This window comes from Marinilabilia salmonicolor (assembly GCF_003003035.1).
GTDB classification, from domain to species: Bacteria; Bacteroidota; Bacteroidia; order Bacteroidales; family Marinilabiliaceae; genus Marinilabilia; species Marinilabilia salmonicolor_A.
In genome coordinates this window covers 57,672-115,342 of the sequence record NZ_PVTS01000003.1, presented here as the reverse complement: position 1 = coordinate 115,342, position 57,671 = coordinate 57,672, and the positions used below count along the sequence as shown (strand labels likewise).

The following is a 57,671-nucleotide window of genomic DNA, read 5'->3' as shown; positions in this document are numbered from 1 at the left end:
GATGACCGCAGGCGGAAAATTGAACGCCCCCAAAGGACAAAAAGTGTTTTGGGCCTTTATGGAAGGCGCTATTGCCATCGCATTATTAGTAGGGGGCGGCCTAACAGCTCTTCAATCGGCCTCTATTTCAACGGGCTTTCCTTTTGCTGTTATTTTGGTGCTGGTGAGTTTTTCGTTAATAAAAAGTTTAAAACATGATGAGCAGTTAAAGAACTGAGCAATTAAATTATATCAACATTATTAATACATTATAAGGCCGGTTGGAGTGAATCTCCAGGCGGCCTTTTTTTTGGCAGCATTGTATTTATATGCCGGGCTGAAGATAATGTCTTGGGTGAATCAAACTCCCTTTCTGTATGGATTTCTCAATCCACAGTGTTTGCTTTTTTCCGACTCTTCACTAACCCCCAATTTTCATTCACCCTGACGGGAGTTAGAAAACCCTGACTATTTGTGATTTAAAACCAAATACTGTGAAGTAGTGTCAATTATTTAATTTAATGGATGATAACCATAGCAATTATTATCCTTAACCACCAAAACTTTAGTTTATGTCAAAAGAAAATTTTGAAACACTACAGGAACCCATCACAGCTTTGCGCCCCGAGGATGTAAAAATTCCCAACATGCCCGTTCATGTATCGGTACAGGAAGCCGAAGACCGTTATCGGGGGTACATAAGTAAATATCATCAAAATTAACAGGGATATGTAAACTCTTATCAGGACCGGTTACCTTAATTTTGGCAACCGGTTTTTTTCCGGAACCTTTTCATCCCTCCCGGCAATATTTCTCCCGTCCCCGGGGATTTTTGCGACCGTCCCGGGACATTATGGCCAGTCCCCGTTAAAAATGGAGACGTCCCGGGTTGTTTTTTCACGCTCCCGGGAAAGATTGGGCTTCCCCACAAGATTTTTCCGCTTCCCCGGACGTTTTCTGATACTCCCGTAGCATTTGCGTTTGCTCTCTTAAAACTATTGCTCCCAGGCCGTTGGCCTGTTGAAACATGGTTTCAGAATGGACATATTTTTAATTCCTCAAAAGGTTCATTGCCACCATGGAAATGCAATTTTTTACCTGATAATTCTGACCCCACGAATAAAAATAGTTTTGTTACGGGGCATGGTATCCGCCCAGAAGGACCGCAAGTACCAGCATGGTGTAACGCCCTATGCCCCATAGTGGCGGTTAATCCGGGGGCCTGAAGGGGCGAAAGCAATTAAAAAAAGAGAGAGTCTGATTCTATTGTTACTAATATAATAAGGCAGGTAAAACCAAAACCCCTGTTTCTTCGTAACTTTAATTTTGTAAACGATTCAAAATGCCAAAAATTTCTGTAGTCATATTATGGATATTGCTGCTGTGTTTGCCGGGTATCACGGGAATGGCCCAGTATTTTGGCAAAAACAAACCTTCCTACCGCTCGTTTGATTTTCATCTGTCGCAGACCGATCATTTTGATATTTATCATTACCTCTCCGACTCTTCGCGCGTTGTTTTTTTAGGGGGGCTTGCCGAACAATGGTATCATTATCACCGTCAAATCCTTGCAGATACGTTCGAGGAAAGAAGTCCCGTCCTGATGTACCGGAATCATGCCGATTTTCAACAAACCAATGCCATCATGGGCGATATTGGTGTAGGAACCGGTGGTGTTACCGAAGGTTTGAAGCGCCGGGTGGTGATGCCTTTCTCTTTTTCTGACTATCAGACCTCGCATGTGTTGGGGCATGAGTTGGTTCATGCGTTTCAATATCATATTATTGAGGAGAGCAGCAACTTGAATCTTGGGGCGATCTCAAGGGTTCCGCTTTGGATGATTGAGGGGATGGCAGAATATCTTTCGGTTGGTAATAGTGACGCCTACACTGCTGTATGGATGCGAGACGCTTTGTTGAGTAATGATTTTCCCACACTGGATGAGCTTGGTAATTACTCCCGGTATTCTCCTTATCGTTTTGGACAGGCTTTTTGGTCTTACATCGCCTCGCAATACGGGGAGCAATATATTCGTCGGTTGTTTGTGGCCTCAGCAATGCAGGGGTACCAGAGTGCAATTGAGGAACAACTGGGGATTACGGTTGATTCACTTTCATTGGCCTGGCGTAGTGCTTTAGCCGCTCAGCTGGTTACTCCTGAGGATAGTACCTGGACCATGCTGGGGAAGCGTTTGTTCTTTTCTGAAAATTCCGGAAAATATAATCTTTCTCCTGCTGTTAGCCCTGATGGCAGGTATATCGTTTTTCTTTCCGAAAGAGATATCTATTCGCTCGATTTATTCCTGGCAGATGCCGGGTCAGGGGAGATTATTTCCAAAATATATACCAGCTCGCGTAATGCAGACATTGATGCTCTGGAATATACCGAAACAGCCGGTTCCTGGTCGCCCGATAATCGGTACTTCGCATTTGTTGCCTATCAGAAAGGGAAGTCGGTGATTATGATTTATGATGTAAAGAAAGGACAGACGGAGAGAACCATTTTTCAGCCCGGGGTTGATGCTGTCTCGTCCCCGGTTTGGTCCCCCAATGGGGAGGGCATTGCCTTCAGTGCCATGCGTATGGGGATCAGCAATCTTTGTTATTTTAGTTTTGTTGATAACTCCTTTAAGTTTCTTACCCGATCTTCTTATTCTGCCATGCAGCCGGGCTGGTCTCCCGAAGGGCAGTGGCTGTGGTTTATAACGGATGAACCGGCCCCCGGACAATCATTTTTCTTTCCGGGTAATTTCAATCTTGCCCGTTTCAATTTTTCTTCCGGTGAAACTGATGTTCTGGCGACTTTTCCGGGGGCAAAGAACCTGAATCCGATGCCCCTTAATAAACGGGAGGTGTTGTTTTTATCAAATGTAAACGGAAGGCGCGATTTGTATGTTTTGGACATTTCATCGGGCAAAATAAAACGGACTACCAGCTATGCCACCGGCATTATGGGAATTACAGAAATGTCACCCGCACTCAGTGTGGCCGGGGATACAATTTTCTATTCCATGTTGAAATCGGGGGAGTTTCAGATCATTAAAGCGCCTGTCAGGGGGTTGTTGAGTCAGGCCAAAATTATCGATCCTCAACCTTTTGATTACAGGTCTGCACGGCTTGCACTCTACTCCGAGCATTTTTCACGGGTTGATCAGAATCTGACTTACCGGGGAGTGCTTAATCCGACGGAAGAAATCGGAATGACCAGTTCGGAGCCCCAAAACAGGTGGCAGCTCGATTATGTGGGAAATATGGCCGCAGGAGTTATGACCGGTCGTTTTGGTACTGGCATGGCGGGCAGTATTGAGGCGCTGTTTAGCGATGTTTTGGGGAACAATCTCCTTTACGGAGGCATCAGTATCAACGGAGAGATTTATGATTTCGGGGGGCAGGTGGCACTGTTGCATCAGAAGCATCGCATCAAAACGGGAGTGAGCCTTTCTCATATCCCTTATCGGATGGGCTATTACTCCTACGAGGGAGAAGGAGATCAGGAAGAGTTGGTCTATTTCAGCCGACGGATTTTTCAAGATAAAGCAGCTGTGTTTTCTTTTCTTCCCCTGAGTCGAAGTGCCCGGGTTGAATCCGGATTATCGATGGCCCGGTACAGCTACCGATACGAGAAAATTGAAGACATCCGTTCCTATTATCCCACTTACAATGAAACGGGGCGTAGAATTGATGCTCCCGACGGTTTTTGGGTCGGGGATGTGGATGTGGCCTATGTTTTTGACAATTCAAAATCGGGGATTGCCTCCCCTGTTGATGGCACAAGAACACGTATCCAGGCCGAGAAATATTTTAACGGCGTGAATGCTCATGCTTTTCTGATGGATTTTCGGAAGTATAAATTTGTGCGTCCTTTCAGTTTTGCTTACCGGCTCTATTATTATGGACGCCATGGAGCCGATCGCAATACCAACCGGATGACGCGTTTATTTGTAGGATATCCCTGGTTGGTCAGGGGCTACGATACCGGGGAGTTTTACATGGACAGTACCCGGAATACCCGGGGGATCGGTATAAAGCACTTAATCGGTAACAATTTGCTCATTACAAATCTGGAATGGCGAATGCCTTTTTCCGGGCCGTTTGACTTTGCATGGTTTCGTTCGTCCACTTTTTTTTCGGAACTGGCCCTTTTTGTTGATGCCGGCATTGCCTGGGATACAGATAGCACCCCTGTAGCTGCCCTTACCACAACCTCTGATGATCAAAGAATACCCGTATTCAGTACCGGCATGTCGTTGAGATTGAACTTTTTCGGTTTTATTGTTGTGGAGCCTTATCTGGCTTTCCCATTCCATCAGAATCGCTTTTACAACGGGCAGTTTGGGTTTAATGTATTTCCGGGGTGGTGAAAAATTCCCCCAAAATTTAACAGCCCCTCATAAATAACGCGTCAATAAAATTTTTATCTTGTGACTGTTTTGGCTCGAAAAGAAAATCCTGATTTTTTCTGACTTAAGCCAAATTCAGGACTGGTCATCAGGGCCGGATTCCGGACATTAGATGTAGTGGTTGATACAAAGCAGGTTGGAGGTGCAGGAGCTTTATTGTGAAGCATTATGCCCGGTATATTTTGAGTGACAGACTTTGAGAATCTCAAAAATAAACCATCAGAATCAGTATTAATAATAACCATAAATCTTTGAACTATGTTGAATCCAGTATTTTGGCTTGTTCCTGTCGCTTCTTTAATAGCGCTGTTCTTTGCCTGGTTTTTCTTCAAGCAGATGATGAAAAACTCCGAAGGTAACGATACCATGAAAGAGATTGCCCGTCACGTTCGTGAAGGGGCAAATGCTTATCTCCGAAGTCAATACAGGGTAGTTGCCCTGGTTTTTGTGGTATTGGTAATTTTATTGGGTGTTCTGGCTTTTATGAAAGTGCAGAATCCCTTTGTGCCCATCGCTTTTCTTACGGGTGGTTTTTTCTCGGGCCTTTGTGGTTATCTGGGAATGAAAACTGCCACTTTCGCTTCCGGCCGTACTGCCGAAGGGGCTTCCAAATCGTTGAACCAGGGGCTTAAAATTGCATTTCGTAGTGGTGCTGTAATGGGCCTCGTTGTGGTTGGCTTTGGATTGCTCGACATCGCTCTGTGGTTTTGGTTCCTGAATGAGATCGTTTTTACACCTGAAAATATGGTCAATGGTCTTGAGTGGGCCGGTCTGACATTTGTTCATGAAGGTCTCACCGAGAAAGAAAAAATGATTGAGATTACTGTTACCATGCTGACCTTTGGCATGGGTGCGTCAACTCAGGCTCTTTTTGCCCGTGTGGGAGGTGGTATCTTTACCAAAGCCGCCGATGTGGGCGCCGACCTGGTAGGAAAAGTGGAAGCAGGTATTCCGGAAGATGATCCGCGTAACCCTGCAACCATTGCCGACAATGTTGGTGACAACGTGGGTGATGTGGCCGGAATGGGCGCCGACCTTTATGAATCTTATTGCGGTTCTATTCTTGCTACGGCCGCCTTGGGTGCAGCTCTTCCTGCCCTTACCGGCACAGAACAAATGCAGGTGGTGATGGCTCCAATGGTGGTAGCTGCTGTGGGGATTCTTCTCTCCATTGGCGGAATTTTTCTCGTGCGCACAAAAGAGTCGGCTACCCAGAAAAATCTGCTTACTTCGTTGTTGCTGGGAACCGGAGGTAGTTCCTTTATGATCCTGGTTGCTCTTGCAGTTCTGGTTTATCTTGACTGGATTACCTGGGGAATCTTTGGCTCTGTAGTGGTTGGTTTGCTTGCCGGTGTGATTATCGGACAGGGTACGGAATATTTTACTTCTGATGAATATGCTCCAACCAAAGGTATTGCCCGTCAGGGATTACAAGGACCTGCTACGACCATCATCGAAGGTATTGCCGTGGGAATGTTTTCCACCTGGGTTCCTGTGGTAACGATTGTACTGGGTATTGTTGGTTCATTTGCATTTGCCGGTGGATTTGAAAACTTTGCCATGGGTGTTTACGGAATTGGTTTTGCTGCCGTGGGAATGCTTTCCACATTAGGTATTACGCTTGCTACTGATGCTTTCGGGCCTATTGCCGATAATGCCGGAGGAAATGCAGAGATGTCAGAACTTCCTCCTGAAGTACGTGAGCGTACCGATGCACTGGATATGCTTGGAAACACCACTGCTGCTACCGGAAAAGGTTTCGCCATTGGTTCTGCAGCACTGACTGCCATGGCTTTATTGGCAGCTTATATCGAAGAGGTGCGTTTGTGGCTCGGTAAATTGGCCAAAGCTTCTGCCGAAGGCATTCAGCAGGTGGGCGATTATATTTTCTATCTGAAAGATAATCCGGAACCGGTTGTGGAAAAGGGTCAAAAAGCGGTGGAGATTTCAGCCGCGGGAATTCGTGACTTTTCATCCGCCTACGACTTGTCTCTTTTCAATCCGATGGTTTTGGCAGGACTTTTCATTGGGGCCATGATGGCTTTTGTGTTTAGTTCAATGACCATGAAAGCTGTAGGACGTGCCGCCGGTAAAATGGTGGATGAGGTTCGTCGCCAGTTCAAAGAAATTCCCGGTATCATGGAGCGCAAGAGTAAACCTGATTATGCCCGTTGTGTGGAGATTTCCACTAAAGGTGCTCAACGTGAGATGATTTTGCCTTCCTTGTTAGCCATCGTAGTTCCTGTGGTTGTCGGAATTATATTTGGTGTTCCCGGTGTGGTCGGTTTGCTTGCCGGAGGTCTGACAGCCGGTTTTACCCTTGCTGTGATGCTCAACAATGCGGGTGGTGCCTGGGATAATGCTAAGAAATATATTGAGAAAGGGAACTTTGGAGGTAAAAATAGTGAAGCCCACCACGCAGGTGTTGTGGGAGATACTGTTGGTGACCCCTTTAAGGATACTTCCGGACCGTCGCTGAATATTCTGATCAAACTGATGACGATGGTCTCTGTGGTAATGGCCGGACTTACCGTGGCATATTCTATCTTTTAATTGTTGGATTAACAATCCTTCATCATCAGGAGTATCTGTCATCGCGAATGACTACCTCAATAAAATCTTTGGGCATATTGAGAATAGCACAATCGGCCTGTCCCCGCAGGGGGCAAATTTGAGTAACCCCGGGTGCCAAACCGGGGGGTTAAGCTTAATATGAAACAGTTCCCCGAATGGGGGCCAACCTTTATAAGGTAGATAAAGGGAATGTGACAAATGCTATTCCTGATTTCAATAAAAAGGTACATCTTTGGGTGTACCTTTTTTATTTATTGCAGATGAAACGAGTCCCGATTGCCCGGGACGGGTTCCATCTGACCTTGACAAATAAATTTTATGCGGATGAACTATTTCCAGGATATTCTCAAGGCACGGCAACGCATTGCTCCATTTGTCGAACGTACCCCGGTAATTACCAGTCAGTCATTAAACCGGTTGCTGGATGCTGAAATCTGGTTTAAGCTGGAAAATCAGCAGAAAGCCGGAGCTTTTAAGTTCAGAGGAGCCACCAATGCGGTACAGAACCTTAGTGAAGAGGATGCCAAAAGAGGAGTGGCGACCCATTCTTCTGGGAATCATGCCGCAGCTCTTGCATTGGCTGCCAAAAACCGGGGGATACCTGCCTACATTGTGATGCCTGAAAATGCTCCTGAGATTAAAGTGGAGAATGTGCGGAAATTCGGGGGGCAGATTACTTTTTGTAAGCCGACACTACAGGCCAGAGAGGATACTCTGCTCGAGGTTACCGCAAAAACAGGGGCTTTGTTTATCCCCCCGTATGATTGTTACGATGTCATTTGCGGACAGGGAACTGCTGCTGTGGAACTTATAGAGGAAGCAGGGCCATTTGATATTCTAATGACTCCTGTTGGTGGTGGAGGGTTATTGAGCGGAAGTGCAGTGGCTGCAAAAAACATGTTTTCTGAAACACTCGTTGTTGCCGGAGAACCACTGGAGGCTGATGATGCCTGTCGTTCGTTGAAAGCCGGTGAAATTATTCCAGCTGACAATCCGCAAACCATTGCCGACGGGCTAAAGACTTCGCTTGGAAAGCTCAATTTTGAGATTATCTCTCAATATGTGGATGAAATTCTGACAGCAAGGGAATCTTCCATCCGGGCTGCGATGGTATTGCTGCGCAAACAGGTCGGAATTATGGCAGAACCCTCATCCGCGGTGCCTTTGGCTGCTATTACGGAAAACCGGGAGTTTTTCAGAGGTAAAAAGATTGGGATCATTATTAGTGGAGGGAATATCTCTGAAACGTTGTTTTATAAGCTTACTAAGGGTTTGTAGTGGGGCATGGTATCCGCCCTGAAGGGGCACAAGTTTCGCCACTCCCCAAAATATTACCGTCAAGCAATTCTCTCAATTAATAAAATAACGATAAAGGTTGAAAAAATATTGTGGTTAGTGCTTTCGCCCCTACAGGGCTCTGTTTTGACCGTTGTTATTAACCCTGGGACGTTGCCCTAGGCTATTGCTCCCAGGCCGTTGGCCTGTTGAAACATGGTTTAAGAGTGGACATATTTTTAATTCCTCAAAAGGCTCATTACCATAAGGAAATTCAATTTTTTACCTCATAAATCTCAAGCCACGATGAAAATAGTTTTGTAGTGGGGCATGGTATCCGCCCTGAAGGGGCAGAAGCATCAGCATGGGGCATCGCCCTATGGTTTTGAGGAGTGAGGTGGGATAGAGCCCTGAAGGGGCGAAAGCTTTTCTAGTTCCAAACAAACCGTTCATCATAATCAATATTGTAATTTTTCAAGAACTTGCGGAATTCATCTTTAAAAGTCATTTTCTTATGATGTATATCCTGATTTTCAATATACCTTTTTACTACATCAACTTCTTTTGGATTTACTGAAAAAATACCATATCCTCTTTGCCAGGAAAATTTTGAATATTTGGGCTCAACCTTTTTCGCCCATTGAGAAGATTGTTTTTTTAACTCCTCAACCAATTTCATTTGAGAAACCTTCCGGGACAATAAGCACAAAACATGAACATGGTCTATATGGCCACCAATTTTTATAGGATAACATTCTAAACCTTTACAAATTCCTCCAAGGTATTCGAAAATACGAGGTCTGATTTGGGAATCTAAAAAAGGGTAATGATCTTTAGTGCTATAGGTTATGTGAACATAAACCTTTGACAAGGATTGAGGCATAGCATCTGGGTTAAGATTAATATTATCAAACAATTATCTCAATTAATAAAATAACGATAAAGGTTGAAAAAATATTGTGGTTAGTGCTTTCGCCCCTACAGGGCTCTGTTTTGACCGTTGTTATTAACCCTAGGCGTTGCCCTAGGCTATTGCTCTCAGGCCGTTGGCCTGTTGAAACATGGTTTAAGAGTGGACATATTTTTAATTCCTCAAAAGGCTCATTACCATAAGGAGAATCAATTTTTTACCTCATAAATCTCAAGCCACGATGAAAAATAGTTTTGTAGTGGGGCATGGTATCCGCCCTGAAGGGGCAGAAGCACCAGCATGGGGCATCGCCCTATGGATTTGGTAGTGGTGTGGGATAGAGCCCTGAAGGGGCGAAAGCACTCTATTGAAAATAATCTATGAAATGAAGCTCTACGGAATCAATCATCAATGTTGGAATCGCATGGGTACGGAATGTTAAAGAAGCGGACTGAACAAGCGTGCAAAAGACTCTTTGACTTTTTCCAGGAAAGGTCTGTCCATCCACTCGGGTAGCAATACAATCTCACTGTCTGCCTGATCCTGAAGAAAAGTTTCTTTCATCTCGATACCTGTTTCTTTGTCATAGATGAATGCGGTGGCTTCAAAATTTTGTTCAAAACTTCGGAAGTCCATATTGGCCGAACCCACAATGCTGATGCGGTCATCGGCTACCAGTGTTTTGGAATGGAGAAAGCCCTTTTGATAAAAATAGACCTGAACTCCTGCTTCCAGAATCTCCCGGATATAGGAGCGGGAACAAAGCAGGGTTATGAACGCATCACTTTTCTCAGGAATGATGATACGAACATCCACACCGCTGAGGGCTGCAGTCTTCAGGGCAAGTAATACACTTTCGCTGGGCATAAAATAGGGTGTGGCGATATAGACGTAATCCCTGGCAGTTACAATAGTCTGGAAGATTCCCATCATGATGGCCGGCCAGTCGGAATCTGGTCCGCTGGGAACAATTTGCATTGTCTTATTTCCTATTGCTTCACTTTGCGGGAAGTATTTGGGATCCGATAATTCTGTCTGGCTCACAAAATACCAGTCAATAAGGAAAATACTCTGCAGCGAATTTACGGCATCCCCTTTAATCATGATGTGTGTGTCGCGCCAGATGCCATAGGAGTTAAGGTCACCATCTCTGTATCGGTCGGCAATGTTGTAACCTCCAATGAAGCCTACGTGGCCATCGATGACCACTATTTTTCTGTGATTCCGGTAATTGACTTTGCTCGTAAGTAAAGGAAAGTGCACTTGCAAAAAGCTGTAAACTTCAATCCCGGCATCACGCATCTCTTCATAAAAGGGGCTTTTTAGTTCCCAACTGCCCACATCGTCCACAATCAGTCTGACCTCTATGCCCCGACGGGCTTTTTCTTTGAGAATCTCCTTAACCTGATTGCCAATGTTATCTTCGGCAAAAATATAGTATTGAAGATGAATGAAATGCTCGGCTTTTTTTAGTTCTCTGATGAGGGCATCAAATTTCCTGGTTCCGTTTTGCAGGAAGGTAACCTCGTTTCCGGTGGTAACTACCGAACTGCTGTTGTTGAGCAATAACCTTACGATTCCTGTAGGCTGGCGGGCAATATCATTTTTACTCAGATGTCCGTCCGCAAGCTGTGTGATTTGCGAGTGGGCAAGGTAGTTGATTCGGTGATGATTTCGCAATCCCTTGCGGGCAATGATTTTTTCTTTTCTGAAGTTCTGTCCAAAAAAAATGTAGAATATAAAACCAAGTCCCGGCAATAGTAAAAGAACCAATACCCATGAAATCGTTTTCAACGGACTCCGGTTTTCCAGCACAATCATGATGACAACCACCAGGATGCTGATGGCATATCCGGCGAGAATAAAGGGTAAAATGTTGTTGGCAAAAGAGGCGTTCAACAGATGTATCATTTATCGGGTATGTAAAGCGATAGAAACTGTTTCTAATATAACGATTTGTTTCGATAAATGAACAAACGACTATTGCCAAATTTCTCCCAGGCTTCGGGTTTTTGTCTTATTTTGGGCGCTTCAACGCCCGATACAAACCATTTTTCCCCAATAAATACGCGCGCTTCATCCCATAAGCCTGCATCGGTAAAAGCATTGAGTAGTATGCCCCCGCCTTCGACCATGACAGATTGAATTCCCCTCCGGTAGAGTTCCTCGAGAACTGCAAGCAGAGGGTTTTCTGTGTCGGTGAGATAAACGGTTTCCACATTTTCGGATACAGGGGTTCCTTCTTCTGAAAATACGAGCGTAGGCGTTTTCCCGTTAAATAAGGTGAGGGTATGCGGTAATTTTCCAAATCGATCGAGTACCAGTCGTAACGGATTGGGGCCCGACCAGTCACGTACCGTAAGAGACGGGTTATCTTTGAGTGCGGTAACCGTTCCGACCAGGATGGAGGGTTCGGTTCGGCGCCATTTATGCACCATGCGACGTGCCCAGTCATCGGTAATCCAGGTGGGGCGTGCCTCATCCAGCACTGTACGGTCAATATCGAGATAGCCGTCTCTGGTCTGAGCCCATTTCAGCAGGATATAGGGCCGCTTTTGTTCGTGAAAGGTAAAGAAACGCCGATTGAGTTCGCGACTTTCCGCTTCTAATACATCTACGGTTACATCCACTCCTGCCGAACGCAGCATCTCAATGCCACGTCCTGCCACCTTTGAGAATGTATCGGTACACCCCACCACCACCCGGGGGATTTTTTTCTGACGAATAAGCAGCGAGCAGGGGGGTGTTTTCCCATAGTGGGCGCAAGGCTCAAGGTTGACATATAAAGTGGCTTCACGAAGCAACGACTCGTCCTTTACCGCATTGATGGCATTCACTTCGGCATGTGGCTCTCCGGCTTTTCGATGGTATCCTTCTCCGATGATTTTTCCGTTGTGCACAATGACACTTCCAACCATGGGGTTGGGATATGTGTTGCCTTCCGCTTTTTTTGCAAGGTCAATGCACCGCTGCATATATAATTTGTCTTGGCGTTGTGCTTCCATGTTTCTATTTTTACGTTTTCAAACCAGTAATCATGCAATCAACCGTAAAAGAGATTATCCGTCAATTCAGAGAAGAACTATCCCCGATTTACAATGTGCATGAAGCCTTTCAGTTTGTCTGGCTCATCTTTGACCACCTTCATGGCTGGACAAAAACCGATTTGTTGCTTCGTGATGATACAAAATTAACCGATTCCGACCAGTTATTTGTAGAAAATGCCCTGGAAAGATTAAAAAACCACGAACCTGTTCAGTATATTCTTGGAGAAACGGAGTTTTTCGGACTTCCCTTTGAGGTAAATCCGTCCGTTTTGGTACCGCGCCCCGAAACCGAGGAACTGGTGGAATGGATTTTGGAAAGTGTAAAATCGGATAAGCCGATACGAATTCTGGACATTGGCACAGGCAGCGGGTGCATCGCTGTCTCTTTGGCCAGGCATCTGCCCGGAGCAATTGTCACTGCCTGGGATGTTTCATCAGAAGCATTGAAGGTTGCAGAGTTCAATGCACGCAATAATGAGGCTGTCGTTTCTTTTGTGCAGAAAGATGTGTTGACAACCACGCCCGAAGAGATGGAGGGGTATGATATTATCGTGAGCAACCCTCCCTATGTTCGGGAACAGGAAATGGAGCTGATGAAAGAAAATGTGCTGAATCATGAACCTCATCTTGCCCTTTTTGTGAAAGACCATGACCCGTTACTATTTTACCGGCATATTACACGGTTGGCCGCCGTCAGTTTATCCGCTGATGGTTTGTTGTTTTTTGAAATAAATCGTGATATGGGCCGGGAAACAGTGGAATTACTTTCTGAAAACGGATTTCGTGAGCCGGAACTGCGAAAAGATTTGTCAGGAAACTTCCGAATGCTCAAAGCTTTGGGTCCTGCCTGATGTTTCTAAAAAATGGTGGGATGAGTCAATCATATCTGCCATAAACCGGTTGAATTGTTCGGTTAAAAGATCATAATGTTTTTCCAGTTGCTGCAAGGCATAGTCGGTATGCTCCGGAAGTGATGAATTGGCAGACATAATCCGGAGGGTTCGTTCCACTCCTTCAAATGTCTGATAGTTTTCCAGGCGACGGCTTTTTATCAGAAATGGTAAGAACTGTTTGACCCTGGGAGGCAGGGAGAAATAGTGACGCATCAGAATCCTGTGCGATTTGTTGACGAAACTTTTCAGTGATTCATTGGAGTAATTGCTCCATTGAGCTGCCAAAAGATGGTCGTAAATGATGTCTCCCACCACTCCGGAATAGCGGCGGTAACCTTCTCTGAAACATCCTGAACTTTCACGAAATACAGGGTGTGCATCTGTATAAGTATCAATATGTCTGTGCAAAAGAATACCTGTTTGCACACGGTCGGGGTAACGTAAAAATCTTTTCCCTTTGACATGGTCGCCGATAAAGTTGCCAACCATTACCAATGGATCATTGTCAGACAGGTATAAATGTGCGAGATAGTTCATATTTCTTCAACAGTCGGTACTCCCTTTTGTTTCCGTCATTTATATCGACAGAATTTTTGTGATTTCCAGAAGCTGAGGGTTGAGGGGTTTCTTATTTTTCAGCGCTTCTGAAAAGGGAGTCAACACAACCTGATTATTGGTCAGGCCCACCATTACATCTTCCTGATTGTCAAGTAAAGCTTCCACTGCCGAAATGCCCATCCGACTGGCTATAACCCGGTCGAATGCCGATGGAGAGCCACCCCGCTGAAGATGTCCGAGAATTGTTACCCGCACATCGTATTCGGGATGTTCTTTGCCTACCTGTTCGGCGATTTTCAAAGCACCACCGATCTCATCGCCTTCCGATACCAGTACAATGCTGCTTGTTTTCTTTTTACTGAAACCCGTTTGCAGGAAATGCTCCAGTTGGTCAAAATCTGTTTTTACCTCGGGCACCAATATGGCTTCAGCTCCTGAGGCAATTCCACTTCGAAGAGCCAGAAATCCTGCATCACGGCCCATTACTTCAATGAAAAACAACCGGCTGTGGGCTGTGGCGGTATCTCTTATTTTATCAACTGCCTCCACAACGGTATTCAGGGCGGTGTCGTATCCGATGGTGTAATCGGTTCCGTATAAATCATTGTCGATGGTTCCGGGAATTCCAACTATCGGAAAATGGTGTTCCTCGCCAAAAATGCGGGCCCCGGTAAACGTGCCGTCTCCGCCTATTACCACAAGGGCATCAATGCCCCGTTTTTTCAGGTTTGTAATGGCATTTTTTCTTCCTTTCTCTGTTCTGAAATCCATGCTACGGGCCGATTTGAGGAAGGTTCCTCCCGACTGAATGATGTTGCTGACCGAATTGGATTGTAATTCTTCCATGTCGTCATCAATCAAACCCTGATAGCCGCGTTTGATGCCGAAAACTTTCAGATTGTAATAGATGCATGCACGCACAACGGCCCGAATGGCGGCATTCATTCCCGGGGCATCACCACCCGATGTCAGTACTGCAACACTTTTTATGGAAGTCATAAATGAATTGTTTTGAATGTTTGATTCTCTCAAATATAACAAAAAGGTTTTGTTTTTATTAGAGAACCACCCGGCGATGTTTGAGGGGAGTATCTATTGCAATTTATGCGAGTGCTTTCGCCCCAATAGGGCTCCGTTTTAATTAACTCCATTAACCATAGGGCGATGCCCTATGCTATTGCTCTGAGGCCGTTGGCCTCTTTGGGGTGGTTTCAAAATGGACATATTTTTAAATCCTCACAAGGTTCATTCCCACCAGGGAAATGCAATTTTCACCTCATAAATCTCAACTCATGATAAAAAAATAGTTTTGTAACTGAGTATGGTATGCGCCCTGAAAGGGAACAAGAACCGGCATGGGGCAACGCCCTATGGATTTAGTAATGGTGTGAGATAGAGCACTGAAGAATCGGTTAAAATGTCCGGATTTTTTCAGCAACCACTTCCATTAACCAGGCGGGAGTGGATGTTGCACCACAAACACCCACGCTGCGGGGCCCGGAGGCAAACCAAAGGGATTGAAGGTCTTCGGGGCTGCTGATGAAGTGAGTTTGCGAATTAACAGCGAGGCAGGATTTGTAAAGAGACTGCGCATTGCTGCTTTTGGCGCCTCCCACAAAGATTACAATGTCATGCTTTTGGGCAAATCTTTGCAAATGTGGAGCCCGGTTGGATACCTGCCGGCAGATGGTGTCATTAATTTTTACTTCTACATTGCTGAGGGCTCTTCTGCGTATGGCCTCGGCAATATTTTTAAAAACGTCCGGACTTTTAGTGGTTTGTGAGAATAGCACAACCGGCCTGCTCGGATCAATCAGTCTGACATCCTCTTCTTTTTCCAGAATAATAGCTTCATGGTTGGTTTGACCTGACAAGCCTTTTACCTCTGCGTGACCAATCTTTCCGAATATGGCAATTTGTCCTTTTTTTTCTTTCATCTCCTCATAAGCGGCTCGCACTCTTTGTTGCAGTTTTAGAACTACGGGGCAGGTCGCATCTATCAGGTTTAACCCTTTATCTTTGATTTTTTGATACGATTCGGGTGGTTCTCCATGTGCTCTGAAAAAGACTGTTCCTTCTTTCATCTTTTCCAGGTCATTATGGTCAATGGTTTGCATTCCCTTTTCGTTGAGTCTTTTTACCTCCAGGTCGTTGTGAACAATGTCCCCCAGAGAGTATATGGTTCCGTTGTTGTTAATTTCTTCTTCTGCTTTGCTGATGGCACGCACTACGCCAAAACAAAATCCCGATTGGTCGTCTATTTCCACATGAAGTGGTTGATTGTTGTTTACAGAAGAATCCATTTATAACTTGTTTGAATCGTTGTTATTATCTTTTAGAAATGTCAACTCCCATTTCAGTTAGCTGGTCAAGAATCCAATCCAGCTGCTCCTGAGGAGAGAGCTGGCTGTTGTCCAGTACCACTGCATCTTCTGCCTGTCTTAGCGGACTTTCCTTTCGGGTGCTGTCCATCAAATCACGCTCTTCAACATTCTTGAGAACTTCTTCGAAGGAGGGATTTTGTCCTTTGGCTTTCATCTCGTCAAAACGACGCTGTGCTCTTATTTCCGGAGCTGCCGTCATGAATATTTTCAGGTCAGCATTGGGAAAAACCACTGTTCCGATGTCCCTTCCGTCAAGAACCACTCCTCCTTTTTCTCCCATCAGTTGCTGCAGCTCTACCAGTCTTTTCCTGACAAACCCAAGGGCACTGATTGGACTGACGTTGTTGCTTACCTCCAGATTTCTAATCTCTGCTTCCACATTTTCTCCGTTCAGCCAGGTGTCATTGGTTCCTTTGTTGAGATTGGTGCGAAACCTGATGTCAATATCATCAAGTGAAGATTTTAGACCATCCTCATCTATCTTTCCGTTTGCAATGAGGTTTTTGCGAAGAGCGTATAAGGTAACTGCCCGGTACATTGCTCCTGTGTCGATGTAAGCAATCTTCAAAAGTCTTGCCAGATCTTTGGCAACGGTGCTTTTACCACATGATGAATGGCCATCGATGGCAATGATCAGGGAGTGAATATCTTTCGTCATAATTGTTTTTTAGAGATGCCTGACAAAGATAATGATAATGAGAAGAAATTCCGGTCTTACCCCAAAACAGGAAACAAACCCCGAACCCAAAACTCAGAACTCCGAAATATTGGTTGTGATAGAAAAATGATTTGAAGATGAGGCCAAATGATACCGGGCCGAGCTATAAGCAAAATGGAATTTATAAACCCGGAATCCAAAACCCCAGGAATAACCTACTGTGGATACTTTTGAATCCACTCTGAGTTCCTGACGACGTCGTGGATTTAGCCCTGCGGCCACATAAAAATTCTTTGAGGGGAGAAACTCTACTCCGAAAATAAGGTGACGCAACAATTGATCTCCAAACCCGGCATTGGCACTCTCGGGTTGAGGAACATTTATTCCGTAATCATTTTCCGGGATTTCGTAATCCAATGATCCTGAGAGTAGGTCACGGGCGGTGACAGAAAACCGGAACGGGGCATGGGCCAGCTGAGTGGAAAATCCTATTTGCAGGTCGGGAGGGAGTGAGGCGGCGGAAGTTTCCCCGTAGCTGCTGATTTGGCGCCCCCCGTTTCTTAGCAGGGCTCCGGCATGAAAACGGCCATTGGCATGGTGATAGGTGACTCCTGCATCGAAGGCAATTCCCCATGAATTATAGGTCTCTATGGTACTGAAAACAGGCTTGAAAGTAAGGCCTGCAGTAAACAGGGGAGATAATTTCTTTGAATAGCCCAGGAAAACGACTGTTTCGGAGGCGCTGAAATTTCCTTGTATTTCACCATTTTCGTCAGCCATAATTATGTCGCCATAGCTCAGGTGGTTTATGCCTGCAAAGAAAGTCCCTGTGCCCGGAAGGTCGTAGGCAAAACTACCATATCCGTAATTGATGTCGGCAATGTAGGGGGAGTAGCCCAGTGAAAAATTTTTGTGCAGGGACGAGTCTGCCAGGGCCGGGTTGAATAAAGCCAGAGACGGATCGTTGTCTGTGAGGGCTACCTGGTGCCCACCCAGGGCTGACATCCGTGCTGAAGGGGTGAGGTGTAAAATCCCGAATGTTGATTCCCCTCCTTGCTGGGCGGCTGAGGAGATAGATAACAGTAAAAGTGTTACTACAAAAGATGTTATTTTTTGTCCCATTGGCTGACCTGTCTGGTATGATCTAAAAAACAAACGGCATTATCAATTGGTTTATTGTCAGCAAAATTAGCATAAAACCGTGAAACGAGCATGTTTAAAAGAATATTAGGATTAAGATTATTGCAGTGTGTGTAAGTCAGTAGCCTATTGATATTCTTTCCTGAGTTCCTCCACGATTTCCAGAACCGCCGGACATACCAGTGTATTGCGCCAGGTGAGTTTTAGTATCTGATGGAAACGCGCCCGGTCTGTGTGTGGATATTCACGACATGCACGGGGTCTTACTTCATAGATCATGCAATAATTGTCGGGCATCAGAAAAGGACATGGCGTTTTTCGAAACACATAATCACCCTCCTCATCCAGTTGCAAATATTGCTCGATCATTTGAGACGGTTTCAGTTTCAGGTGTTTCGCGATTCGGTCGATGTCGCGGTCAATGACAATGGGGCTGGTGGTTTTGCAACAATTGGCACACTCCAGGCAATTGATGTGATCAAATGCATCGTTGTGCAACTGATGTACTACCTTATCCAGATTTTTGGGTTTCCGACGCCTGATTTTTTCCAGAAAAGCTTTATTGCCTTTGGATCGGTTTTGCGATTCTTCCTTGAATTTTTCTAAATCCATGTGTATTCTAAAGTGAACGATTTTTTGAGAACAAAGATGATTTTTTTATTTTTAATTTGATAATGTACCATCTAACCTGATTTTATGAAAACTTACAGAACTTAATTATTCAACATTTTTGGCATATTATTTTTGGGGGTGGCTTTTTTTATTTCACTATTGTGGATTTTTTATGATTGGGAAGAAGCAATGGATTCCCTGGATAATATGCTTATTCCCAGAGCCATTACGGGAATTATTTTTCCTTTGTTTCATTTGCAGAGATTAAAATATCTTGACATGGCAAATATGGCACCACCTGAATTTAAAGATGTCCGAAAAAGGGTATTCAATTTTGATTCTGGTCGTTTTGATTGGGTAAATGAGTATTTTGGTGGCGAGCGTAACGCAGCAAGTGGTACTTTATGGACAAACACTATTTAGATTGTTTTCAGGTCAGTATAAAACAAAAAAACCTCATTAAATCTGTCAATTTATCTCATTACAACCCTTTAATGTTTCCTGATTTGCCGAATTTACTGTAATTTTGTGAAAGACGGGCCCGGTATTTGTTATAGATTGTCTCGTCTTTTTAAACCGAATCAGGGAATGTTAAAACAGAGTTTACAACAAAAATTGCTGCAGAAGCTGTCGCCACTTCAGATTCAGGTGATTAAGCTTTTAGAGATTCCGACTACCCAGCTGGAACAGCGGATTAAAGAGGAGTTGGAGGAGAACCCTGTGCTCGAGCTTGAGCGTGATTCCCATGACCCTGATGAAGAAGATACCAGCACCGAAACGGACAATGAGAAAGATGAAATGTCCATCGATGCGTATATCCAAAATGAAGATATTCCGGCCTATAAATTAAGTTCCCGGAACTTTTCCAAAGATGATAAACAGGAAGATGTTCCCTTTTCTTCAGGAACCACTTTTCATGAGCATCTGGTAGGTCAGATGGGGCTGCGTATCATGGATGATCGTCAGGCTCTGATTGCCGAATACATCATCGGTAATATTGATGAAGATGGTTACCTGCGCCGCGAAGTAGATGAGGTTATTGATGATCTGGCTTTTGCTCAGAATGTGGAAGTTGATGAAAAGGAAGCTTTGGAAGTGCTGCGGATGGTTCAGGATTTTGATCCTCCCGGTGTTGGAGCCCGTGATCTTAGGGAATGTCTGTTGTTGCAGCTTGATCGTAAAGATCATGACGATCCGTTGGTGGAGAAAGCTCATCATCTGATAAAGCATCATTTTGATGAATTCACCCGGAAGCATTACGACAAGATTGAAAAACGGATGCACCTGGAAGAGGGTGAACTGAAAGATATTCTTGAGGAAATTCTGCATCTCAATCCCAAGCCGGGTAGCTCATACAGCAATCCGGTGACCAAAACCGTTCAGCACATTATTCCCGATTTCATTTTGGATATTGAAGACGGCAAACCCCGCTTGTCACTGAATAACCGCAATGTTCCGGAGTTGCGCATCAGCCATACCTATGCCGAGATGTTTGAAGATTACCAGGCCAATAAAAAGAATCAGAGCAAAGAGAAGAAGGAGGCGCTGATGTTTGTTAAGCAGAAACTCGACTCGGCCAAGTGGTTCATAGATGCCATCAGACAGCGACAAAATACATTGATGACCGTAATGCAATCCATTCTGGATTATCAATACGATTATTTTCTGGAAGGGGATGAGACCAGATTGCGCCCGATGATTCTTAAAGATATTGCGGAACGTACCGATTTGGATATTTCCACGGTTTCCCGGGTGTCAAACAGTAAATACATTCAGACCCATTTCGGAATTTTCCCGCTGAAGTATTTCTTTTCAGAAGGGCTGCAAACTGATTCAGGGGAAGAGGTCTCCACACGTGAAATAAAGAGTATCTTGCAGGATTGCATTGACAATGAAGATAAAAGGAAGCCTTTGACTGATGACAAACTGGCTAAAATCCTACAGGAAAAGTCATACAATATTGCCAGACGGACAGTGGCCAAATATCGTGAGCAACTCAATATTCCCGTGGCACGCTTGCGAAAAGAGTGGTAAATTTCAGGGTCGCTGACAAACCTATATATTTTTGCGCATGAAGCTATTCAGCAAAATTCTCTCCATCGTTTTTCATCCCATGTTGATGCCAACACTGGGATTGTTCTTCATTTTTAGTGCAGGGACTCACCTTTCGTATATGCCTTTTGAGGTAAAACGATTGGTTTATATGATTGTCATTATTTCTTCCTGTCTGCTTCCTGTCTCTCTGCTTCCTCTTTTCCTGCAGATGAAGGTGATAAAAAGTTTTAAGATGGAAACCGCGAGGGAGCGCGTTTATCCGGTACTGGTGACAGGCCTCTTCTATTTTTTGGGTTATTTCTTTTTACGGCGGTTGAATATTTCTCCGTTGATTGAGAATTTTGTGCTTTCCATATTGGTGGCAGTGTTGCTTGCAGCGGCCATCTCATTCTTTTGGAAAATAAGTTTGCATGCCATTGCTGTGGGCGGAATTACCGCTGTACTGGCCGCCATGATGTTTAAATACGGAGTGGATCTGGTCTTGCTTGTTTCATTGATGGTGCTGATTTCAGGCCTCACTACAATGGCGCGTCTTTATCTGAATGCCCATTCTCCTTCGCAGGTTTACGCAGGGTATGCAACCGGTTTTATAATCGTTTTTTTGGGAACTCTGCTGGGCTGAACCTCTTTTACCGGGAGGGTTGCGTTGTATTTGTTAATTGATTAACTTGCAGATAATCATTGACAAACCCGTAATCCTAACCTCCAATGAAAAGAAAACTGTTTCTGACAGGGCTTTTCTGTTTGGTCATGTTATTTGCCAACGCCCAGCAATACGATTTTCCATCCCCTGTTTCTTTTTCTCCCGGCTTGTCAGGTACTTCCGATACTACGGTCTGGTCCTTGTTTTCTAATCCTTCCGGTATTTGCGATGTGGGGCACATTGCAGCAGGATGTGGTTACCACAATTCATTTCTGATCGAAGCTCTCTCCTCTCAAACTGTATTTGTGGTAGTTCCTTTGTCTCTTTTTCATGCAGGTATCGCTTATTCACGGTTTGGAAATGAGCTTTTCAATCAGCAGCATTTTTCTGTTTCCATGGCTCGGGATATTGCCCCTTATTTGAAAATGGGGGTAAGGTTTCGTTATTTAATTCGAACCATTCAAAACACTGAAGGAGCAGAGGTTTTTACCGTCGATGCAGGATTCTCGTTTGATGTCTCGGATGATGTTGTATTGTCGGTGTACAGTCGGAATCCGGCGGGACAGTCACTGAAAGATGATTTTTCAGAGCAACCGTTGCCATCGTTTCTGGCACTGGCTTGTAATGTGAAGCTGTCTCCTGTGTTTAATATTACTGCAGATCTTTCTCACCGAAACGATTTGTCACGCCAGCTATATGGTTTCATGATGTCAGCAAGGGTTCATTCATTGGTTGAGTTGCGAAGTTCAGTATCTGCAAAGCCGGTGCGTCTTGGCTTTGGAGCTTCCGTGTGGTGGGAAGGATTTGAGCTTACTTTGGCAGCCAGTCACCACGACCGGCTGGGATTGTCATCCACTGCAGGTATTGTTTGGCATCTTCCGGCAAAGAGAGGAGGTGGAAAGTGAATCTGCCCGATTGGAAAGCTATTCTGTACATTGTTGTGGTTTTTATTTGCCCAATTGATGGGTTTACACAGCTAAATGAAGGCATTCAGGAGTGGGCAGAGGAGGTGGCATCGGTTTATGCCGAGGAGACAGATACAGAAGACCTCTCCTTTTTGATTGAGCAACTGACAGACCTGGCAACTAATCCCATTAATTTGAATGTGGCAGGGCGTGAAGAGTTGGAACAGATATTTTTTCTGACCGATATTCAGGTTGAGAATATCCTCTTTAAAAGATATGTCAACGGCCCTTTTCTTACTATTTATGAACTTCAGGCTGTGGAGGGATTGCCGGTGGAAGTCATTCAAAAAATGGAGCCATTGATTTATTTGGGGGCCACGAAAAAGAAGGTCGGGAAATTCCGCTTGTGGGGAGATTCATTTATGAGGGTGGGTCACCAATTGGAAAGAGTGCAGGGGTTTGAACCTGATGAATCAGGCGAAAGTGCCTATCTGGGAGACCGTTTTAGCTTATATAAAAGGACTCAGTTGGAGACGAACCGGAATGTGTCAGCCGGTATAATTGCGGAAAAAGACCCCGGTGAACCCATGTTTGGCCGGGGTATTGATGGCATTGACCTGATGTCGGGGTACATTCACTATGAAAATGATAAAGGTTTGCTCAGAGAAGCCCTGGCCGGAAGATATTCCGCCAGTGCGGCTCAGGGATTGGTGCTTCAGTCGGGAATGCCGGTGCGAAAAAGCAGCATGACCACCAGTATCCGAAACAGGCGGGCCTCTTTCAGGTCTTCTTTGTCGGCATCCGAAGCCACCGGACTGGAGGGTGGCTATGCTGTGTTGGGATATAAGTTGTTTGAAATTACTCCGTTTTACTCCCTCAAACGCAGGGATGGTCGGTTGAATGAAGCCGGAGAACCTACAACCCTTCGGGAAGATGGATTCCACCGCACGGACACAGAGATTTCTCAACGTCATAATGTGAAAGAACAAATTACAGGAGTTAAAGCTTCCTGGTCGGGCGGTTGGTTGAATCTGGAGGCAGGGTATTTAAACTATCAGCTCGACAGGCCGTTGAAGAGAGCTATTCATCCATACAATCAGTTTTATTTTACGGGCCAAGAGACCGATAACTGTTGGCTGGGGTATGTAGTTAGTCGTAAAAACCTGTTGTTTTTTGGGGAGTTGGCCATCAATGAGCTGGAGAATTTTGCACTTTACAACGGACTGGTGTGGGGGGCTGCGCCCGGTTTTTCGCTCTCCCTGAGTCACCGAAAAATATCCATGTATTACAAGGCCCCTTTGGCAGGGCCGATGACAGAAAGTGGCAGTTTTCAGGGCGAGAGCGGTTTTTATTGTGGTATCCGTTGGGAACTGCCATGGCAAATGGTGTTTGGCTCCTATTTTGATTACTATGAGTTCAGATGGCTGCGCTTTCGGGTTGATGCTCCATCTTCCGGGTTCGACTGGCTGGGGAATTTGGAGAAAAGTTTTAGCAGGACCGGCAAACTTCAGTTAAAATTCCGATACAGAGAGAAACCGGTGAATTGGGACGAAGGGCTTTCTGCCAATGGCATCGGGCAACAAAAGTATAATCAATTGAAAATTCAGTACCGCCAGAAAATTAATCCCGGTTGGCAGTTTACTTCCCAGATGCAGTGGCATTTTGTGAATGAGGGAGCGGAAAATCATGAGGGGCAGATGGTAGCTCAGGATCTGAAATGGAACAATGAGAAACAGACCATCACTCTGACCGGACGGTTGGCTTTTTTCTCTGCTTCAGGTTATGAGGCCCGGCTCTATTCGTACGAGCCTCATGTTTTGTATATGTTCTCGGTGCCTGCATATTCGGGTAAGGGAAGCCGCTATTTGCTGATGGGCAATTTCAAAATTGCTCCCAATCTGCACCTATGGCTCCGTGCCGCCCGCTGGAAATATGACGATCGGGATGTAATTGGTTCCGGAAATCAGCAGGTGAATTCCAACCGAAAGACAGAATTGACCTTTCAGGTTCGGTTAAAATTTTAGCGATTTAGTTCCCAACCTCCGAAATAAATTTGATGCGGACCATTCTTACCTCTTCTTCCGAGTATTCATCCTCGCCCAGTTCATCAAGCGCTGCACCAATGTCATCGGTTTCTGCATCCTCCTTAAAATAGTAGAAAATGTCATCCCGGTGTTCCTCATCCATAACCTGGTCGATGTAATAATCGATGTTTACCCGGGTTCCTGAATAGACAATGGATTCTATTTCCTGAAGAAGCTCAGTTAGCTCAATACCTTTTGAGTTTGCAATATCTTCCAGCGATACCTGACGGTCGATGCTCTGGATAATGCTGACTTTGGACTTACTTTTGTTGGCCACGGTTTTGACCACCAAATCCATAGGGCGTTCTATCTCATTCTCATCCACATGTCGCTGGATCAGATCTACGAAGTCTTTTCCGAAACGTCTGGCTTTTCCCGCACCGACTCCCGGCATGTTCTGAAGTTCTTCGAGGGTCACCGGGTAGTAAGTGGACATGGCCTCCAGTGATGGATCCTGGAAAATAACAAATGGTGGAAGATTTTTCTTTTTTGAGATTTTCTTCCGCAGATCTTTAAGCATGGAAAAAAGGACGGTGTCCACCGCTGCAGTTCCTCCTCCGGAACGAGTCTCTTCCTCCATTTCATCGTAATCATGGTCGCGAGCAATCATGATGCTGTAGGGCTTCTCGATATACTGAAGACCTTTTTCCGTCATTTTAAGCAGACCGTAGCTTTCAATATCTTTGGACAGGAGTCCGGCAACCAATGCCTGACGTGTTACTGCGTGCCAGAACTTTTCGTCTTCCTCGCCCCCGCATCCGAAGATGTCCAGTTCGTGATGATGGTACGACTTAATAATGCTGGTCACTTTGCCAATCATGACCTGAATGATGTGCTCCGTTTTAAACCGTTCCTTCAATTCATTTACAACTTTCAGGAGCTTGACGATGTGGTCTTTCCCCTCAAATTGTTCTTTCGGGTGAACACAGTTGTCACAGGTGCTGCAATTTTCCTCGGTGTAAGTTTCACCAAAATAGTGGAGCAGCATCTTGCGACGGCAGACGGATGACTCGGCGTATGCAACGGTTTCGAGTAACAGCTGTTTCCCTATTTCCTGTTCTGCCAGGGGTTTTCCCTGCATGAATTTTTCCAGCTTTTGAATATCCTTGTAGCTGTAGAAGGCAATACAACGGCCTTCTCCACCATCTCGACCGGCACGTCCGGTCTCCTGGTAATATCCTTCCAGACTTTTGGGGATGTCATAGTGAATGACAATACGTACATCCGGTTTGTCAATTCCCATTCCAAAAGCAATGGTCGCCACAATTACATCAACCTCCTCCATCAGGAACTTATCCTGATTGCCCGACCGGGTAGCGGCATCCATCCCGGCATGGTACGGAAGGGCCTTGATGCCGTTAACGATGAGCGTTTCGGCCAGTTCTTCCACCTTCTTTCGGCTCAGGCAGTAAATGATGGCCGATTTGCCGGTATTTTCCTTCAGTATTTTTATAATCTCCCGGGTGGCATTTACTTTAGGTCTTACTTCATAGAAAAGGTTTGCTCTGTTAAAGGAAGACTTATAAACGTGGGCATTTAACATACCCAGGTTTTTTTGTATGTCGTGCTGAACCTTTGGTGTTGCAGTAGCTGTCAGTGCAATTACCGGGGCTTCTCCTATTTCACTGATGATGGGGCGTATTCTTCGGTATTCGGGGCGGAAATCATGTCCCCACTCCGAAATACAGTGGGCTTCATCTACCGCATAGAAAGAGATCTTTACCTGCTTCAGAAACTGAATATTGTCCTCCTTGGTCAGTGATTCCGGAGCAACATATAACAGGCGTGTTTTTCCGGAGATAACATCATCTTTAACTTGCTGGATGGCAGATTTTGTCAGTGACGAGTTCAGAAAATGAGCAATTCCGTCATCTTCGCTGAAGTTACGCATAGCGTCCACCTGATTCTTCATCAGGGCAATCAGAGGAGATATAATGATGGCGGTTCCGTCGAGGATGAGCGCAGGCAGCTGGTAGCAAAGAGATTTACCACCCCCTGTGGGCATCAGCACAAAAGTGTCATTGCCGTCCAGAACGTTTTGAATAATCGCTTCCTGGTTTCCTTTAAATGTGTCGAAACCAAAATGGCGCTTTAAATAACTGCTAAGGTCAACTTGCTTAGTCATAACGAATTCGAACTATTCATAATTTTCAACACAAAATCAGTCTGTTTATGCTCCTTTTTCTTTTTTTGACCCACAAAGCAAACAAAATTAATGGATTATTTAGAAATTCGATACGATCAACTGATTTTTATAGTCTTTTTTACTTTTTAATTCTCCGGGTGTTTTCCTTCCCCGCCCTTTTAAAAGTGTCTTAAGTTTTCTTTATTTATTAAAAGGGTATTGCCTAATTCTTATTGAAGGTATAAAATAACCTCAGTAAAAACAAATTATTTAGAAAGTGTTTTTATCTTCGCATTCATGTTTAACGGATCAGAGAATAAGTAAAAATGGGAAAAACAGACCGGGAGGAAATGTCTTTTTTGGAGCACCTTGAGGAACTCAGATGGCACCTGGTGCGGTCCTTTTTATACATTTTTGTTTTTGCTGTTCTGGCTTTTATATTTAAAAATATTGTTTTTGATGTCATTCTTCTGGGGCCTGGAAATCCCGATTTTTTTACCAATCAACTGCTTTGCGGGCTTGCTACAGATTTTAATCTTCCGGCGCTTTGTATCAATAAAGAACAATTGTCATTGCAAAATATTAATATGACGGGCCAGTTTACCACGCATTTGTGGATCTCTTTTCTGGCCGGTATAATTGTGGCTTTTCCGCTTATTTTCTGGGAATTCTGGAGGTTTATCAAGCCTGCACTTTACAAGGAGGAGGTACAGCACAGCCGTGGGGCTATTTTCTTTGCCTCCATTCTTTTTAGCATCGGCATTCTTTTTGCTTATTATGTGATCAGTCCGTTGTCGGTGCATTTTTTAGGCAACTATCAGGTGAGCGATAAGGTGGAGAATATTGTGAACCTGGGATCATATATCGGCACCGTTTCATCAATTATTCTGGCCAGTGGTATTTTGTTTGAGTTGCCCATGTTTATTTATTTTATGAGCAAGGTCGGGTTGGTTACAGCTGATACACTGAAAAAGTATCGCAGGCACTCTGTTGTTGTAACGCTTGCATTGGCAGCCATTATTACTCCGCCTGATGTGATTAGCCAGATTTTGGTTTGTTTGCCGTTGATCCTGCTTTATGAGGCAGGCATAATAATTGCGAGAGGAGTGGAGAGAAAAAAGCAGAAGGAACTGGCCCGAATGGGTTAAATAGATCGGTTTATGGAAGAGCATAGAATGAAATTACATACAGATACGCTCATTAAGAGGTATCGCAACCGAACAGTGGTTAAAGGGGTGTCGGTAGAGGTAAATCAGGGAGAGATTGTTGGTTTGCTGGGGCCCAACGGGGCCGGTAAGACCACCACTTTTTATATGATTGTTGGATTGATTACCCCTAATGACGGAAAGATTTATCTGGATCAGGAGGAAATTACCAATGAGCCGGTTTATCGCAGAGCTCAGAAAGGTATCGGTTACCTCGCCCAGGAGGCTAGTGTCTTCCGTAAGCTTAGCGTGGAGGATAATATCAGGGCGGTTCTGGAAATGACTAAATACTCCAAGGAGTATCAAAAGGAACGTCTGGAAGAGTTGATTGGTGAGTTTGGTTTGGGGCATATTCGTAAAAGCCTTGGTATTCAGCTGTCAGGAGGAGAGCGCCGAAGAACTGAAATTGCGCGGGCCCTGGCCATCAACCCCAGTTTTATTTTGCTGGATGAGCCCTTTGCCGGAGTTGATCCTATTGCGGTACGCGATATTCAGGAAATTGTGGCCCGATTGAAATATAAGAATATCGGGATTCTGATTACCGATCACAATGTACACGAAACTTTGTCCATTACCGACCGTGCTTACCTGCTGTTCGAAGGAGATATTCTTAAGGCCGGTTCGGCCGAGGAGCTTGCCGAAGACCCTGATGTAAGAAGGGTTTATCTTGGTGATGACTTTGAATTGAAGCGACGTAATTTTGATCATGCAAAGAACTCCTGAAACGGATTGCAAGAAAAATGATTTTTTTCTTGCAAATTGAAATAAAATAACCGTACTTTGCAACCGCAAAATCAGGCGGACGTGGCGTAATTGGTAGCCGCGCTAGATTTAGGATCTAGTGCCGAGAGGCGTGTGGGTTCGAGTCCCTCCGTCCGCACAAATAAAAAAATAACCGCCTTGGGTGGCCGCTGGTCGCAAAAGGCGGTTTTTTTAATGGCTCTAATGTGCCCCGAAAAACAGGTTAAAATAATAAAAAATTGTCCGGCGGGAGATTTCCGGTTTGGCAACTTGTAAATGCTTCATTATCTTTGCACTCGTTTTTGTCTCGCCAGAGAACTTTGAAAGTTTGTGGTTTTTGACAATACGGCCTTATTAATAGTTTTTCGAAACCGATCAACTGTAGGTTTGCTTTATTGTATAACGGTGGTTGGTTTAATGTTGGCTAAAAATTGAAAATTGTTTTCACATGAACATTGAGAAAGAACAAATTGATGATTTGAATGCCGTTGTGCATATCACCCTTGAGAAGGACGATTATGAACCACGGGTAGAAACTGTCTTGAAAGATTACAGAAAGAAAGTGAATATGCCCGGATTTCGTCCCGGAAAGGTTCCTGCCAGTCTGGTGAAAAAGATGTATGGTAAGGCCGTTTTGGTTGATGAAATCAATAAACTGGTTTCTGAAAATCTTTCCTCTTATATCACAGAGAATAAACTTGATATTCTTGGCGAACCATTGCCTTCTGAAAAACAACAAACCATCGACTTTGATAATGATGAGCAGTTTAAGTTTTCATTCGACCTGGGCTTGACTCCCGAGGTGGAGGTGAAACTCACCAAGCGCGAAAAGCTGCCTTTCTACAATATTGAGGTTACTGATGACATGCTGGATGGTCAGAAGAAGAATGTGACCAGCCGTTTCGGTACCACCGAGCCACGAGAGGAGGCAGGTGAGAAAAGTATGCTGAAGGGTGACTTTGTACAGCTTGATCAGAAGGGTGAGCCTTTGGAAGATGGCATTAAAGCTGAAGATGCTGTGATGTCCACTGCTATTATCAAGACTGAAAAGGAGAAAAAGAAAATTGTTGGAGCTAAAGTTGGTGATGAGATTGTCTTTGAGCCAAAGAAAGCTTTTCCCAACGATACAGAGATCTCTTATCTGCTGAAAATTTCCAAGGAAGAAGCTGCTGCACTTGAAGGGAAATTCAGGTTTACCGTTAAGGAAATCACCGAATATATTGATCCTGAGTTGAACCAGGAGCTTTTTGATAAGATCTTCGGGCCCGGAAAAGTGACCAATGAAGAGGAGTTCACCGCTCAGGTGAAAGAGGACCTTGAGAATACCCTGAAAATGGAATCTGAGTACAAGTTTACGCTTGATGCCAAAGAGAAATTGATGGGTAAGGTTGATATGAAGCTTCCTGAGGAATTTCTGAAGCGCTGGATTAAGGCTACCAATCAGAATAAGGAAGAGCAGGATTTTACAGATGAGCAAATCGATCAGGAAATGCCTCGCTTCCTCGAAGATCTTAAGTGGCAGATTGTTCGCAATCAGCTGATTAAAGAAAATGATCTGAAAGTAGAGCAGCAGGATGTAATTGATTTTGCCAAGAAATCTGCCAAACTTCAGTTTATGCAATACGGGCTCAACAATGTTCCCGATGAGCACATCGAAAGTTATGCCATGGATATGCTGAAAAATGAAGATCAGCAACGTAGCATGGCTGAAGGTGCCATCAACGATAAAGTGATGGACTTTGTGAAAGAGGCTGTTAAGATAGAAGAGAAAGAAGTTTCAAGAGACGAATTCAATAAATTGTTTGAAAAGAGTCAAAAGAAATAGTGATAACAGACGCTCCGTCATTCCGCTGAGGACGACGGAGTGCTGATTGTTTTAACCTGGAAATATTTCTGTCGCCGGAAACTTTTAGTTTTTTCGATGGTTATGTTTTCAGGTTAAAATTTTTTCAGGGGTTCAAAAGTGGCACTCCTGAAATCTCAAAATATTTCGGTACAATACCCGGAAGGTTTGTTTGAGTGAACCAAATTATTTCTAAATTAGCAAGTTGTTAAACTCAAAACAGAAGATATGATTGATCCAAAAGATTTTCAGAAATATGCGACCAAACACATGGGTATTAATAGTTTGGTGCTTGACAAATATACTGCTATCACAAGTAGCTACATATCACCTACCATTATTGAAGAGCGTCAGTTGAATGTGGCCAGTATGGATGTATTTTCGCGGTTGATGATGGACCGGATTATTTTCCTTGGTGTACCCATCGATGATTATGTAGCCAATATTATTCAGGCTCAGTTGTTGTATCTCGATTCTGTTGATTCTACCAAAGACATCAGTATTTACTTTAATACCCCCGGTGGATCGGTCCATTCAGGATTGGGAATATATGATACCATGCAGTTTATCTCTTCTGATGTTCAAACCATTTGCACCGGTATGGCTGCAAGTATGGGTGCTGTACTTCTGACTGCCGGAGCTAAAGGTAAGCGTTCTGCCCTTACACATTCCCGGATTATGATTCATCAGCCTATGGGTGGTGCTCAGGGACAGGCTTCTGATATAGAGATTACCGCACGGGAGATATTGAAGCTTAAGAAAGAATTGTATGAAATAATTGCGGAGCATTCAGGAAATACTGTCAAGAAGGTTGAGAAAGATTCTGATCGTGACTATTGGATGACCGCCGAAGAGGCTCAGAAGTATGGAATGATTGATGAGGTTCTGAAACGTACCAAGGATAAAAAGTAAACTGAAGATGGCTTAGGCCTGATTGCTCAATGATTTTCGTTGCTACAGATTCATCTTTGCAATAAAATACCCGGGCTATAATCAGGTTAATATTGAGGAGCCTTATAATAAAGGAAGTAGAGGAAAAGTTTTTATGGATAAGTGTTCATTTTGCGGGAGAAGCAGGAAAGATACGAATTTGTTGGTAGCCGGTATTTCCGGACATATTTGCGACAGTTGTATCGAACAGGCGCATTCTATCCTGGAAGAGGAGATGAAAAAGAAGAGTTCTTTCGATGTGGGAGAGCTCAAGCTGTTGAAGCCGGCTGAGATTAATTCTTTCCTGAATCAGTATGTGATTGGTCAGGACGAAGCCAAAAAATATCTGTCTGTTGCTGTTTACAACCACTATAAGCGACTGTTGCAAAAGGATGATGGGGATGAGGTAGAGATCGAAAAGTCTAATATTATTCTGGTTGGTGAAACCGGTACCGGAAAAACGCTTTTGGCTCGCACCATTGCCCGCATGTTGCATGTTCCTTTTACCATTGTGGATGCTACAGTCCTTACTGAAGCTGGTTATGTGGGTGAGGATATAGAAAGTATTCTCAGTCGATTGCTTCAGGCTGCCGATTACAACACTCAGGCCGCAGAAAAGGGTATTGTTTTTATCGACGAGATTGATAAAATTGCGCGCAAAGGTGATAACCCCTCCATCACTCGTGACGTGTCCGGGGAAGGTGTTCAGCAGGGTTTGTTGAAGTTGCTGGAGGGATCGGTCGTGAATGTCCCGCCTCAGGGGGGGCGTAAGCATCCCGATCAGAAAATGATTCCCGTGGACACCAAAAACATCCTCTTTATCTGTGGAGGTGCCTTCGATGGTATTGACCGGAAAATTGCCCAACGACTGAACACCAAAGTGGTAGGATATTCGGCTAGCCGTGACAAGGAGGATATCGATGAAAGCAACCTGTTGCAATATATTGCCCCGCAGGATTTGAAATCTTTTGGATTAATTCCGGAAATTATCGGTCGCCTGCCTGTGCTTACCTACCTCAACCCTCTGGACAGGGGAACTTTGCGCAGAATTTTGGTGGATCCCAAAAACTCTATTATCAAACAATACAAAAAACTCTTTGAGATTGATGGCATTGAGTTGGAGTTTGATGAAGACGTATTGGATTATATCGTGGATAAAGCGGTTGAGTTTAAGTTGGGTGCACGAGGACTGAGATCCATCTGCGAAACTATTATGATCGATCATATGTTCCATACTCCATCCAAAAAGACAAAGAAACTTACCATTAAACTCGACTTTGCCATGGAACGCATTGAGCGGGTAAATATGGGGCGACTAAAAGCCAGTTGAGCTGAAAGTCGTTAACAGAAAAAATAAAAACCGGTGCGAGGGCTGCTCACACCGGTTTTGCTTTTTTGTATCCGAAGGTTATTCTTCAATTCGTATCTCAGTGGTTAATTCCATTGCCTTTTTATATACTTCCGATACGCCGCAATATTTCTCTTCCGATAAACTTACCGCTTTTTCAATTTTGTCTTTGGGTAGGTTCTTTCCCTTAAAGGTATAGATTACATGCATCTTATCGTAATGCTTCGGATGTTCTTCAGTCATGTTGGATTCTACCGTTACATTAAAGTCTTCCAACTCCACGCGCATTTTCTTCAGAATGGAAACAACATCCATCCCTGTGCATCCAGCCAACGCAAGCAGCATCAGTGGTTTTGGACGAATTCCTTTATTTTCCCCACCCACGGACGGGTCGGCATCCAATACCACCTTGTGACCGTTCATTTCTGTTTCGAACGACATGTTTCCTGTCCAGTTCAAGTCTAATGATGTCTTCATATTATCCGTTTTTTAGTTTTCTATAGATTGTTTATATTAGTGATAATGTTAACCAATTTCAAGAAAATGTTATCTGTAAAACAAATAAAATGTCTTTGTGTTTAAGTATTAACATATATACATTTTACGATTTTAGTGCAAATATAATCTTTCTTTTTATATTTGTATTGGGTAATGACAGATGTCACTGTTCGCCACCGGATGTGTACCCGCAGGAAATCTTGTTAAAACGTTTTTCATTAACGATTTAAAGTGATGGAGAGAGGTGCCCGGATTGCTTTATGGAAGTATTTACCCGCAGACATTTTTGTTTTGGAGTTATTGGGTTTGGAATTGAAAGTTATCCCTTATAAACAGCACCAGCATATTGGTTAAAAAATCCACGTAAAATGAAAAGATCCCAGGAACAAGTTAATGTTGAAGAAATTGATCTGAAATCCTTTGATATATTTAATGGCTTGACGGATGCTGAAATAGAATCCTTGAGTCAAAGCCTTGTTTGTACAAGTCATAAACGAGGGTCTGTCATTTATGATGAAGGCAGCCGGATAAATGGCTCGTACATTGTGGCAGGAGGGGTTCTTAAAATATATAAAACAGGTTTTGACGGAAAAGAGCAGATCATTCGTTTTGCCAAAGGTGGCGATTTAATCGGGTTCCGCTCCATTGTCAGCGATGAATTGGCCTGTACTACCGCGAGGGTAATACAGGATGCCATATTATGCTATGTGCCCGGCGATATCATCACCAGTTTTATCAAAGGAAACCCTGAATTTGCCATGGCCCTGATGCGGCTGACATGCCGTGAGTTGGGTGAATCCAATAAATTCCTTACCGATATTGCACAGAAAACTGTTCGGGAGCGTTTGGCCGAAGTGCTGTTACTCCTGATGGATACCTTTGATTTGGATGAAGAGAATACACTTAAAATTTCGCTCACCCGCGAAGAACTTGCCAATATGGTAGGGACTGCTACCGAGTCTGTCATCAGACTTTTATCTGAATTTAAAGCCGATCATCTTATTGAGCTGAACGGACGAAAAATTAAACTGTTGAACATCCCCAAGCTTATTAAGATTGGAAATGTTTATGTGTAAATTTCATGGGGCAACGCCCCGGGCGATTGTTCTCAGGACGTTGACCAGGTGAAATATGGTTTTAGAATGAATTCCTTAAAAGGTTTATTACCATCATGGAAATGTAATTTTTTACTTATAAATCTCAACCCATGATGAAAAATAGTTTTGTAACCGGGCATAGTATCCGCCCTGAAAGGGCCCAAGCACCAGCATAGGGCACCGCCCTATGGTTAATAATAGCGGTCAAATCGGAGCCCTGAAGGGGAGAAAGCACCTTTTTTGTACCGACACTATTCAAACAAAGTAATTTTTAAAGGAGGAATGGGCAGATCTTTTGTTCCTCTGGAAAATCCTTCTTTGGTTTTTATGGATTTGGCCGGCAGAGGCTTGACTTCTGTTGCTTCCAAAGCAGATAATAATGCTGCCCCTGTGGGTGTGAAAAGCTCGGTTTCTATGGGCCCTGCCTGCGCTGGTATTTGATTGTTTTTTATCATTACAGCCGTTGCAGGCGCGGGGACTTTCAATGTGCCATGAGAAAAACTTATGGATCCGCCTCCCCAACTGACCGGTTCGGTAAGCGTGGCTTTTACCGGAGCTCCGAGTTCCTGTAAACCCATCACTGCTCCCATTACATCAATTAAAATATCCTGAGCTTCGTGCAACCAGGCTTCAGGTTCTTCATGGTCATGAGTATGGTGATGGTTTCCGTCATGATGGTGGTGATGCCCGTGATGGTGGTGATCTTCCATGTCGAAGTCGAAAGTTTCATGCGCCTCTTTTTCCGCTTTAATGAGGTGATTCAGCATTCGAAATCCGAATTCACGATAGGCCGGAAGAACCTTGAATTCTTCGAACAGGTGTTCCAGCAGGTGTGTGGCCCGGTGGCTTGATAAATGTCCGTGGTGATGTTCAACTTCAATAAACAGCCTGCTCGAACCGTCGCTGGTTTTGCGATGTCCCACAACAGCTCTTCCAAGCTTTTCGGCTGCGGCCTGCATGGCGTTGGTTACCTTTTCGGCGTCGGCGCCTGCGTCAATCAGGGCGGCGGCAAACATGTCGCCGGCGATTCCACCTTCGGGAGATATGAAAAGTTGCATATGTTTTATTTGTTTTTTGCGATTAAACCGGAAACAACGGCTGCTCTGATGCCTCCGTCTATGTTTACTACTGTCAGGTTGGGGGCACAGGATGCCAGCATGGAGGTTAGGGCGGCCTCTTTGGCTCTGAAGCCATATCCTACCGATGTTGGCACTCCAATGACTGGTAACGGAACAAGCGAGGAGACAAATGGAGCCAGGGCCCCTTCCATTCCTGCTACAACCACCACCGCCGAAACATTGTTTTTCATTCCTTCCATGACGGCATCAAGGACTCTGGTTGGGTGAGCAATGCCTCTGTCTTCAAATACATGCGGAGTCACGCCCAGTGCTTCCAATGCCAGTGCGCATTCGGCAGTAACCGGATGATCGGCTGCTCCGGCGCTGATCACCAGTACGTTGCCTCGCTTTTCAGGCAGGTCTCCGATGGCCAGCAACAAAGGTGTTTCCTGTATTTGGAAACGGCTTTTGAAGTGTTCGGAGAGCAAATGGTGGTGAGGACTTCGTGATATAAGAATACTGGAATGTTCGGAAAGAAATGCCTCTGCCATTTCGATGGTTTGTTCTTCCGTTTTGTATTCTCCGTATATTATTTCAGGGATATTGATTCGTGCACCCCTGTTGACGTCAGCAATATAATTCCTGGCGGTCTCCATCCATTCCAGTGAAAAGTGTTTTCGTGCCTCATCGCGCGAAAGTTCTCCTTTGGATATCTGATCGTAAAGTTCGTCAAATGTCATAATCCAAGTTTTTTGTCAAAAGCATTTTTTCGGGCTCCTTCCAGGTCAAGTGTTACAAAGGTAGCAATCTGTTTTCCTGTTTTTACAATCTTTTCCCGGAATTCCGGCTCAATAAGTTTCAGAAATGCTGCCTGACTCCTGCATTCTATTCGCAAATGGTCCTCGTCATCCAGGCGGCAACGTAAATGATGATCACCGGTGGTTTTGAGGATATATTGTTCTATCTCCCGGAGAATATTGAGTTTTTCAGTTGTAATCTCAACTTTATAATTGAATCTGGTGGCCAGACATCCTTCCATATTGGCAATGACCGGATCGGCTCCCAGGGTAATCGCTAACTCCCGGGCCTGTTCTTTGGTGATTTGCAGCTCTGCTAACGGAGATTTTACTCCTCCTTTACGAAGTGCTTTTACGCCCGGGCGATAGTTGGTGCTGTCTGATGCATTGGTGCCGTCAAAAACCGGAGCATCTTTGCGGGAGATCACGGGATGGATGATTTGTCCTTTGCAATGGTAGCACCGGTCAACCGGGTTTTTCAGGACATTTTGGTGTGGTTGCATCCGGATAATTTCCAGATTGTAACATCCCATATTTGCAGCTTGTTGTCTGATATCCTTTTCTGTTACTCTGTTAAATCCGTTGTCAATCCATACGGGGACCACATCCAGGCCTGCTTCCAGTGCACTTCCTAAAATTGCACTACTGTCAAAACCTCCCGAAAACATCAGGTAGAACCGATTGGTCTTTTTCAAATGATTGATTAGCTGGTCTTTCACGAGATAGCTTTTGTCTGTGTTGTAAAGTGCAATTTAGTAAAAAATAATGCAAAGCCGCTGGTAGAGAAAGAATGGAACTATTGAACAGAATAGGGGTTCGTATGTTTTTACTTATGAGTAGGTTAGTCAAATGTCGTTAACGGGTTTGGCAGATTTAAAAAAAAGTTGAACTTTTGCTTTTTCGTTTTTATGACACTCCCTGTCCCGTAAACAAAATTCTGCCTGATCTTATCAGGTATAACCAAAACAATCAAAAAATGGAACAAAACGGTTACATAGGGTTAGTGAAGTCCGCTTTGGAGAATTACTCCGAATTGCCGGCCTTCAGTGACTTTAAAGGTGATACCATCACCTTCCGTGAAGTTGGGAAGTATCTTTACCGTTGCCACCGGGTGTATAAAGCTCTTGGCATTAAAGAAGGTGATAAAGTAGCCTTGATTGGACGGAACTCAACAAACTGGGCACTTTCATATTTGGGAGCTGTTACTTATGGTGCAGTTGTCGTCCCGATTTTGCCGGACTTCAGCCCTTCTGATATCAACCATATTGTGAATCATTCGGGATCTGTCTTGCTTTTTACCACAGATAATATATTTGAAAAGATTGATGAGACCAAGATGCCCGGTCTGAAGGGTATTATATCGGTAAATGACTTTTCTGTTTTGGTTGATAACCATGAGAAAGTGCAGAAAGCAGTTGAAAAAGCGCGTCAGGAGGTTAAAGGGCTTGGAGACAGTTTTAATGTGAGTAAGATTAAGTTCTTTGAGCCAAAATCTGAGGATTTGATGGTTTTGTCATATACATCAGGTACGTCCGGTTTTTCCAAAGGTGTTTTGTTACCTCACCGAAGTATTTGGTCTAATGTCCAATATGCCCGTGATAAATTTGATGTGGTTCCCGGGGAGCGGTTTGTATCCTTCCTGCCTTTGGCACACGCCTATGGCTGTCTGTTTGAATTTTTATGGCCGTTTACTGAAGGATGCCATATTACATTCCTGTCACGCACGCCATCTCCGGCCATTATTACCGAAGCTTTCCGTAAAGTTAAGCCTCACCTGATTTTATCTGTGCCATTGATCCTGGAAAAGATTTTTAAGAAACAGATTCTCCCCAAGCTCGAGAAAGGTTCCATGAAGACCTTGTTGAAAGTGCCAATTTTGAATAAGGTCGTTTATGGAAAAATCAAGGATCGTCTGGTTGATGTGTTTGGTGGCGAATTTCGTGAAATGATTGTTGGCGGAGCGGCGTTGAATAGAGACGTGGAGCTGTTCCTGAGAAAAATCGGTTTTCCGCTTACCATTGGCTACGGAATGACCGAGTGTGGACCGCTGATTAGTTATGCTCCCTGGAACGGGACCAAGGCCCATTCTGCCGGACAGATTGTGCATCGAATGGAAGTAAAGATCGATTCGGATGATCCTTACAATAAGGTAGGAGAGATTTTGGTTAAAGGGGAAAACAACATGCTGGGCTACTATAAAAACAAACAGGCTACCGATGATATGATTGATTCCGATGGATGGCTTCATACCGGTGACCTGGGTGTTATGGATCAGGATAATTTTATTTTCATCAAAGGCCGCAGTAAAAATATGATACTGGGTGCCTCAGGTCAGAATATTTATCCCGAGGAAATTGAAGCCGTAATCAATAATAAGGAGTATGTTCAGGAATGTCTTGTAAGGGAGGACGACGGTAAAATTGAAGCTCTGGTTTATCCCGATTATGAATCCGTGGATGCTCAGAATCTTGGAGATGAGGATATTGAGAGAATCCTGCAAAATATAAAAAAGGAGGTAAATCAGGAACTTCCTGCCTTTATGAACATTTCCAAAATTGTGCTCTTTCCGGAAGAATTTGAGAAAACGCCTAAAAAGAGCATTAAGCGATATAAATATATGTCGTAGAATATTGAAACCCGGAAAGGCATTCATCCTTTCCGGGTTTTTTCTTTGTTTAAATCTAATTGATTTCGCATTTCGCTTTCACAGATGATATCATTATGTCTTCATCGGATAGCCAATCCATTTTTTGAGTTTTATTATTTCTACTTTACGACTTTAAAAAAGACAAGAATAAATGATTCCCGGAATCTGTATATACAGCCTGAAAGGCTAACTTAATTCAGCCCGGGGCAGCGCTCCGGAATTTTTGGAGATTTTTTTCATGCGGGCTGAAAGCCCAACTTAACTCAATATTATTGTTCAATTAATTGCCCTTACAGGGCGATAATACTAATATGCTTAAAATCCCAACGTGATACGTTGGGCTGGATTAAGCCGGACTTACAGCCCGAAAGAAATCACCATAAACAATTCAGACATTTACCATCAAGGTGGTTGATAACAAAATATGACTGCAAATAAACCCTTTAAGAATGCCGAGATTATTGATGTTGAAACATGTTTTTTTACTTTAGTAAAGTAGCATTATTCGCCCTTAAATATCCTTAAAGGTAGAAAAGGTTACACTGATTTTGTTATTTTTATAGATTGGTTTGACCGCATTTAATAATCTTAATTATGGAATCACCCAAAATAGATATTATCACATTGGTCGAAAACCTTGCCTATCAGCAAGGCACTAAAGGGGAGCACGGACTTTCATTTGTGGTGCGCACCGGTGACAGACAAATATTATTTGATACCGGACAAAGTGATTTGCTGGTGCAGAATGCCAAAAAAATGAATGTGGATCTTTCTGCTATTGATGCAGTGGTCATCAGTCACGGACATTATGACCATACCGGTGGTTTGCCTGCTTTTTTTGAGATCAATGACCATGCGCCTGTCTGGTTGAAATCAAAAGCCTTTGACGAAAAAATGTCGAAAAGTACCGGTACCCCTCGTTTTATAGGATTGGATCCTGAAGTCGCTGAACGATACAGAACTCGTTTTAGGACAGTTGAGCAGGTCACTGAGCTTGCTCCGGGATTGAAAATCGTACCTGAAATTGGCAGTTATTATGGATTTGAGCAACCGTCACAATCCATGCTCATAAAGCACGGAAAAACACTCAGTGCCGATCTTTTCGAGGATGAACTTTTTATGGTTTTTGAGCATTCGGAAAAGCTGGTTGTTTTTGCCGGATGTGCGCATCGGGGGATAGGTAATATTTGTCGTTCGGCAATGAGTCTGACGGGGTGTAATCAGATACAACTGGTTTTGGGCGGAACGCATCTTAAGGGTGCTTCAAAAGGGCGGATAGCCAAAACGGTAGATGCTTTTAGAGACCTGCAGGTGGAACATTTCGGGCTTTGTCATTGTACCGGGTTGCCTGCTTTTATGGAGTTTTCGCGTGTTTTTGAGGAGAAAGTGCGTTATGCTCATGTGGCCTCCCGTTTCGAACCGTTTGATTAGTCTTTTTATTTTCTACGATAATTAATGTATGAATAGTGAAGCCCGTTTTTGGGGTCTTCAAACGGGCCTTCTTTGCTATCCACAGCCCATTTTTCAGAACTGATTTCCGGAAACCAGGTATCAATTTCATCAAACCGGTGGTGAATGTGGGTGAGAATTATTTTGTCGGAAAGGGGAAAGAATATCCGGTAGATTTCACCTCCCCCAATCACAAAAACTTTCTCATCGGGCCGGACCTTTTCTTTTAAATCTTCAGGATTCGAAATTACCTCACATTCCGGAGCCGAAAAGTCCGGACGTCGGGAGATCACAATGTTACGACGGTTTGGCAAGGCTCCTTTGGGGAGAGCTTCAAAAGTTTTTCGTCCCATCACAATGGTGTTGCCTGTGGTAATGGCTTTGAAGCGTTTCAAATCAGCACTGATAAATGCGGGTTGATCACCGTTAATTCCGATTCCGTTGTTTTCGTCAGTTGCTACGATTAGTGATATTTCCATTCTCCTGAGTCTGTTTTCAAGCATTATACTGAGATTTGTCCTTTGATGTGTGGATGCGGATCGTAATCGCTCAGTTGAAAATCATCATATTTGAATCCGTCAATATCTTTTACGTCTGGATTGATGGTCATTGTGGGCAGATGTTTAGGGGAACGCGTAAGCTGCAGTTTTACCTGATCGATGTGGTTGAGGTAAATGTGGGCATCGCCCAATGTATGAACAAAGTCGCCGGGTTCCAGATTGGTGACTTGGGCCATCATCCTTGTGAGCAAAGCATAGGAGGCAATGTTGAAAGGGACTCCCAGAAAGATATCTGCACTTCGCTGGTAAAGCTGGCAGCTTAGCTTTCCATCAGCAACATAAAACTGGAATAATATGTGACAGGGGGGCAGCTGCATCTCATTCAACTGCCCAACGTTCCATGCGCTTACAATGTGTCTGCGTGAATCCGGATTTTTTTTAATGGAATCAATGACTTGTTTTAGTTGGTCGATGTGTCCGCCATGAGCATCGGGCCAGGAACGCCACTGATAGCCGTAGATAGGCCCCAGTTCTCCATCCTCCTTTGCCCATTCATTCCATATCCGGACTCCGTTTTCCTGAAGGTATTTCACATTGGTGCTTCCTTGAATAAACCATAAGAGCTCGTGTATGATCGACTTCAGGTGAAGCTTTTTGGTGGTAAGCAGGGGAAATCCTTCCTGCAGATCAAATCGCATCTGATGTCCGAAAACGCTGATCGTGCCCGTCCCTGTGCGGTCCTCTTTTTTTACACCTTCGTCAAGTACGCGTTGCAGTAATTCTTTGTATTGTCTCATGGTTAATCGTTGTTTTATCAAAATAAAATAAGGGCCCGGGTTTGTTCCGGTAAAACAGGCTTTATGCTTCCTGCGCTTTTGGGGAGTCAGGGCTCCCGGGCGGTTTGGTTTTCGGCTTCAAGTTCTATGATTGTTGATATTGGATAATGGTCTGAAAAATCGGTTTTATGCCTTTTAAAGTCATAAGAGTTAAAAGATGAGGCGTGAAAGATGTAATCAATTCGCAGTGATGGGAGCCTTCCGTTGTAAGTGCCTCCGAAGCCCTTTCCTGATTCTCTGAATGCATCTTTCAGGTTTCCCCGCATAGTACGATATACATATGATATGGGGGTGTCATTGAAATCACCACACACCACTACCGGATAAGGTGAATTTTCGATGTGACGGGAGAGAATCTCTGCCTGAGAAGATCTTTGAAGAAATGCTCTGGACATTTTATGGACAATCTCTTTGATGCCTTGCCTTTGCTGTTCATCCATCTCAAACTTCAGACTGTCAATGACGTTGAAATCATTTTCTTTGAATCCAATGGATTCCAGGTGGTTGTTGAAAATCCGTATTACTTTTCCATCTATATTGACATCAGAAAAAATGGCCATATTTCTGCTTTCACCAAAAGGAAGTGAGCCCTTGTTGATGATGGGGAATTTGGAAAATGTGGCAATCCCGTATCCTGTGCCACGACCATTGTCAAACCGGTATTCGATGTGGCGGTAGCCGAGTGCTCTGAACCTGGCTTTGGTTTGGTTGGGGTGAAAGCCTTCTTTCTTATTGGAGGTAAAATATTCCTGAAAGCATATGATATCAGGATTCTCTTCACGGATAAAGTCATAAATGCTTTCCGGCGTTTCCTCCATTCCCGACCATTCATAATAGTCGAACATTCTGGTGTTAAAAGACATGACTTTAACAGGAGTACTCATATCTTCGGGCGCTTTTTCTCCCGATAAACGAAAAACATTGTTCCATTGGTTCCAGCTAAGCGCCAGGACAATCAGGGGGATTATCAGCCGGGGACTTTTTCGGGCAATGTGGGCTATGAGAACCAGTAAATTAATCAGCCAGAGGGCCGGGAAGAGAAAACCAAGCAATGCCAGCACATGAATTCTGACAGGGCTGATGTAAATAACAGCCATGGAGGTCATCAGGCCAATGGCCAAAATGAGGGTAACAATTAATGATATGGAACGGAATAGACCTTTCAATTTCGTGAAAATTTAATTTTTATCCTGGCTGGCGTTAAAGAGCATTTGTTTTTCTTCCTTACTCAGACTGTCATAGCCACTTTGTTTGATTTTTTCCAGAATCCTGTCCAATTCTTTCTGCCGCCTTTGCTTCATGGCGTTGTATTCCATATCACTCATCGGACGGCTGTGTGTAACTCTTAGGTTCGATTTGCGCTTAAAGAGATTTCCGGATCGGGATGCCATTTTATCGAAGAAATTCCCGTTTATCCTGCCTTCCGAAAGTTTCCATCCATACAAAAGGCCTATGAGGGCACCCCCAATATGGGCCAGGTGTCCTCCTGTGTTTGCCATGCCCGGAATGCTTATCAGGTCGATGATAAATGCTCCCATAGCCAGATACTTTAACTTTACAGGCCCGATCAGGAACAAATAAACAGTGAAGTTTGGACGCACACGGGCCACTGCAAACAGTATGGCCATCACCGAAGCTGAAGCTCCCAGCAGGGATGATGATCCGCCCTGCGGATGGAATGCCGGGAGAAGGTTGAAGGAGAAAATATAAAGTGCTGCCCCGGCAAGTCCTCCCCATATGTATATGGTCAGAAGTTTGCGTACATCCACCAATTGGGCAAATAACCGCCCGAACCACCAGAGGTATAACAGGTTGAACAATATGTGAAAGAAATCATAATGCAAAAACATGTAGGTGATGAGCGACCAGGGACGAATAAGCAGCAATAACGGATCTGACGGAACAGACAGCCAGTTAATCACAATGCTTGCATATGCCATATCCAAACCGGATAGCAACAATATCAGCTGCAACAGTTTGATGATTATAAATACACCTGTATTGATGTATATCAGTCTGGTCAGTGTGGATCCCTGACGAAATGATTCTTTTATTTCTGTCCAGATGCTCATACTGCAAATTAATAATAAAATCCTTTATTCTTCCAGTATTTTATGAGAATGAATCCGAAGAGCATTCCTCCAAGGTGCGCCCAGTGAGCAACATTATCCATGCTGAAGTTTTGTACTCCCATGAACAATTCTATGGCTCCGTAAATGATGACAAAATACTTGGCTTTGATGGGGATTGGGGGGAATAACAACATCAGCTGAGTATTGGGAAACAGCATTCCGAAAGCCAGCAAAATGCCGAATACCGAACCTGAGGCTCCTACCGTTACAAAGCTGTTGAGGTATAGGTCACGGTATTTTATCATATATTCGCTGACGATGGCTTTCAGGTTTTCCGGATTTTCGTTGATGAGGCGTGTGAATTCATTGTTGACTGCTGCCGGGAGGGCTTTGTTCAAAAACGATTTGAGCGCTTCCGGCGAGGCATTGTTCATATCATGGGCTATGGCATCCAGCATTGGGGCTACCTCAATGTATTGTGTGAGGATATGTATCAGCGCGGCACCAACCCCGGTTACCATGTAGTAGAGAAGAAAACGCTTGGGCCCCCAGACTGTTTCCAGCATCCGTCCAAACATAAACAGTGCAAACATATTGAAAAACAGATGAGCGAAAATAATACCACCCGACGGGGAGTAGTAGGCATGTAAAAACATATAGGTGACAAATTGAGCCGGATTAAATGCCTCTGCCGTGGGCAGGTGTAATCCCAGATGTCTTTCAATTTGTATTCCGAATGTGCTGAACAGAACCAGACTCGCCACATAGAAAAGGACGTTGATGATAATAAGGTTCTTCACAACAGGCGTTAAACCACCAAAAGGGGATGTTCCTATACTCATTTTTCTGTTTTAAAAGTGTGTGAATGGCAATTTCAAAATCAATGCCAGTCAAAATATACTGTCAACCTTTTCTTTTAGCGAAATCGTTTCTCCAGCTCTTCATTGTCCAAAATGGAGAAAACTGTTTTTCCGCCGGGGGTAAAATTGGGCGCTGAACAAAGGAATAACTTATTTATCAATTCGGCCATCTCGGGCTGTGTTAAAAATTCTCCCGGCCGCATACAGGCATTTTGTGCCATAATGGTGGCCAATTGTTCCTTTATTTCGTTTTCCGGATCGACTTCGCCACTCTTGAATGCCTCTAAAATAGCATCTATAAGTCGCGGTGCATTTATGTTTTTGATAAACGACGGCTGACCGGTGACGGCAAAGGTGCGGTCGCTTTTTTCCTGTAACTCAAAACCGAAAACTCTCAGATCTTCATGAATATCTCTCAACAAAATGGCGTCTTCTTCATTAAATGAAATCTCCTCAGGAAAAAGAGACTGTTGTGAAACAGATGCTCCTGCCTGAATGTTCTTCAGAAAATCTTCGAACAGAATTCTTTCATGTGCCCTTCGCTGATCAATAATCATAATGCCCGATTTCACCGAGGTTATGATGTATTTGTTCTTAATCTGGAAATAGAGTGTACCGGTTTCATTTTTTTCTGATGAGGTGCCGGATGGGATAATCTGCTGTTCTCCTTCGTCCTCAATATTTTCTTTTGAGGGCAGGATGACTGTTTCGGGTTCATCATCTCTCCAGTCCTCTTCTCCGCCGGTTTCAAATCCTTCGTAGAGAGATTCCCAATTGGATGAGACGGGGGTTGCCTGGTGTGATGAGGCCGGTTGAGGTTTATCCATGTCAAAGGGGTTGTAATCCGGATTAATGCTCACCGAGGGAACCGAAACAGGATCATCTTTCCGGAAAGTGGGGATGGATATCTCATCGGTCTGATCAAAGTCGATGGATGGCACCATGTTAAATTTGCCTAAGGACTCTCTGACTGCAGCGCTGACTATTTTCCATACCGACCGTTCATCTTCAAACTTTATTTCAGTTTTGGTTGGATGAATGTTCACATCAATAAGCGACGGGTCGGTTTCGAAAAAAAGAAAGTAGGGAGGACAATGTTCTGCCTGCACGAGGTTTTCGTAGGCCACGGTAACTGCCTTGTGCAGGTACGGACTCTTCATAAACCGGTTGTTGACAAAGAAAAACTGATCGCCCATGGTTTTACGCGCAGTTTGCGGTTTCCCGATGAATCCGTGGATGTTCACCAGAGAAGTCTCGGTCTCCACCGGAATCATGTGGGCGCTGCTTTGTTTTCCCATGACATCGTTGATGCGTTGCAATAATTTTCCGGCAGGAAGCTTAAACAGCAGCTGGTCGTTGTGTGTCAGGGAAAAAGCTACATCCGGGTTCGCCAGTGCAATGCGCTGAAATTCATTTACAATGTGACGCATTTCGGTGGCTGTTGTTTTCAGAAATCTGCGGCGGGCCGGAACATTGAAAAAGAGATTCTTGATCATGAAATTACTTCCGGGACTACAGGTGACAGGTTCCTGTGTCTCCACCTGAGATCCGGAAATGAGAATTCTGGTGCCCAGTTCCTGTTCGTGAGGTCTGGTTTTAAGCTCCACCTGTGCTACAGCAGCGATAGATGCCAGCGCTTCTCCGCGAAAACCCATGGTGCGTATGGCAAACAGATCGTTGGCTTCCCTGATTTTTGAAGTGGCATGACGCTCAAAAGCCATACGCGCATCTGTTTCACTCATGCCGCATCCGTTATCAATAATCTGCACCAGCGTGCGACCTGCATCTTTAACAATGACTTGAATTTCGCTGCTTCCTGCATCCACCGCATTTTCAACCAGCTCTTTAATGATGGAGGCAGGACGCTGAATGACCTCTCCGGCGGCTATCTGATTGGCTACCGAATCGGGGAGTAATTGAATGATATCTGACATTGGCCTTCGCTTCTTCTTTCTTGATTCAGTTTTGGTTCAGGGGTTTACATTATAAACTGGCTGTACCATTCCGAGGCTGCATTCAGAAGGTAATAGAATATTACCATGAGCAATACGAGAATAATGATCAATCGGATATTGGATTTCTTTCGTTCACTGCGCCCCACTTCAAAGTGCGATTTGATGCGTCTGCGCATTCCTCCTCTGATTCTTTCCTTGTAAGCGCGTTCGTCACTTTGCTCTTCCACTTCAACACCCATCTCCTGTTTTATGCGGCGCACCCGCTCTTCCCGTTCTTCCTTTTCGGGATTGTAATATATGGGATCGTATTGAAATTTCCGGTGTTGCGGTATTTTAAAAAAGGTAATTCTCATAATCCTCCATTTAGATATACAAAAGTAATAAATCCCCAGCTTCTTTCAGTCTTTTTATTTCTTTCTCTTTTTGTTTTAATTTGTTCTTGTTTTGCTTCTTGTTTGGTTTTGTAAGAGAAACGCTCTGAGAGCTTTACTTGTTTAGATTTTTTGTTTAAATTGGGGGTTTAAACCAAACCCGTAACTATGTTAGTTAAAACTTTTGGTGCCGCAGTGACAGGCATTGATGCCATTACCATTACCATTGAAGTGAATGTTACCCGCGGTATCCGTTTTTTTCTTGTAGGACTTCCCGATAATGCTGTAAAAGAGAGCCAGCAACGTATTGAATCAGTTTTTAAAGAGCTTGGGCATAAATGGCCGGGTAAACGTATTGTTGTCAATATGGCTCCTGCCGATACCCGTAAGGAAGGATCCGCTTATGACCTCCCTATTGCTGTTGGTGTATTGGCCGCAGATGAACAGATTCTGGCCAATCGTATTTCCGAATTTATGATGATGGGTGAATTATCGCTCGACGGATCGGTTCATCCAATCAAAGGTGCATTACCCATTGCTCTTAAGGCGCGTTCGGATGGCTTTAAAGGGTTTATTGTCCCCAAAAAGAATGCCAGAGAGGCGGCTGTGGTCAAAGGAATTGATGTTTATGGAGTGGAATCTTTCAAAGAGGTTGTGGATTTTCTTACCGGCCGGTTAGACCTTCAACCTGAAGTGGTGGATACCGAAGCTGAGTTCCTCAGGGAGCAATCCAGAAGTGAGATTGATTTTGCAGATGTGAAAGGGCAGGAGAGTGTTAAAAGAGCTTTGGAAGTGGCTGCTGCCGGTGGACATAACATTATTATGGTGGGGAGTCCCGGATCCGGAAAGTCCATGCTGGCCAAACGCATACCGACCATTCTGCCTCCTTTGTCGCTGGATGAAGCTCTTGAAACTACCAAGATTCATTCGGTGGCCGGAAAACTTAGTGGTAATACCTCTTTACTTACGCGTCGTCCGTTCCGGAGTCCGCACCATTCCATAAGTGACATTGCGCTTGTCGGGGGCGGTTCTTACCCTCAGCCCGGGGAGATTTCGTTGTCGCACAACGGAGTGCTTTTTCTGGATGAATTACCTGAATTTAAACGGTCGGTGCTGGAGGTGATGCGTCAGCCGCTTGAAGACCGGACCATTTCCATCTCACGAGCCCGTTTTACGGTTGATTATCCGGCCAGTTTTATGATGGTGGCCAGTATGAATCCCTGTCCCTGTGGGTTTTATAATCATCCGGAGAAACAATGTGTTTGTGCCGGAGGGGTGGTGCAGAAATATCTGAGCCGTATCTCCGGGCCTTTGCTTGATCGCATCGATATTCATATAGAGGTGGTACCTGTGCCTTTTGAAAAACTGGCAGGGCAGAAACCTGCTGAAAGTAGTGACCTGGTTCGCCAACGGGTTATTAAAGCCCGAAGGATTCAGTCGGAGCGTTTTATGAAATTTCCCGATGTTCATTGCAATGCCCAGATGAATACAAAGCTCCTGGCCCGATTTGCCACCCCTGATGAAGGGGGACAGGCTATTTTGAAAAATGCCATGGAAAAGCTTGATTTTTCTGCACGTGCCTATGATCGTATTCTCAAAGTGGCCAGAACCATCGCTGACCTCGAGGGAACGGAAGATGTTGAATCATATCATGTGGCTGAGGCCGTGCAATATCGTAATCTTGACCGTGCCGGATGGGCTGGATAATCGGAAATAATGCTTTTCTTTGCAACAAATCAAAAGAATTATTGGTTACTTGCTTAGGAATGAACTAATTTTGACTAAAAAGAAAAAAGATCGCATTATGTCAGCTAACAGCTTAATGGATCCTATCGGTAGGCTTATGGGACTTAGATATAAATCGCACCCCTGGCATGGGATTGACATCGGGGATAAAGCTCCCGATATTTTGAATTGTTTTATTGAGGTGGTTCCCACGGATACCATCAAGTATGAAATTGATAAGGTAAGCGGATATCTGCGCATTGACAGGCCGCAGAAATATTCCAATGTGAGTCCTACTTTGTATGGGTTTATTCCTCAAACTTATTGTGGGAAAAATGTAGGTAATTTCTGTAGTGAAAAAACCGGGAAGAAGGATATTAACGGTGACGGTGATCCTTTGGATATTTGTGTGCTGACAGAAAAAGACATCACACACGGAGATATTATTGCCGAAGTGATTCCGATCGGCGGGCTGCGAATGATTGACGGAAATAAAGCGGATGATAAAATTATTTCAGTTTTGAAAGGCGATGTCGTTTATGGAGATTTTACCGACATTTCGGATCTTCCCGAGTTGGTTATCCGACGGCTCAAACACTACTTTCTGACCTACAAGGACATGCCTGGAATGAACAGGGAATCGGAGATCACCCATATTTACAATGCCGAAGAGGCAAGAGAGATTATCAAGCTGGCCGGCAAGGATTATGAAGCCCGGTTTGAGAACTTGAGAAATGCTCTGAGTAATTATTAACAACAAAAAAGCCGCGAAAAGCGGCTTTTTTGTTGTTATCAGTTTTGTTTTACTACTGGTCAATGCTGAAATAACTGATGGCTTTTCGAAGACTTTCAATCTCTTCAGAAAATTCATGAGCCATCCCATTGATGTTTTCGGAAGTTTGGGCATTCATTTGCGAAACCTTATCCAGTTCCATCAGGGCATTGTTGATTTGTGTGGCACCGGCATCCTGCTCTTTGGATGCAGAGGCAATTTCGAGCACCAGTTCGTTCGATTTGTTAATCTTAGGTAACAAGTCAACAAATATCTGCATGGCACTTCGTGCGTTATCCACACTGTTGGTTGACAGCTGATTGATTTTTGATGCATTTATGCGGCTGCGCTCTGCGAGCTTTCTTACTTCTGCCGCTACCACTGCAAACCCGCGTCCCTGCTCTCCTGCTCTGGCCGCTTCAATGGCTGCGTTAAGTGAAAGGATGTTTGTCTGGCGGGCCACATCTTCGATGAGTACCACACTTTCATAAATATTCTCAATCGCAGTCACAGCTTCCCGAAGAATTTTTTCTCCGTTTTGGGCATCTCCGGCAGCTTCGGAAACCAGTCTTTCTGTTTGGCGTGCATTGTCCGCGTTCTGACTGATGTTGGAACTCATCTGTTGCATGGATGCGGATAGCTCCTCCGTAGAACTGGCTTGTTCTGTAGCACTTTCCGACAGTGATGCAGCTGAGTTGTTCATCTCTTCACTGCCAACATGTACTGTTTCGGCTGCGTTCATTGCCTGATGAATCATTTTTGATATCTCATCTTTCATGGCTCCAAACGCATTGGCCAACTGACCCAACTCGTCTTTCCGGGCGGCAAAGGAGCTGCGGATGGTTCCTGTCAGGTTTCCGTCGGCAAACTGTCTTGCCAGGGAGGAAATCTCCACAAGAGGTGCGGTGATATTTCCCGCAAGCCATAAAACCACGAAAATTGTGATGGCAAGAAAGATGATACTCAGGATGATACTGGTGGTTTTAATGGGTTGGATGATGGCCAGCAATTCTGTGGTGGGAGCTACCAATATGGTGGTTAATCCTGTGTTCCCAACAGGCATGGATACCATTTCGTAGGATTCCCCATTGAATTCATGGCCGGTGGACAGGACAGACTCTTCCTTCCCGGTTAACTGATTAGTAAGCTCAGGTGTCAGGATTGTAGAAATATTGCTGTTGATCTCCTCTTCATCACCCGAAATCAGGATCTTTCCGTTTGGATCCACCATCCACATCAGACTGTTTTCGGTAATTTTTTTACTGTTGAAAACATTTACAATGGCAGTGGGATCAACACCTACTCCTGCAACTCCTACCGGATTTTCCGGGTTTCCCATCAGAACATTGTAAAAAAACAGAGTCTGATTCAGTTCTGCGTTGTAATCGTAACTCAGTGCGCTCTTCTGGCCTGATTGAAGAGACTGAAAAAACCAGGAATCATCCTCATCATTAGGATCGACCGTGTCGATGAGTTTGAAGTTCTCGGTGTAATAGTTGCCGGTAAATTTGTTGACTGCAAAGGCAGATGGGTATCCCATCTTTTCGGCAAACATATCAATTTTGCTTAATGCCAACTGCCCGAGTGTAGTGTCGGCTTCAGATGACTGAAACCATCTGATGAGCAACGGGTCATCGGCCAGGGCCATGGAGGTTTCCATACCTTTCTCCAGTTGCGTTTTCAGGTCGCTTTGTGCTGCCTGAACAAATGCCGTAAGCTGTTTTTCGCGGACATCTTCCAGCAAAGTGCTTTTGACAGTGGAGTAGCTGATGACTGATTGGATGATAATGATCGCCGCAATCAGGATTCCGAATGAAACCAATAACTGGTCTCTTAACCGCTTAAAGCGATTGAGTGAAGTAAAATTTAAACCCATAGTAACCCATTTTTCAAAAAGAATACCGGACATATACGCAGGTAACAATTCAAGGTTTGGGAGTTTTTGTTTTTTATGATTCCGCAACAATCACTAACAACTACAGAACGAATTAATTAGAAAGGTTGGATGCGACAAAAAAGGTTAGAGCGGTTGGGTGAATAGGGGGGGGAGAATGAGTTTTATCGTTATATTTGTGAGAACAGAATAAATCTTAAGATGATTGGGAATACAGTAATCATAGTTGCCGGAGGCCGGGGACTTCGTATGGGTCAGGATATTCCAAAACAGTTTATTCGTGTTGGTGGCCGGCCGGTGTTGATGCACACCATGGAGCAGTTTTACGGTTATGATGACTCAATTGAGATCATTTTAGTCTTGCCGGAAGATCAGTTTTCCTATTGGAAGGCACTTTGTAGAAAGTTTGATTTCCAAATGCGGCATCAACTTGTTCGCGGGGGAGAAACGCGCTACAACAGTGTTAAAAACGGGCTGGAGGTTGTCTCGGGTGAATTGGTGGCAGTTCACGACGGGGTGCGGCCATTCGTTGCTCCTGAAACGATTAAACGTTGCTTTCACGCAGCCGAAATATACGGAGCGGTAATCCCGGTTATGGAGTTGGTTGATTCTATCCGTAAAGTGAATGGACCCAACAGTGAAATGCGTCCCAGATATGCTTACAGGAGTATTCAGACCCCTCAGGTTTTCCGGACTTCCGTCCTAAAGAAAGCTTACGAATTGCCCTTTAGCCCTGATTTTACTGATGACGCTTCTGTAGTGGAGGCTGCCGGCTATGAGATAACATTGGTTGAGGGAAACCGGGAGAATGTGAAAATTACCACACCATTCGATCTTGTGGTGGCTGAAGCATTCCTGAAAAGCAAATAGGGAAATTCCCTTTTTGCTTTTCAGAAAACTAACCCAATCCTTCTATTGGCTACTGACTAAAAACTACTGACTGTTTCGGCTCAGGGCATTTTGTACATAAATGCATTGATGTTCATCCCGGCTCCCACAGAGGTCATCATTACATAGTCTCCCGGATTTAGAGCATGTCCCTCCATCTGGTTTTTTGTTACCAGGTCGTAAAGAGTTGGTACAGTCGCCACACTGCTGTTCCCGAGCGTGCGTATGGTCATGGGCATGGTGCTGAAATCAGCCTCTTTCTCTCCGTATAATCTGAAGATACGTTTAAGAATAGCCTCATCCATCTTTGCGTTGGCCTGGTGAATAAGCACCTTGCTGACATCCTTGAGGGTGAGATTATTTATTTCAAGACATTCCTGCGCCACCAGCGGCACATAGGTAAGTCCGTAGTTGTAAACTTTTCGGCCCAGCATCTTCACGTATTTTTGATCATGCCTCAACTCCGGATTGTAGGAATCGCCCATCATTAAAAGGTCCAGATGTTCTTCGGTATCCGTGCGGGTCACATGCTTGAGCATGCCCACCGGCTCATCGCTTTCTACAGCTTCCAGAACTACTGCTCCGGCGCCATCCGCAAAAATCATGGAATCACGGTCGTGAGGATCCATGGCCCTGCTTAGTGTGTCGGCTCCGATGACCAGGGCGCTTTTGGCATCTCCTGATTTGAGATAATAGTTTGCCTGAATCATAGCTTGTGTCCATCCCGGACAACCGAAAGTCATGTCATAGGCTACGGCTTTATGACTCTTTATTCCCAGTTTCTTCTTTACACGCGATGCCAGTGTGGGCATGATATCGGGGTAGAGGCTTCCGCTTTTCATATCTCCCAGATTATGTGCTATGATGATGTAATCCAGCTTTTCACGGTTGAAACCGGCATCTTCAAGAGCCTTTTCGGCAGCAATGGCAGCAATGTCAGAAGTGGTGTATTGTTCCTCTGCAATCCGACGCTCCGATATATCGGTAATTTGTTCAAACTTTTCAGCAATTTCTTCTCCGGGGGTTTCTATTTTTGTGCCGTCTTCATTGTAAAACGATTGACCCACAAACTTTTTGTTTGGAACAACCACCGGGGGCAGATAACTTCCCGATCCGGTGATGACCGAATATAGATTTCTGGTATTCATGATGTTTTGTAATTGGTTGATTATCCTTGATAGTATTTCAGTTCCAGCGTTTCCCCGTCCCATTGAGCGTACGAGAAATGGTGTACCCAGTCGCCCAGGTAGCATACTCTGCTGTTTTCTGCAATTTTTAGGTTGATGGCCACATGACGGTGACCGAAGATGAAATAGTCGAAGTGTTCTTTCTTTAGGGTGTTTTTTGCAAATTTGATGAGCCATTCATTTTCTTCACCCTGAAATTTTGCTGTTTCGGCTTCCTGGTTGCTTTCCCGGCTTTTACGACTCCAAAAATGAGCTATGCCCACCCCCAGGTCCGGATGTAACCACTTGAAAAGTTTTTGAGCCAGATTATTGGTAAACAGTGCTTTGAGTCTTTTGTATGCTTTTTCATCCGGTGTAAGTCCGTCGCCATGGGCCAGAAAGAATTTTTTTCCGTCGATGACAGGGAAATAAGGACCTTTGTGAACGATAACACCTGTTTCTCGGGGGAGATAATCGAACACCCAGATATCGTGGTTGCCGGTAAAAAAGTGAACCGGAATTCCGCTGTCTGTTAGTTCGCATAACTTTCCCAGAAACCTGGTGTGCCCCTGGGGTACCACATGTTTGTATTCAAACCAGAAATCAAAGATGTCGCCCATGAGATAAACTTCAAGTGCATCTGCCTTGATTTGATCAAGCCATGCCACAAAGCGAAGCTCATGTGCACGATGATCGCTGATAGTAGGGGCTCCCAGATGTGCATCCGAGGCAAAGTATATTTTCTTTTTCTGCTCCAAATCCGGAATTTCCGTTTTCTGTTTCAGCGGACAAAGATATCTGTTTTTAATTTGATTCGCCAAAAAAATGGCAAGTTCCGGTAGTTTATGGATTAGTGGAATATCTTGTTCGAAAAGGCGATCGGAAACTATTTGGAAAGAGTGAGGCAGATTTGCCTGCATCTACTCCATCGCTCTGAGACTTTCAGTGTGGAAATGTCAGGTCTTTTCATTAAAAAACCCCACTGGAAAATTTCCAGTGGGGTTTTTATTAATATTTTAACCTGGTTGCAATGCATTTTAGAGCGCCTCTTTAACCTTCTCTTCCAATAAATGGCCAAACAGATTCTTTCCAATAATATCGCCATCCCTGCTGATGAGGTAGTTGGCGGGCAATTGGTTGACGTTGTAAATACGTGCCGGGAAGGAGTCGGTGTAGCGCAAATCACTTACATTGATCCATGGCAATTCGTCTTTAACAACGGCATTTTCCCAGAGTATTTTGCTTCTGTCGAGCGAAACCTGATAGATTTCAAAACCCTGGTCCTTATACTGCTGATATACCTTTTTCATGTGGTCGTTGGCGCGACGTGAGGCTTCATCCCAGGATGCCCAGAATGACAGAAGCACTACTTTCCCCTTAAGGGAAGAAAGGGCAACTTCTTCTCCATGAATATTCTTTTCCTTGATTTCAGGAATGGTCTCTTCGGCATTTTCCTGAAGTTCCTGGGTGATTCTTTGTCTCCGTTCCTGAGCTTTGGCACTGAGTACGTAATTGTAAAGTTGTTTGACCCTTGGCGATTCAGGATACATGAGATTTAGACTGGTCGCTATGGTGGCGAAATAGACCTGTTCTTTCTTATCCATTACATTCAGCACCATGGTATTATCGCTTAATCGTTGGAAGAGGGCATAATAGCTGGCAAATGAACGGGGGTTGTCCATGACAAACGAGCCTACGAAGCTTTTATGTTCATCCAGTGCAATCAACAACTGCTGACCAATTTCATTTTTCCTTTGAGTGTCTCCTTCTGCCGGAAGGGAGTCGTAAACATCCAGCAGGCTGTCAACGGTACTTCTTAATGTTTTCAGTCGTTCATTAAGTATCTGAACTTTTTTGGATTCAATGGATCCTTCCAGACGGTAGGAGTTTTCAAGGTTTTTGGCATCCGCTGTAACGGTGACGTGCTCCGTGGAATCGAGCAAAAGCGTGATGTAATTATTCTCCGATAATTTGAGTTTAAAGAAAGTGGGGATATTCAGTTTTTCACCATGAAAGGAAAAACTTCCGTCTTCATCGAGGTGAACACTGTCAATGGCCAGATCTCTGTCTAGTTGCATCTTCTCAAGTATCAGCGTGCGGTTGTCGCCATTGGTGATGGTTCCCTTTATGCGGTAGTTGTCGCTGTAGCAGCCCGAAAGCGTAAAGATGATAAAAGCAATTGAAAGAATGTTGATAAAAGGTCTCATTGGCTCTGTTGTAAACTTCATTTAAAATAAGGGAATCAAAGATAAAGCTATTTTTTTATTTTGACATAAAAAAACCGGTATCTGTGCGACACCGGTTTTTATCATTGCGTTTGGCTATTGAGGTTCTGATTTACATGTTTTTGATGTATTCAGCAATCCAGTCACCCACTTCTGAGGTTGAAATAGCATTTTCTTTATCCAGATCTTCGGTTACTTTTCCCTGTTCCAGAGATGCATCCACCGCTTTTCGGATCATTTGAGCTTCCTCTTTCAGTTCAAATGCCGATTCGAGCATCAGCGCTCCTGAAAGTATAGTTGCCAGGGGGTTGGCTATGTTCTTTCCGGCGGCCTGCGGGTATGATCCGTGAATGGGCTCAAATACCGAAGTGTGCAGTCCGATGGATGCAGAAGGGAGCAGTCCCAGTGATCCGGTAATAACACTTGCCTCATCCGTGAGAATGTCTCCGAACATATTCTCGGTAACCATCACATCGAAACGTTTGGGCCACTGAATCAGCTGCATGGCAGCATTGTCCACAAACATATACTCCACTTCTACCTCGGGGTAATCAGGGGCAATGCTCTGAACCGTTTCACGCCACAGACGTGAGGTTGCCAATACGTTGGCTTTATCCACCACGGTCAGTTTTTTGCGACGCTTCATGGCAAAGTCGAATGCCAGCCGTGTAATTCGCTCAATCTCTTCGGTAGTATAGACGCTGGTGTCGTAAGCTGTCTGACCGTCTTCTGAGCGACCTTGCGGACGTCCGAAGTAGATACCACCGGTAAGTTCCCGAATGGCAACAAAATCTGCTCCCTCAACCAGATCGGCCCGCAAAGGGGATTTGTGAAGCAGAGATGGGAATGTTGCCACGGGACGAATATTGGCATATAAACCAAGTTTTTTACGCATGGCAAGCAGTCCCTGTTCAGGGCGCACTTTTGCTTTGGGGTCATTGTCGTATTTGGGGTCACCAATGGCGCCAAACAGAACGGCATCTGACTTCATGCAAAGTTCATGTGTTTCATCCGGATAAGGATTCCCGGTCTTATCGATGGCCGTGGCACCAACAAGAGCTTCGGTGTAAATGGCTTCATGACCTTTCTTAGCAAAGACTGCGTCCAGAACTTTTTTGGCCTGTTCCACAATTTCCGGCCCGATTCCATCTCCGGGCAATACAGCAATGTTTAACTTCATTTGTTAAGTTGTTATTCCTCCTCACGTAAATCGGGGGGAGTATGATTAATTGGATTCAAATTTATTTTGTCAAAAACGTGGGTCTATTTAGATTTTGAGCAACAACGCAAAAGTTGGACTTTATAGACAAACACTATTTACCATTGATGACCACTCCGTGTTCCTTGTTTTCAATGATGTTGAGCATTCTAAGTGTCGCTTTGATAGCAGCTTCTGTCTGGTCGGCATCCAATCCTCTTGTTTTAAATTCCTGGCTTTTGTATTCCCAGGTAATTACCGTTTCCACCAAAGCATCTGTCTTTCCTCCTGGAGGGATGGATACTTCATAATCCGAAAGCACAGGGTGCTCTTTGCCAAGTTTTTCATAAATCAGCCAGAGTGCTTTCATGAATGCATCGTACTGCCCGTCTCCAACGGATGTTTCGTTGTAGGTGTCTTTGTTTATCTGAAGACTGACGGTGGCAACGGGTTTCAGCCCCTGAACCAGAGACAGGTGGTAGTTTTTCAGCTTGATGCGCTTAACCACCTGTTCGGTTTTTAATACATCAGATATGATGTAGGGTAAATCTTCCGGAGTCACATTTTCTTTTTTGTCACCCAGTTCAATTACCCGTTTGGTAACCTTTTTCATGTCCTCAGGACCAAGCTCTATTCCTAAATCTTCGAGATTCTTCTTGATATTGGCTTTTCCTGAAGTCTTACCCAGTGCATAACGACGCACCCGGCCAAAACGTTCAGGGAGAAGGTTGTTGAAGTAGAGATTGTCCTTGTTGTCTCCATCTGCATGAACCCCACTGCATTGCGTGAAGACATTTTCGCCGGTAAGTGGTTTGTTGGCAGGGATGCGTACTCCCGAAAAGGTCTCCACCATGGAGGATATTTTCGTGAGTTTACTTTCTTCAATATGGGGCTTTACTTTCAGGTGATCATTCATAACCCCTATGATACTTGCAAGAGGGGCATTTCCGGCTCTTTCTCCCAGACCGTTTACTGTTGTGTGGATGCCTTTTACCCCTGCTTTGATGGCATAATAGACATTGGCCACAGCCAGGTCATAGTCGTTGTGGGAGTGATAATCAAAATGAACATCCGGAAACTTGTCGGTCATGGACTTACAGAATTCATAAGTCTGGTCAGGATTAAGAATGCCCAGGGTATCGGGTAACATAATCCGGTGAACAGCGGTTTTTGATAAACCGTTGACCATAAACTCCACATATTCTGGAGAATTCAACATTCCGTTGGACCAGTCCTCCAGATATACATTGACCATGATGCCTCTTCTTTCAGCCTCTTCAATGACTTTTTCGATATCTCCAAGATGTTGCTCTTTGGTTTTTCGAAGTTGTCCGGTCAGGTGTTTCAGGGATCCC

At 44.3% G+C, this 57,671-nt stretch carries 49 protein-coding genes and 1 tRNA gene (2 of these 50 cut by a window edge); 23 read left to right on the top strand and 27 right to left on the bottom strand.

Annotated elements, in window-relative coordinates; translation table 11 throughout:
• The 5 genes from BY457_RS03865 to BY457_RS03845 form a co-directional block, all read left to right on the top strand.
• A protein-coding gene (locus BY457_RS03865; RefSeq protein WP_106152013.1) for a BCCT family transporter crosses the window boundary here: on the top strand, window positions 1–217 show its final stretch. 1,295 nt of this gene lie to the left of the window's left edge; the window shows 217 of its 1,512 coding nt (coding positions 1,296–1,512); its start codon lies off the left edge, out of view; the stop codon is at window positions 215–217.
• Between the two features lie 334 nt (window positions 218–551).
• Window positions 552–701 (top strand): hypothetical protein, encoded by a 150-nt coding sequence (locus BY457_RS18965; RefSeq protein WP_181256342.1) that lies wholly within the window; start codon window positions 552–554, stop codon window positions 699–701.
• A 620-nt stretch (window positions 702–1,321) separates the two neighbouring features.
• Window positions 1,322–4,339, top strand: a complete 3,018-nt coding sequence (locus BY457_RS03860) for a basic secretory protein-like protein (RefSeq protein ID WP_106152012.1) — start codon at window positions 1,322–1,324, stop codon at window positions 4,337–4,339.
• 297 nt (window positions 4,340–4,636) lie between these two features.
• Complete coding sequence (locus tag BY457_RS03850; RefSeq protein WP_106152010.1) at window positions 4,637–6,931, top strand: sodium-translocating pyrophosphatase; 2,295 nt, start codon at window positions 4,637–4,639, stop codon at window positions 6,929–6,931.
• 345 nt (window positions 6,932–7,276) lie between these two features.
• Entirely contained in the window at window positions 7,277–8,230 is a 954-nt protein-coding gene (locus tag BY457_RS03845) for a pyridoxal-phosphate dependent enzyme (RefSeq protein ID WP_258176573.1), read from the top strand.
• Between the two features lie 427 nt (window positions 8,231–8,657).
• Here BY457_RS03845 and tnpA read toward each other — a convergent pair whose 3' ends face one another.
• The 3 genes from tnpA to ribD form a co-directional block, all read right to left on the bottom strand.
• Window positions 8,658–9,143 carry an IS200/IS605 family transposase gene (gene tnpA / locus BY457_RS03840; protein ID WP_258176572.1) on the bottom strand — a complete coding sequence of 162 codons (486 nt, stop codon included), beginning with the start codon at window positions 9,141–9,143 and terminating at the stop codon, window positions 8,658–8,660.
• A gap of 432 nt (window positions 9,144–9,575) precedes the next feature.
• Entirely contained in the window at window positions 9,576–11,048 is a 1,473-nt protein-coding gene (gene cls / locus BY457_RS03835; protein WP_181256341.1) for a cardiolipin synthase, read from the bottom strand.
• Window positions 11,049–11,080: 32 nt separating this feature from the next.
• The gene (gene ribD / locus BY457_RS03830; RefSeq protein WP_106152007.1) at window positions 11,081–12,142 is read right to left on the bottom strand and encodes a bifunctional diaminohydroxyphosphoribosylaminopyrimidine deaminase/5-amino-6-(5-phosphoribosylamino)uracil reductase RibD; all 1,062 of its coding nucleotides are present in this window, start codon (window positions 12,140–12,142) and stop codon (window positions 11,081–11,083) included.
• 32 nt (window positions 12,143–12,174) lie between these two features.
• Here ribD and prmC point away from each other — a divergent pair, with 32 nt between their 5' ends.
• Complete coding sequence (gene prmC, locus BY457_RS03825; RefSeq protein WP_106152006.1) at window positions 12,175–13,035, top strand: peptide chain release factor N(5)-glutamine methyltransferase; 861 nt, start codon at window positions 12,175–12,177, stop codon at window positions 13,033–13,035.
• On the opposite strand, the gene BY457_RS03820 is transcribed toward prmC, so the two are convergent.
• The 6 genes from BY457_RS03820 to BY457_RS03795 all read right to left on the bottom strand — a co-directional run bounded on the left by BY457_RS03820 (window position 12,994) and on the right by BY457_RS03795 (window position 18,429).
• Window positions 12,994–13,614: an acyl carrier protein phosphodiesterase gene (locus tag BY457_RS03820; protein WP_106152005.1), complete on the bottom strand. Its 621-nt coding sequence runs from the start codon at window positions 13,612–13,614 to the stop codon at window positions 12,994–12,996. The genes prmC and BY457_RS03820 overlap by 42 nt on opposite strands.
• Window positions 13,615–13,653: 39 nt before the next feature.
• Entirely contained in the window at window positions 13,654–14,634 is a 981-nt protein-coding gene (gene pfkA, locus BY457_RS03815) for a 6-phosphofructokinase (protein WP_106152004.1), read from the bottom strand.
• Between the two features lie 413 nt (window positions 14,635–15,047).
• Window positions 15,048–15,938 carry a 4-hydroxy-3-methylbut-2-enyl diphosphate reductase gene (locus BY457_RS03810; RefSeq protein WP_106152003.1) on the bottom strand — a complete coding sequence of 297 codons (891 nt, stop codon included), beginning with the start codon at window positions 15,936–15,938 and terminating at the stop codon, window positions 15,048–15,050.
• A gap of 25 nt (window positions 15,939–15,963) precedes the next feature.
• Window positions 15,964–16,677: a (d)CMP kinase gene (gene cmk / locus BY457_RS03805; protein WP_219885132.1), complete on the bottom strand. Its 714-nt coding sequence runs from the start codon at window positions 16,675–16,677 to the stop codon at window positions 15,964–15,966.
• A 93-nt stretch (window positions 16,678–16,770) separates the two neighbouring features.
• Window positions 16,771–17,799 (bottom strand): type IX secretion system protein PorQ, encoded by a 1,029-nt coding sequence (gene porQ / locus BY457_RS03800; RefSeq protein ID WP_106152002.1) that lies wholly within the window; start codon window positions 17,797–17,799, stop codon window positions 16,771–16,773.
• 144 nt (window positions 17,800–17,943) lie between these two features.
• Window positions 17,944–18,429, bottom strand: a complete 486-nt coding sequence (locus tag BY457_RS03795; protein ID WP_106152001.1) for a YkgJ family cysteine cluster protein — start codon at window positions 18,427–18,429, stop codon at window positions 17,944–17,946.
• Between the two features lie 138 nt (window positions 18,430–18,567).
• Between BY457_RS03795 and BY457_RS18960 the strand changes: the two genes are divergently transcribed.
• The 5 genes from BY457_RS18960 (at window position 18,568) to BY457_RS03775 (ending at window position 24,056) form a co-directional block, all read left to right on the top strand.
• Window positions 18,568–18,852, top strand: coding sequence for a hypothetical protein (locus tag BY457_RS18960; RefSeq protein ID WP_181256339.1), 285 nt, complete (start codon window positions 18,568–18,570; stop codon window positions 18,850–18,852).
• A gap of 165 nt (window positions 18,853–19,017) precedes the next feature.
• Complete coding sequence (gene rpoN, locus BY457_RS03790; RefSeq protein ID WP_106152000.1) at window positions 19,018–20,463, top strand: RNA polymerase factor sigma-54; 1,446 nt, start codon at window positions 19,018–19,020, stop codon at window positions 20,461–20,463.
• Window positions 20,464–20,500: 37 nt separating this feature from the next.
• A complete protein-coding gene (locus BY457_RS03785) occupies window positions 20,501–21,106 on the top strand; it encodes a hypothetical protein (RefSeq protein ID WP_106151999.1) in 606 nt (201 codons plus the stop codon).
• A gap of 86 nt (window positions 21,107–21,192) precedes the next feature.
• Entirely contained in the window at window positions 21,193–22,032 is an 840-nt protein-coding gene (locus BY457_RS03780; protein WP_106151998.1) for a hypothetical protein, read from the top strand.
• Complete coding sequence (locus BY457_RS03775; RefSeq protein ID WP_258176571.1) at window positions 22,029–24,056, top strand: ComEA family DNA-binding protein; 2,028 nt, start codon at window positions 22,029–22,031, stop codon at window positions 24,054–24,056. The genes BY457_RS03780 and BY457_RS03775 overlap by 4 nt, the downstream gene beginning before the upstream one ends.
• A 4-nt stretch (window positions 24,057–24,060) precedes the next feature.
• On the opposite strand, the gene recQ is transcribed toward BY457_RS03775, so the two are convergent.
• Window positions 24,061–26,241 carry a DNA helicase RecQ gene (recQ, locus tag BY457_RS03770; protein WP_106151997.1) on the bottom strand — a complete coding sequence of 727 codons (2,181 nt, stop codon included), beginning with the start codon at window positions 26,239–26,241 and terminating at the stop codon, window positions 24,061–24,063.
• A 326-nt stretch (window positions 26,242–26,567) separates the two neighbouring features.
• Between recQ and tatC the strand changes: the two genes are divergently transcribed.
• From tatC to clpX, 6 genes are all read left to right on the top strand, one after another.
• Window positions 26,568–27,389, top strand: coding sequence for a twin-arginine translocase subunit TatC (tatC, locus tag BY457_RS03765; RefSeq protein WP_106151996.1), 822 nt, complete (start codon window positions 26,568–26,570; stop codon window positions 27,387–27,389).
• A gap of 12 nt (window positions 27,390–27,401) precedes the next feature.
• Complete coding sequence (gene lptB, locus BY457_RS03760; protein ID WP_106151995.1) at window positions 27,402–28,169, top strand: LPS export ABC transporter ATP-binding protein; 768 nt, start codon at window positions 27,402–27,404, stop codon at window positions 28,167–28,169.
• 75 nt (window positions 28,170–28,244) lie between these two features.
• Window positions 28,245–28,326 (top strand) — tRNA-Leu (locus BY457_RS03755).
• A gap of 309 nt (window positions 28,327–28,635) precedes the next feature.
• The gene (gene tig, locus BY457_RS03750; protein ID WP_106151994.1) at window positions 28,636–30,012 is read left to right on the top strand and encodes a trigger factor; all 1,377 of its coding nucleotides are present in this window, start codon (window positions 28,636–28,638) and stop codon (window positions 30,010–30,012) included.
• Window positions 30,013–30,258: 246 nt separating this feature from the next.
• Window positions 30,259–30,942 carry an ATP-dependent Clp endopeptidase proteolytic subunit ClpP gene (clpP, locus tag BY457_RS03745; protein WP_010662020.1) on the top strand — a complete coding sequence of 228 codons (684 nt, stop codon included), beginning with the start codon at window positions 30,259–30,261 and terminating at the stop codon, window positions 30,940–30,942.
• 133 nt (window positions 30,943–31,075) lie between these two features.
• Window positions 31,076–32,290 (top strand): ATP-dependent Clp protease ATP-binding subunit ClpX, encoded by a 1,215-nt coding sequence (clpX, locus tag BY457_RS03740; protein WP_106152176.1) that lies wholly within the window; start codon window positions 31,076–31,078, stop codon window positions 32,288–32,290.
• A gap of 78 nt (window positions 32,291–32,368) precedes the next feature.
• Here the strand turns inward: clpX and BY457_RS03735 are convergent, their stop codons facing one another.
• Entirely contained in the window at window positions 32,369–32,785 is a 417-nt protein-coding gene (locus BY457_RS03735) for an OsmC family protein (protein ID WP_106151993.1), read from the bottom strand.
• A gap of 389 nt (window positions 32,786–33,174) precedes the next feature.
• On the opposite strand from BY457_RS03735, the gene BY457_RS03730 reads away from it, so the two are divergent.
• Window positions 33,175–33,882, top strand: coding sequence for a Crp/Fnr family transcriptional regulator (locus tag BY457_RS03730; protein ID WP_106151992.1), 708 nt, complete (start codon window positions 33,175–33,177; stop codon window positions 33,880–33,882).
• A gap of 272 nt (window positions 33,883–34,154) precedes the next feature.
• On the opposite strand, the gene larC is transcribed toward BY457_RS03730, so the two are convergent.
• Genes larC through BY457_RS03715 form a run of 3 tightly spaced genes read right to left on the bottom strand, consistent with a single transcriptional unit; the run spans window position 34,155 to window position 36,477 of the window.
• Window positions 34,155–34,961 carry a nickel insertion protein gene (gene larC / locus BY457_RS03725; protein WP_106151991.1) on the bottom strand — a complete coding sequence of 269 codons (807 nt, stop codon included), beginning with the start codon at window positions 34,959–34,961 and terminating at the stop codon, window positions 34,155–34,157.
• A 5-nt stretch (window positions 34,962–34,966) separates the two neighbouring features.
• Complete coding sequence (larB, locus tag BY457_RS03720) at window positions 34,967–35,701, bottom strand: nickel pincer cofactor biosynthesis protein LarB (protein WP_106151990.1); 735 nt, start codon at window positions 35,699–35,701, stop codon at window positions 34,967–34,969.
• Window positions 35,698–36,477 (bottom strand): exoenzyme S synthesis protein B, encoded by a 780-nt coding sequence (locus BY457_RS03715; RefSeq protein ID WP_106151989.1) that lies wholly within the window; start codon window positions 36,475–36,477, stop codon window positions 35,698–35,700. The genes larB and BY457_RS03715 overlap by 4 nt, the downstream gene beginning before the upstream one ends.
• A 257-nt stretch (window positions 36,478–36,734) precedes the next feature.
• Here BY457_RS03715 and BY457_RS03710 point away from each other — a divergent pair, with 257 nt between their 5' ends.
• Window positions 36,735–38,384, top strand: a complete 1,650-nt coding sequence (locus BY457_RS03710; protein WP_106152175.1) for an AMP-binding protein — start codon at window positions 36,735–36,737, stop codon at window positions 38,382–38,384.
• A gap of 615 nt (window positions 38,385–38,999) precedes the next feature.
• Window positions 39,000–39,836, top strand: a complete 837-nt coding sequence (locus BY457_RS03705; RefSeq protein ID WP_106151988.1) for an MBL fold metallo-hydrolase — start codon at window positions 39,000–39,002, stop codon at window positions 39,834–39,836.
• Between the two features lie 5 nt (window positions 39,837–39,841).
• On the opposite strand, the gene BY457_RS03700 is transcribed toward BY457_RS03705, so the two are convergent.
• The 7 genes from BY457_RS03700 to BY457_RS03670 all read right to left on the bottom strand — a co-directional run bounded on the left by BY457_RS03700 (window position 39,842) and on the right by BY457_RS03670 (window position 46,430).
• On the bottom strand, window positions 39,842–40,357 hold the full coding sequence (locus tag BY457_RS03700; RefSeq protein ID WP_258176569.1) for a dihydrofolate reductase: 516 nt from the start codon (window positions 40,355–40,357) through the stop codon (window positions 39,842–39,844).
• Window positions 40,357–41,151: a thymidylate synthase gene (locus BY457_RS03695; protein WP_106151987.1), complete on the bottom strand. Its 795-nt coding sequence runs from the start codon at window positions 41,149–41,151 to the stop codon at window positions 40,357–40,359. Before BY457_RS03695 ends, BY457_RS03700 begins: the two co-directional genes overlap by 1 nt.
• An 86-nt stretch (window positions 41,152–41,237) precedes the next feature.
• Complete coding sequence (locus BY457_RS03690) at window positions 41,238–42,356, bottom strand: endonuclease/exonuclease/phosphatase family protein (RefSeq protein ID WP_106151986.1); 1,119 nt, start codon at window positions 42,354–42,356, stop codon at window positions 41,238–41,240.
• A 12-nt stretch (window positions 42,357–42,368) separates the two neighbouring features.
• Window positions 42,369–43,262, bottom strand: coding sequence for a rhomboid family intramembrane serine protease (locus tag BY457_RS03685; RefSeq protein WP_106151985.1), 894 nt, complete (start codon window positions 43,260–43,262; stop codon window positions 42,369–42,371).
• Between the two features lie 8 nt (window positions 43,263–43,270).
• Window positions 43,271–44,104 carry a rhomboid family intramembrane serine protease gene (locus BY457_RS03680; protein ID WP_106151984.1) on the bottom strand — a complete coding sequence of 278 codons (834 nt, stop codon included), beginning with the start codon at window positions 44,102–44,104 and terminating at the stop codon, window positions 43,271–43,273.
• A 74-nt stretch (window positions 44,105–44,178) separates the two neighbouring features.
• Window positions 44,179–46,056, bottom strand: coding sequence for a DNA mismatch repair endonuclease MutL (gene mutL, locus BY457_RS03675; RefSeq protein ID WP_106151983.1), 1,878 nt, complete (start codon window positions 46,054–46,056; stop codon window positions 44,179–44,181).
• A 44-nt stretch (window positions 46,057–46,100) separates the two neighbouring features.
• A complete protein-coding gene (locus tag BY457_RS03670; RefSeq protein ID WP_106151982.1) occupies window positions 46,101–46,430 on the bottom strand; it encodes a hypothetical protein in 330 nt (109 codons plus the stop codon).
• A 186-nt stretch (window positions 46,431–46,616) separates the two neighbouring features.
• Between BY457_RS03670 and BY457_RS03665 the strand changes: the two genes are divergently transcribed.
• Together BY457_RS03665 and BY457_RS03660 are read left to right on the top strand one after the other, a co-directional pair.
• Window positions 46,617–48,155 carry a YifB family Mg chelatase-like AAA ATPase gene (locus tag BY457_RS03665; protein ID WP_106151981.1) on the top strand — a complete coding sequence of 513 codons (1,539 nt, stop codon included), beginning with the start codon at window positions 46,617–46,619 and terminating at the stop codon, window positions 48,153–48,155.
• 97 nt (window positions 48,156–48,252) lie between these two features.
• Window positions 48,253–48,927: an inorganic pyrophosphatase gene (locus BY457_RS03660; protein WP_106151980.1), complete on the top strand. Its 675-nt coding sequence runs from the start codon at window positions 48,253–48,255 to the stop codon at window positions 48,925–48,927.
• A 52-nt stretch (window positions 48,928–48,979) separates the two neighbouring features.
• On the opposite strand, the gene BY457_RS03655 is transcribed toward BY457_RS03660, so the two are convergent.
• On the bottom strand, window positions 48,980–50,821 hold the full coding sequence (locus BY457_RS03655) for a methyl-accepting chemotaxis protein (RefSeq protein ID WP_181256337.1): 1,842 nt from the start codon (window positions 50,819–50,821) through the stop codon (window positions 48,980–48,982).
• Window positions 50,822–51,040: 219 nt separating this feature from the next.
• On the opposite strand from BY457_RS03655, the gene BY457_RS03650 reads away from it, so the two are divergent.
• The gene (locus tag BY457_RS03650) at window positions 51,041–51,709 is read left to right on the top strand and encodes a 2-C-methyl-D-erythritol 4-phosphate cytidylyltransferase (RefSeq protein ID WP_106151978.1); all 669 of its coding nucleotides are present in this window, start codon (window positions 51,041–51,043) and stop codon (window positions 51,707–51,709) included.
• An 80-nt stretch (window positions 51,710–51,789) separates the two neighbouring features.
• Here the strand turns inward: BY457_RS03650 and BY457_RS03645 are convergent, their stop codons facing one another.
• The 5 genes from BY457_RS03645 to BY457_RS03625 all read right to left on the bottom strand — a co-directional run.
• A complete protein-coding gene (locus tag BY457_RS03645; protein ID WP_106151977.1) occupies window positions 51,790–52,875 on the bottom strand; it encodes a 3-oxoacyl-ACP synthase III family protein in 1,086 nt (361 codons plus the stop codon).
• 20 nt (window positions 52,876–52,895) lie between these two features.
• Window positions 52,896–53,813, bottom strand: coding sequence for a UDP-2,3-diacylglucosamine diphosphatase (locus BY457_RS03640; protein WP_258176568.1), 918 nt, complete (start codon window positions 53,811–53,813; stop codon window positions 52,896–52,898).
• A 117-nt stretch (window positions 53,814–53,930) separates the two neighbouring features.
• Window positions 53,931–55,100, bottom strand: a complete 1,170-nt coding sequence (locus BY457_RS03635; RefSeq protein WP_106152172.1) for an AhpC/TSA family protein — start codon at window positions 55,098–55,100, stop codon at window positions 53,931–53,933.
• A 130-nt stretch (window positions 55,101–55,230) separates the two neighbouring features.
• Window positions 55,231–56,298: a 3-isopropylmalate dehydrogenase gene (leuB, locus tag BY457_RS03630; protein WP_106151976.1), complete on the bottom strand. Its 1,068-nt coding sequence runs from the start codon at window positions 56,296–56,298 to the stop codon at window positions 55,231–55,233.
• A 133-nt stretch (window positions 56,299–56,431) separates the two neighbouring features.
• Window positions 56,432–57,671, bottom strand: partial view of an alpha-isopropylmalate synthase regulatory domain-containing protein gene (locus BY457_RS03625; RefSeq protein ID WP_106151975.1) — the 3' portion only. Its footprint extends 305 nt past the window's final position; only the last 1,240 of its 1,545 coding nucleotides appear in the window; its start codon lies off the right edge, out of view; the stop codon is at window positions 56,432–56,434.

Excerpts from the sequence above, each read along its gene's own strand:
- BY457_RS03695 (WP_106151987.1), bottom strand. The coding sequence starts at position 41,151 with ATGAGACAATACAAAGAATTACTGCAACGCGTACTTGACGAAGGTGTA.
- BY457_RS03670 (WP_106151982.1), bottom strand. The coding sequence starts at position 46,430 with ATGAGAATTACCTTTTTTAAAATACCGCAACACCGGAAATTTCAATAC.
- ribD (WP_106152007.1), bottom strand. The coding sequence starts at position 12,142 with ATGGAAGCACAACGCCAAGACAAATTATATATGCAGCGGTGCATTGAC.
- BY457_RS03645 (WP_106151977.1), bottom strand. The coding sequence starts at position 52,875 with ATGAATACCAGAAATCTATATTCGGTCATCACCGGATCGGGAAGTTAT.
- BY457_RS03665 (WP_106151981.1), top strand. The coding sequence starts at position 46,617 with ATGTTAGTTAAAACTTTTGGTGCCGCAGTGACAGGCATTGATGCCATT.
- BY457_RS03785 (WP_106151999.1), top strand. The coding sequence starts at position 20,501 with ATGAAGCTATTCAGCAAAATTCTCTCCATCGTTTTTCATCCCATGTTG.
- clpX (WP_106152176.1), top strand. The coding sequence starts at position 31,076 with ATGGATAAGTGTTCATTTTGCGGGAGAAGCAGGAAAGATACGAATTTG.
- BY457_RS03650 (WP_106151978.1), top strand. The coding sequence starts at position 51,041 with ATGATTGGGAATACAGTAATCATAGTTGCCGGAGGCCGGGGACTTCGT.
- lptB (WP_106151995.1), top strand. The coding sequence starts at position 27,402 with ATGGAAGAGCATAGAATGAAATTACATACAGATACGCTCATTAAGAGG.
- BY457_RS03780 (WP_106151998.1), top strand. The coding sequence starts at position 21,193 with ATGAAAAGAAAACTGTTTCTGACAGGGCTTTTCTGTTTGGTCATGTTA.
- BY457_RS03705 (WP_106151988.1), top strand. The coding sequence starts at position 39,000 with ATGGAATCACCCAAAATAGATATTATCACATTGGTCGAAAACCTTGCC.
- cls (WP_181256341.1), bottom strand. The coding sequence starts at position 11,048 with ATGATACATCTGTTGAACGCCTCTTTTGCCAACAACATTTTACCCTTT.
- BY457_RS03710 (WP_106152175.1), top strand. The coding sequence starts at position 36,735 with ATGGAACAAAACGGTTACATAGGGTTAGTGAAGTCCGCTTTGGAGAAT.
- clpP (WP_010662020.1), top strand. The coding sequence starts at position 30,259 with ATGATTGATCCAAAAGATTTTCAGAAATATGCGACCAAACACATGGGT.
- larC (WP_106151991.1), bottom strand. The coding sequence starts at position 34,961 with ATGCAACTTTTCATATCTCCCGAAGGTGGAATCGCCGGCGACATGTTT.
- BY457_RS03845 (WP_258176573.1), top strand. The coding sequence starts at position 7,277 with ATGAACTATTTCCAGGATATTCTCAAGGCACGGCAACGCATTGCTCCA.
- BY457_RS03660 (WP_106151980.1), top strand. The coding sequence starts at position 48,253 with ATGTCAGCTAACAGCTTAATGGATCCTATCGGTAGGCTTATGGGACTT.
- larB (WP_106151990.1), bottom strand. The coding sequence starts at position 35,701 with ATGACATTTGACGAACTTTACGATCAGATATCCAAAGGAGAACTTTCG.
- rpoN (WP_106152000.1), top strand. The coding sequence starts at position 19,018 with ATGTTAAAACAGAGTTTACAACAAAAATTGCTGCAGAAGCTGTCGCCA.
- BY457_RS03860 (WP_106152012.1), top strand. The coding sequence starts at position 1,322 with ATGCCAAAAATTTCTGTAGTCATATTATGGATATTGCTGCTGTGTTTG.
- recQ (WP_106151997.1), bottom strand. The coding sequence starts at position 26,241 with ATGACTAAGCAAGTTGACCTTAGCAGTTATTTAAAGCGCCATTTTGGT.
- tatC (WP_106151996.1), top strand. The coding sequence starts at position 26,568 with ATGGGAAAAACAGACCGGGAGGAAATGTCTTTTTTGGAGCACCTTGAG.
- porQ (WP_106152002.1), bottom strand. The coding sequence starts at position 17,799 with ATGGGACAAAAAATAACATCTTTTGTAGTAACACTTTTACTGTTATCT.
- BY457_RS03850 (WP_106152010.1), top strand. The coding sequence starts at position 4,637 with ATGTTGAATCCAGTATTTTGGCTTGTTCCTGTCGCTTCTTTAATAGCG.
- BY457_RS03680 (WP_106151984.1), bottom strand. The coding sequence starts at position 44,104 with ATGAGTATAGGAACATCCCCTTTTGGTGGTTTAACGCCTGTTGTGAAG.
- cmk (WP_219885132.1), bottom strand. The coding sequence starts at position 16,677 with ATGACGAAAGATATTCACTCCCTGATCATTGCCATCGATGGCCATTCA.
- BY457_RS03655 (WP_181256337.1), bottom strand. The coding sequence starts at position 50,821 with ATGGGTTTAAATTTTACTTCACTCAATCGCTTTAAGCGGTTAAGAGAC.
- pfkA (WP_106152004.1), bottom strand. The coding sequence starts at position 14,634 with ATGACTTCCATAAAAAGTGTTGCAGTACTGACATCGGGTGGTGATGCC.
- BY457_RS03820 (WP_106152005.1), bottom strand. The coding sequence starts at position 13,614 with ATGAACTATCTCGCACATTTATACCTGTCTGACAATGATCCATTGGTA.
- tig (WP_106151994.1), top strand. The coding sequence starts at position 28,636 with ATGAACATTGAGAAAGAACAAATTGATGATTTGAATGCCGTTGTGCAT.
- BY457_RS03700 (WP_258176569.1), bottom strand. The coding sequence starts at position 40,357 with ATGCTTGAAAACAGACTCAGGAGAATGGAAATATCACTAATCGTAGCA.
- BY457_RS18965 (WP_181256342.1), top strand. The coding sequence starts at position 552 with ATGTCAAAAGAAAATTTTGAAACACTACAGGAACCCATCACAGCTTTG.
- BY457_RS03810 (WP_106152003.1), bottom strand. The coding sequence starts at position 15,938 with ATGGATTCTTCTGTAAACAACAATCAACCACTTCATGTGGAAATAGAC.
- prmC (WP_106152006.1), top strand. The coding sequence starts at position 12,175 with ATGCAATCAACCGTAAAAGAGATTATCCGTCAATTCAGAGAAGAACTA.
- mutL (WP_106151983.1), bottom strand. The coding sequence starts at position 46,056 with ATGTCAGATATCATTCAATTACTCCCCGATTCGGTAGCCAATCAGATA.
- leuB (WP_106151976.1), bottom strand. The coding sequence starts at position 56,298 with ATGAAGTTAAACATTGCTGTATTGCCCGGAGATGGAATCGGGCCGGAA.
- BY457_RS03640 (WP_258176568.1), bottom strand. The coding sequence starts at position 53,813 with ATGCAGGCAAATCTGCCTCACTCTTTCCAAATAGTTTCCGATCGCCTT.
- BY457_RS03635 (WP_106152172.1), bottom strand. The coding sequence starts at position 55,100 with ATGAGACCTTTTATCAACATTCTTTCAATTGCTTTTATCATCTTTACG.
- BY457_RS03730 (WP_106151992.1), top strand. The coding sequence starts at position 33,175 with ATGAAAAGATCCCAGGAACAAGTTAATGTTGAAGAAATTGATCTGAAA.
- BY457_RS03795 (WP_106152001.1), bottom strand. The coding sequence starts at position 18,429 with ATGGATTTAGAAAAATTCAAGGAAGAATCGCAAAACCGATCCAAAGGC.
- BY457_RS03685 (WP_106151985.1), bottom strand. The coding sequence starts at position 43,262 with ATGAGCATCTGGACAGAAATAAAAGAATCATTTCGTCAGGGATCCACA.
- BY457_RS03735 (WP_106151993.1), bottom strand. The coding sequence starts at position 32,785 with ATGAAGACATCATTAGACTTGAACTGGACAGGAAACATGTCGTTCGAA.